General features: G+C 49.0%; 44 protein-coding genes (1 of these 44 running past the window's edge). 12 read left to right on the top strand and 32 right to left on the bottom strand.

Annotated elements, in window-relative coordinates; genetic code table 11:
• The 5 genes from A6049_RS23325 to A6049_RS23305 form a co-directional block, all read right to left on the bottom strand.
• On the bottom strand, nt 1-29 hold the 5' portion of the coding sequence (locus A6049_RS23325) for an aspartate aminotransferase family protein (RefSeq protein ID WP_063566942.1). Its footprint begins 1,345 nt before the window's first position; the window shows 29 of its 1,374 coding nt (coding positions 1-29); its start codon is at nt 27-29; its stop codon lies beyond the left edge, outside the window.
• Nucleotides 30-117: 88 nt separating this feature from the next.
• Entirely contained in the window at nt 118-1,194 is a 1,077-nt protein-coding gene (locus A6049_RS23320; protein ID WP_063566941.1) for an ABC transporter substrate-binding protein, read from the bottom strand.
• A 103-nt stretch (nt 1,195-1,297) separates the two neighbouring features.
• Nucleotides 1,298-2,254 carry an ABC transporter permease gene (locus tag A6049_RS23315; RefSeq protein WP_240321523.1) on the bottom strand — a complete coding sequence of 319 codons (957 nt, stop codon included), beginning with the start codon at nt 2,252-2,254 and terminating at the stop codon, nt 1,298-1,300.
• Complete coding sequence (locus A6049_RS23310) at nt 2,251-3,075, bottom strand: ABC transporter permease (protein ID WP_240321522.1); 825 nt, start codon at nt 3,073-3,075, stop codon at nt 2,251-2,253. The genes A6049_RS23315 and A6049_RS23310 overlap by 4 nt, the downstream gene beginning before the upstream one ends.
• On the bottom strand, nt 3,044-3,859 hold the full coding sequence (locus A6049_RS23305) for an ABC transporter ATP-binding protein (protein WP_063566939.1): 816 nt from the start codon (nt 3,857-3,859) through the stop codon (nt 3,044-3,046). The genes A6049_RS23310 and A6049_RS23305 overlap by 32 nt, the downstream gene beginning before the upstream one ends.
• 544 nt (nt 3,860-4,403) lie before the next feature.
• On the opposite strand from A6049_RS23305, the gene A6049_RS23300 reads away from it, so the two are divergent.
• The 3 genes from A6049_RS23300 (at nt 4,404) to A6049_RS34435 (ending at nt 8,907) form a co-directional block, all read left to right on the top strand.
• Nucleotides 4,404-6,626 carry a methyl-accepting chemotaxis protein gene (locus tag A6049_RS23300; RefSeq protein WP_063566938.1) on the top strand — a complete coding sequence of 741 codons (2,223 nt, stop codon included), beginning with the start codon at nt 4,404-4,406 and terminating at the stop codon, nt 6,624-6,626.
• A 119-nt stretch (nt 6,627-6,745) separates the two neighbouring features.
• The gene (gene moaA, locus A6049_RS23295; RefSeq protein ID WP_063566937.1) at nt 6,746-7,747 is read left to right on the top strand and encodes a GTP 3',8-cyclase MoaA; all 1,002 of its coding nucleotides are present in this window, start codon (nt 6,746-6,748) and stop codon (nt 7,745-7,747) included.
• Between the two features lie 323 nt (nt 7,748-8,070).
• On the top strand, nt 8,071-8,907 hold the full coding sequence (locus A6049_RS34435; protein ID WP_063566936.1) for a methyl-accepting chemotaxis protein: 837 nt from the start codon (nt 8,071-8,073) through the stop codon (nt 8,905-8,907).
• Between the two features lie 89 nt (nt 8,908-8,996).
• Here the strand turns inward: A6049_RS34435 and A6049_RS23285 are convergent, their stop codons facing one another.
• Entirely contained in the window at nt 8,997-9,605 is a 609-nt protein-coding gene (locus tag A6049_RS23285) for a LysE/ArgO family amino acid transporter (RefSeq protein ID WP_063566935.1), read from the bottom strand.
• Nucleotides 9,606-9,762: 157 nt separating this feature from the next.
• Between A6049_RS23285 and A6049_RS23280 the strand changes: the two genes are divergently transcribed.
• Complete coding sequence (locus tag A6049_RS23280; RefSeq protein ID WP_063566934.1) at nt 9,763-11,250, top strand: aminotransferase-like domain-containing protein; 1,488 nt, start codon at nt 9,763-9,765, stop codon at nt 11,248-11,250.
• A 114-nt stretch (nt 11,251-11,364) separates the two neighbouring features.
• Here the strand turns inward: A6049_RS23280 and A6049_RS23275 are convergent, their stop codons facing one another.
• From A6049_RS23275 to A6049_RS23250, 6 genes are all read right to left on the bottom strand, one after another.
• Nucleotides 11,365-12,192, bottom strand: coding sequence for a carbohydrate ABC transporter permease (locus tag A6049_RS23275; protein ID WP_024632759.1), 828 nt, complete (start codon nt 12,190-12,192; stop codon nt 11,365-11,367).
• A complete protein-coding gene (locus A6049_RS23270; protein ID WP_063566933.1) occupies nt 12,189-13,073 on the bottom strand; it encodes a carbohydrate ABC transporter permease in 885 nt (294 codons plus the stop codon). Before A6049_RS23270 ends, A6049_RS23275 begins: the two co-directional genes overlap by 4 nt.
• A 78-nt stretch (nt 13,074-13,151) precedes the next feature.
• On the bottom strand, nt 13,152-14,432 hold the full coding sequence (locus tag A6049_RS23265) for an ABC transporter substrate-binding protein (protein WP_063566932.1): 1,281 nt from the start codon (nt 14,430-14,432) through the stop codon (nt 13,152-13,154).
• Between the two features lie 144 nt (nt 14,433-14,576).
• On the bottom strand, nt 14,577-15,677 hold the full coding sequence (locus tag A6049_RS23260; protein WP_063566931.1) for a response regulator: 1,101 nt from the start codon (nt 15,675-15,677) through the stop codon (nt 14,577-14,579).
• The gene (locus A6049_RS23255) at nt 15,674-17,464 is read right to left on the bottom strand and encodes a sensor histidine kinase (protein WP_063566930.1); all 1,791 of its coding nucleotides are present in this window, start codon (nt 17,462-17,464) and stop codon (nt 15,674-15,676) included. The genes A6049_RS23260 and A6049_RS23255 overlap by 4 nt, the downstream gene beginning before the upstream one ends.
• Nucleotides 17,465-17,594: 130 nt before the next feature.
• The gene (locus A6049_RS23250; protein WP_063566929.1) at nt 17,595-19,598 is read right to left on the bottom strand and encodes a beta-galactosidase; all 2,004 of its coding nucleotides are present in this window, start codon (nt 19,596-19,598) and stop codon (nt 17,595-17,597) included.
• Nucleotides 19,599-19,844: 246 nt separating this feature from the next.
• On the opposite strand from A6049_RS23250, the gene A6049_RS23245 reads away from it, so the two are divergent.
• Nucleotides 19,845-20,819 carry an AraC family transcriptional regulator gene (locus A6049_RS23245; RefSeq protein WP_063566928.1) on the top strand — a complete coding sequence of 325 codons (975 nt, stop codon included), beginning with the start codon at nt 19,845-19,847 and terminating at the stop codon, nt 20,817-20,819.
• Nucleotides 20,820-20,851: 32 nt separating this feature from the next.
• On the opposite strand, the gene mobA is transcribed toward A6049_RS23245, so the two are convergent.
• Nucleotides 20,852-21,460, bottom strand: a complete 609-nt coding sequence (gene mobA / locus A6049_RS23240) for a molybdenum cofactor guanylyltransferase (protein WP_063566969.1) — start codon at nt 21,458-21,460, stop codon at nt 20,852-20,854.
• Nucleotides 21,461-21,556: 96 nt separating this feature from the next.
• On the opposite strand from mobA, the gene A6049_RS23235 reads away from it, so the two are divergent.
• Entirely contained in the window at nt 21,557-22,783 is a 1,227-nt protein-coding gene (locus A6049_RS23235; RefSeq protein ID WP_063566968.1) for an MFS transporter, read from the top strand.
• Between the two features lie 426 nt (nt 22,784-23,209).
• Here A6049_RS23235 and A6049_RS23230 read toward each other — a convergent pair whose 3' ends face one another.
• Nucleotides 23,210-24,919, bottom strand: coding sequence for a glutamine--tRNA ligase/YqeY domain fusion protein (locus A6049_RS23230; RefSeq protein WP_162842457.1), 1,710 nt, complete (start codon nt 24,917-24,919; stop codon nt 23,210-23,212).
• 261 nt (nt 24,920-25,180) lie between these two features.
• On the opposite strand from A6049_RS23230, the gene A6049_RS23225 reads away from it, so the two are divergent.
• Nucleotides 25,181-25,438 (top strand): DUF2164 domain-containing protein, encoded by a 258-nt coding sequence (locus tag A6049_RS23225; RefSeq protein WP_090808970.1) that lies wholly within the window; start codon nt 25,181-25,183, stop codon nt 25,436-25,438.
• Between the two features lie 31 nt (nt 25,439-25,469).
• Complete coding sequence (locus tag A6049_RS23220) at nt 25,470-26,018, top strand: GNAT family N-acetyltransferase (protein WP_063566926.1); 549 nt, start codon at nt 25,470-25,472, stop codon at nt 26,016-26,018.
• A gap of 183 nt (nt 26,019-26,201) precedes the next feature.
• Here A6049_RS23220 and A6049_RS23215 read toward each other — a convergent pair whose 3' ends face one another.
• Both A6049_RS23215 and A6049_RS23210 read right to left on the bottom strand, forming a co-directional pair.
• Nucleotides 26,202-26,990, bottom strand: coding sequence for an SDR family oxidoreductase (locus A6049_RS23215; protein WP_063566925.1), 789 nt, complete (start codon nt 26,988-26,990; stop codon nt 26,202-26,204).
• A gap of 24 nt (nt 26,991-27,014) precedes the next feature.
• Complete coding sequence (locus A6049_RS23210; protein WP_063566924.1) at nt 27,015-27,518, bottom strand: GNAT family N-acetyltransferase; 504 nt, start codon at nt 27,516-27,518, stop codon at nt 27,015-27,017.
• Between the two features lie 236 nt (nt 27,519-27,754).
• On the opposite strand from A6049_RS23210, the gene A6049_RS23205 reads away from it, so the two are divergent.
• Nucleotides 27,755-29,026, top strand: a complete 1,272-nt coding sequence (locus A6049_RS23205; protein WP_063566923.1) for a methyltransferase domain-containing protein — start codon at nt 27,755-27,757, stop codon at nt 29,024-29,026.
• Nucleotides 29,027-29,152: 126 nt separating this feature from the next.
• On the opposite strand, the gene A6049_RS23200 is transcribed toward A6049_RS23205, so the two are convergent.
• Together A6049_RS23200 and A6049_RS23195 are read right to left on the bottom strand one after the other, a co-directional pair.
• Complete coding sequence (locus A6049_RS23200; RefSeq protein WP_063566922.1) at nt 29,153-32,554, bottom strand: GH36-type glycosyl hydrolase domain-containing protein; 3,402 nt, start codon at nt 32,552-32,554, stop codon at nt 29,153-29,155.
• Between the two features lie 149 nt (nt 32,555-32,703).
• A complete protein-coding gene (locus A6049_RS23195; protein ID WP_063566921.1) occupies nt 32,704-33,720 on the bottom strand; it encodes a LacI family DNA-binding transcriptional regulator in 1,017 nt (338 codons plus the stop codon).
• Between the two features lie 457 nt (nt 33,721-34,177).
• On the opposite strand from A6049_RS23195, the gene A6049_RS23190 reads away from it, so the two are divergent.
• From A6049_RS23190 to A6049_RS23180, 3 genes are all read left to right on the top strand, one after another.
• Nucleotides 34,178-35,827, top strand: coding sequence for an ABC transporter substrate-binding protein (locus A6049_RS23190; RefSeq protein WP_063566920.1), 1,650 nt, complete (start codon nt 34,178-34,180; stop codon nt 35,825-35,827).
• Nucleotides 35,828-35,924: 97 nt separating this feature from the next.
• Nucleotides 35,925-36,932 carry an ABC transporter substrate-binding protein gene (locus A6049_RS23185; protein ID WP_063566919.1) on the top strand — a complete coding sequence of 336 codons (1,008 nt, stop codon included), beginning with the start codon at nt 35,925-35,927 and terminating at the stop codon, nt 36,930-36,932.
• A gap of 100 nt (nt 36,933-37,032) precedes the next feature.
• The gene (locus A6049_RS23180) at nt 37,033-38,745 is read left to right on the top strand and encodes an ABC transporter ATP-binding protein (RefSeq protein ID WP_063566918.1); all 1,713 of its coding nucleotides are present in this window, start codon (nt 37,033-37,035) and stop codon (nt 38,743-38,745) included.
• 189 nt (nt 38,746-38,934) lie between these two features.
• Here A6049_RS23180 and A6049_RS23175 read toward each other — a convergent pair whose 3' ends face one another.
• The 14 genes from A6049_RS23175 to A6049_RS23110 form a co-directional block, all read right to left on the bottom strand.
• Nucleotides 38,935-39,849 carry a class I SAM-dependent methyltransferase gene (locus tag A6049_RS23175; RefSeq protein WP_063566917.1) on the bottom strand — a complete coding sequence of 305 codons (915 nt, stop codon included), beginning with the start codon at nt 39,847-39,849 and terminating at the stop codon, nt 38,935-38,937.
• A 210-nt stretch (nt 39,850-40,059) separates the two neighbouring features.
• The gene (locus A6049_RS23170; RefSeq protein ID WP_063566966.1) at nt 40,060-41,283 is read right to left on the bottom strand and encodes an MFS transporter; all 1,224 of its coding nucleotides are present in this window, start codon (nt 41,281-41,283) and stop codon (nt 40,060-40,062) included.
• Nucleotides 41,284-41,486: 203 nt separating this feature from the next.
• Complete coding sequence (locus tag A6049_RS23165) at nt 41,487-43,550, bottom strand: molybdopterin-containing oxidoreductase family protein (RefSeq protein ID WP_095206197.1); 2,064 nt, start codon at nt 43,548-43,550, stop codon at nt 41,487-41,489.
• 175 nt (nt 43,551-43,725) lie between these two features.
• Nucleotides 43,726-43,995 carry a hypothetical protein gene (locus tag A6049_RS23160; RefSeq protein WP_143038132.1) on the bottom strand — a complete coding sequence of 90 codons (270 nt, stop codon included), beginning with the start codon at nt 43,993-43,995 and terminating at the stop codon, nt 43,726-43,728.
• Between the two features lie 7 nt (nt 43,996-44,002).
• A complete protein-coding gene (locus A6049_RS23155) occupies nt 44,003-44,857 on the bottom strand; it encodes a formate/nitrite transporter family protein (RefSeq protein ID WP_063566914.1) in 855 nt (284 codons plus the stop codon).
• A 212-nt stretch (nt 44,858-45,069) separates the two neighbouring features.
• Nucleotides 45,070-46,431 carry an FAD-dependent oxidoreductase gene (locus A6049_RS23150; protein WP_063566913.1) on the bottom strand — a complete coding sequence of 454 codons (1,362 nt, stop codon included), beginning with the start codon at nt 46,429-46,431 and terminating at the stop codon, nt 45,070-45,072.
• A gap of 370 nt (nt 46,432-46,801) precedes the next feature.
• Nucleotides 46,802-47,284 (bottom strand): glutathione peroxidase, encoded by a 483-nt coding sequence (locus A6049_RS23145; protein WP_063566912.1) that lies wholly within the window; start codon nt 47,282-47,284, stop codon nt 46,802-46,804.
• 187 nt (nt 47,285-47,471) lie between these two features.
• Nucleotides 47,472-47,744, bottom strand: a complete 273-nt coding sequence (locus A6049_RS23140; protein WP_063566911.1) for a hypothetical protein — start codon at nt 47,742-47,744, stop codon at nt 47,472-47,474.
• Between the two features lie 90 nt (nt 47,745-47,834).
• Nucleotides 47,835-48,722 (bottom strand): ABC transporter ATP-binding protein, encoded by an 888-nt coding sequence (locus A6049_RS23135; RefSeq protein WP_063566910.1) that lies wholly within the window; start codon nt 48,720-48,722, stop codon nt 47,835-47,837.
• Nucleotides 48,723-49,158: 436 nt separating this feature from the next.
• Nucleotides 49,159-52,332, bottom strand: coding sequence for a GAP1-N2 domain-containing protein (locus A6049_RS23130; RefSeq protein ID WP_145921948.1), 3,174 nt, complete (start codon nt 52,330-52,332; stop codon nt 49,159-49,161).
• The gene (locus A6049_RS23125; RefSeq protein WP_063566908.1) at nt 52,329-53,588 is read right to left on the bottom strand and encodes a TRAFAC clade GTPase domain-containing protein; all 1,260 of its coding nucleotides are present in this window, start codon (nt 53,586-53,588) and stop codon (nt 52,329-52,331) included. Before A6049_RS23125 ends, A6049_RS23130 begins: the two co-directional genes overlap by 4 nt.
• A 44-nt stretch (nt 53,589-53,632) precedes the next feature.
• Nucleotides 53,633-54,280: a hypothetical protein gene (locus tag A6049_RS23120; protein WP_063566907.1), complete on the bottom strand. Its 648-nt coding sequence runs from the start codon at nt 54,278-54,280 to the stop codon at nt 53,633-53,635.
• A gap of 20 nt (nt 54,281-54,300) precedes the next feature.
• The gene (locus A6049_RS23115; protein WP_063566906.1) at nt 54,301-55,584 is read right to left on the bottom strand and encodes a vWA domain-containing protein; all 1,284 of its coding nucleotides are present in this window, start codon (nt 55,582-55,584) and stop codon (nt 54,301-54,303) included.
• A 148-nt stretch (nt 55,585-55,732) separates the two neighbouring features.
• Nucleotides 55,733-57,671 (bottom strand): hypothetical protein (locus A6049_RS23110; protein ID WP_063566905.1); only part of this gene is annotated, 1,939 nt, incomplete at its 5' end.

Genomic DNA, 57,671 nt, shown 5'->3' with positions numbered 1-57,671 from the left:
GGCTGGGGTTGCTGATCCACTGAGCTCATTCGTCATCCTCCTCTCTAACCTGAACCTATGGACTTTACACTTGACCACTCCGATTGCAGTACCCTCTTCTGAACGCTCCACGCTTATTTAGTTCGTCACATCCTTCACCGCTTCTTCATAGATGCTTTTCTCCAGTGCTTCGTCCAGATTGGCAGCTTTCTTGATCAGGCCATACTTCAGGGCAATATCCGCAGTCCGCGTAAACGATTCATCCACGAAACTACCTACCTGTTTCTCTGTAAATCCTTCCGGTCGAATCAGCTTCGCAATCTCTTCCAGCATGGTCACCTGATGTTCGCGGGTCGTGCTGCCGTCTGTTACGTTTTTCATCACGATATCCACCGTTTCTTTCTGATTGTCGATGGCGTAGTTCCAGCCTTTCAGAACGGCACGGGTCACTTTCACCGCCAGCTCTTTATTACTGTCCACCCAATCCTTCTTCGCGATCAGCGTATCCTCCAGCATGCCTACCCCGGCATCCTCAATGTTGAATACATCCAGGTCGGACTCCTTCGTTCCGCTTTCCAGTACCACGTGATATTCGTTATAGATCGTTGCCGTGGCGACATCCACCTGATCGTTGAAGAACTGATCCATCGTGAAGCCCTGCTTCACCAGTTCTATATCCTTCTTTGGATCAAGGCCGTTCTTCTCCATAAAAGCGAGAACCTGGAACTGCTGGCTGCCGAACCATGTGCTCACTTTCTTGCCTTTCATCTGGGCTGGATCGGTAATACCTGCGGACTTCTTGGCAATCAATCGATAACTGCTCTTCTGCGAAATCTGGGCGAGGGAGACCAGCGGAAGACCGTTATCCCGGCTGACCAGCAAACTGTCTACCCCAGTGATACCCACATCGGCTGCGCCGTTGACCACCTGCTGTTCAATCACGATATCCGGGCCACCCGGAATGATCTCGGCATCAATACCTTCATCTGCAAAGAAACCTTTCTCCTTAGCGGCGTATATCCCGGCGAACTGAGCCTGAGGCACCCATTTGAGCTGGATCTTCACTTTGGTTAAGGGCTGATCTGAACCTTCCGCTCCCTCCGAGCTGGCAGCAGAAGGGGTGACGGACGGCTCTGATTTCGCGGAACACGCTCCCAGCATCGCAACGACCAACAGTACCAACACCAGAAAACCCGGTTTTAACGTTTTGTACATATACAGAACAACCCCCTGTTTATATAAGGATCTTCAATCAGGTACTGTGAAATCTGCTTCACGAGTCAATCGATCTTTGGAAGGTTGGCACCTTGATGAGTTTTTATGGATCTGTACGTGCACGATTCCACGGGATCAGCCGTTTCTCGGCCAGAACGACGACTTCATACAGCACAATACCGAGCACAGCGGCGATAACAATACAGGACCAGGCAAGTGGCATGTTCGCCAGTCGGATCTGATCCGAGAGCAAGTATCCAAGCCCCTGGGAGGCGATGAAAAACTCACCCACAATGGCGCCAATAATGCTGGTCGACATATTAATTTTCAGACCTGCGAAGAGGGAAGGTAGCGCATGTGGCCAGCGCAGCTTCACGAAAACCTGCATCCTACTGGCGGCAAGACCACCCATCAGATCACTGTATTGCGGCTGAATTGAGGTCAAGCCCTTGAATAGACTCACAGCCATGGCAGCCATCGTAATTACAGCCACGACGGCAATACGTGACCATATCCCGTCCCCAAACCAGTTGTTCATAATCGGGGCCAGCGCAACAATCGGAACGGCGTTCAGTGCTGACATTACAGCAACTGCCGCCCTGCCACTCGTCGGGAAGAAGGATGCAACCGAAGCCGCCAAAGCTCCCAGCAAGGAGCCTAGCAGAAAGCCACCCAGCATCTCGGTTCCGCTGTACATCGCGTATCGGAAGAGCATTTCTGCATTTTCGCTGATGGACGCTGCAATTGCTGATGGCACAGGCAGTTGGTAACTTTCAAGCGAGAATAACTGATGGAACAATCGAAGCTGCCATAAGGTAAGAAATAAGGCTCCGGCAAGCCACGGCAGTAGGCGCAATCCAATTGATCTTTTGCGAACACTACTACCCCGCAGTCTCTGTCCGGCTTGTCCCTGTTGCCCATGGATATCCGAGCCTGAAGCAGTTGGCACCTTAATCGAATCCACAATAGATTCCCCAATGGAGCCCGTGCCCGTGCCAGAGACAGCGACCGTCGCACCCTCCTCACCTTTGCGGCTTACCACCACACTTTCATTCATCATGCAGCACGCCCTCCCTTAGCCCTGAATTCGGGCTGCCATGGGGTTAGCCAGCGCTCAGCAAGGCTGATGGCAAGATACGAGATGAGTCCAATACCAATGCTGAGCATGATGGTTGCCCAGAACATGCCGATTTGGGCACTGCCGTAATACAAGGAACTGACCATCAGTACGCCAAGTCCATCCGGGGCTCCCATTAGCTCCACCACAATGGAAGAAGTGACTGCAAGTGGAGCAGCTATTTTCATCCCGGAAAACAGACCAGGCAGTGCAGAAGGCAGCAGACATTTGACATAACGCGCAGGCAGGGAAGCTCCACAGGAACGCATAAGCTCCAGATGCTCCGGCGCTGCACTTTTTAATCCTTTGAGTGTGTGGATGATAATCGGGAAGAACGTAACGTAAGCCGCCATTATAATTCGGGCCCACTCGGCGTTATGGATAATGCCATAGACAATGGGCGCAAGACCGATTACGGGCACCATCTGGGAAGAGATGACATACGGAGATAAGGTACGCTCTACCCAAACCGCCACACTCATGAGCAGGGCCAACAGCAGACCTAACACGGTTCCACCTGCAAAACCAATTGCTGCATTCCCAAACGTTACGGCCCCCTGTTCAGCCAATGTGCCTGAGTAACGAAACAGGGCTGCGAGAACCTCGTGCAGATAAGGAAGACGGGACGCTGCCTGCTGGGGTGACAAGAACAAGTGGAGAATCCAGGCGATACCTTCCCACAGCAGCAATACGGACAAAATCCAGATCACTACCCAGGAGCGAAAACCCAGCTTACTGGTGTGCAGGAACATGGATTGGATCACGCTCCTCATAGAAACAATTTCGGATGGTGGTCATCATGCGGTAAAAGGCTTCGGTTTCCCTCAGCTCTCGATCCCGCTTGGCTGGCAGGTTGAAGGAATGAATGGAGTGCACCTGACCAGGGTGTGCGGAGAGGACGATGATGCGGTCAGATAGAAATACGGCCTCGGGGATACTGTGTGTAACGAACAGGAATGTCTTGCCTGTAGATCGCTTAATATCAAGCAGCTCCAATTGCAGCTTCTCCTTCGTGAATTCATCCAGTGCGGAGAAAGGTTCATCCATAAGCAACAATGGCGGATCAAGCGCGAGTGCACGTGCAATGGAAACACGCTGCTGCATGCCCCCACTGAGCTGCCATGGATAATGGTCAGCAAAGCGAGTCAGCCCGACCATTTCAAGCAGTTCACCACTCATGCGGCGGCACTCCTTCCGGCTTGTGCCGAGCAGCTCCAGGGGAAGCTCCACATTGTGGCGTACCGTGCGCCAATCGAATAACGCTGGAGTCTGGAAGACAATACCGAACTGGCGCTGCAACCGCGCCCGCTCCGGTTCCTCCCCGGCAACCCGGATGCTGCCTGTCGTTGGCTGGAGCAAATCGGCTACGAGTCGCAGCAGTGTGGACTTTCCACAACCCGAGGGGCCAAGCAGAGAGACAAATTCATTGAAATGGATTTGAAATGAAACGTCGGACAGGGCGGTAACTTGTTGTGCTCCACTGCCAAATACAACGGACACGTGATCCAGCTCGATATGGCAGGTGTCGGGGACGATGATAGAGGACATGGGCATTCTCCTTTTCGCGGGAAGCTCGCAATCTTTTCACACCAAGGCTGAATGGAAGGTTTATATACACGAACGTAACAGGTTTTGCTTGTTAGGTAATACTATATATCTTTGGGCGGGGATTACATTATACAGACTGTTTTGAGTATGGGCCTGTTCATGTTACACAGTGTAAAATGATACCGATTCTCAGTCCTAAACATGTCAATGTCCGTGTATGTTATCTAACATCTGCTTCACTTATACAGAACTCTTGTAATATCCAAGTAAAGGCGCATAATCATTTGTATTTATTGAATAAATATTCGGAAAATATGACATATACCCTCGTATTCTTGTTGATTTTCTTGTATAAACATTGATAACAGCATTTTGCAAAATGCTCATATAGAAGGACGTGAACTCTCGCCCCGATACGGTGTCTGGTTCTGGGATCATGAAGGCGGTGTCATTGATTCCCGTCCACCACCCATATTGGCTGGATAATCGCGTTTCCGAACAGTCTCGCAAAGGATTTTCAAAATCAGAAATCGGGGTGGTCCGTATGTTTGATTGGCTGGGATCGAGAAAAGGGTGGCCGCTGTGGCGGTCGTATCGGTTGAATGCAAATATGAAGCAAGACGTAGAGGAAATCTTTGAGGGCATCGCCGAGACCCGGCGGCAGCTTTTGATGGATTGGGCTGAGGAGCAGTGGAATCATCTGGATCGATTGCTTCAGCAGGTACGAGCTGTTCATCCGCAAGGTATGTTGCAAGGCTCCGAAGATGTACATGGATTAGAGGTATGGTTCGCAGCAAGTTATGTACGCGCTACCGATAGTACTGAGCTTTTTATGCTGAACGAGCAAAACCAGGTTGTATTTTCTACATATAAGAAACATATTGGACAAGTCTACGAAGATGGAAATGCTTTGATCGGGCCAGGACTTAGGTATACCCAAGCGGATATCAACGGACAAAAGTGCCTGTTTGGACCTTATTCTGATCCGCTCACACTAGAAATTGGACCACGTTCTTCCACGTTTCACGATGATGTAACCTTGACGTTTATCGTACCGATCATGGAAAGCGGCCGTTACATCGGTTCCCTGTGCAGTCGTGTGCCTAATGATGTATTGGGCGATCTGATCCAGCGTGAATCAGGCCACATCTACCCTGATTCGGGGGATAATTATCTTTTTATGGCTGAATCAAAACTGCGGCCCACGCTTCAACCCGGGACTGCCCTGTCCCGCAGCCGCTTCGAGGATCATACATTCACCCATGGGGAGAATCTGAAAGACGGCGTAACCACCGAATGGGGCGTTGTATCTGTTAAAGAACATACCGAATTGGAACTGATGTTTACCGATCCTTCTACCAATGAACTTCATCCCGGTGTAGCGAATACCATTCACAATGGCTCCAATCTGTTTGTGGCTTTTCCGGGTTATTCAGACTATCGTCATATATCAGTTATTGGAAAAGGCATCACGTTCCAGCTTCCCCACTGTCCGGATCTGTGGGGCATGATGTGTGAAGGCGATCTGGAGGAAGTGTATCGGATACGCAGCATTGGCTGGCGCCAATTCAAGCAGCATAGCTTGTACATCCTGTTGTCAGGCATTGCGGGAGCTGCACTTGTATATGCGCTGACTGGAAGTGCATGGAGCGCAGCAGCCATCGCTGCCTTTAATTTCATCTATGGATTCCTGACTGCAAGCCAACTGCAACGAAAACATGTTCAACGGGGCCATGAGGATTTGCGCCGCATTAGCCGCTTTATTCGGATTAACGCCGAAGGCAAAGGGGATCTGACTCAGCGTCTGGACACGTCGGCTTTTGCCCAGGATGAGTCAGGTGAACTCGCGAAATGGATTAACAATATGATCGACTCTCTGGAAGGAATTATGCTCAAGGTACAGCTTGCCACCGTGGATGTGATGAACAACCAGCACCAGATGCGGGCGTCAACGGAAACTACACAGGGAACAACCGAACGTGTAAATCTCAAACTTGGCTCTATGATTCAGGGGATACGCAAGCAGCTTGAGGACCTGGATCAGGCCAAAGTAGCCGCCGACGAAATGCGCCTCACCTTACAACAGCTTGAAGTGTCGTCCACAGAGCAGATTGACGTTGCCCGCCAGGAAGTGGAGCGTATTGGAGACAAAATGACTCAGATCTCGGGAGCCGTGTCCGACACCAACCATACGATTCTATCCTTTATGGCGACCATGCAGGATATCTACCGCGCACTTGCTGTCATTGATGAAATTTCGGCACAGACCAACCTGCTTGCACTAAATGCTTCCATTGAAGCAGCCCATGTTGGCGAACACGGACGTGGATTTGCCGTCGTTGCTGGTGAGATCCGCAAACTTGCAGAATTATCCCGTTCCTCCACGGAAGATATTCATCAGATTCTGGATAATATCTCAGTAGCGGCAGGAGCAGCCTCGCAATCCATCAAGGAAGGCGATCAGGTGCTGGCTGAAGGCACCACGCTTGTTCAGGCTGCTTCGCAGTTACTCCAAAGTGCAACGGCTGAAGAACCCCAAAGAACACAGGTTGTAGATCAGGTCGTGGTATTGATGGAGAATATCGCTGCCATCAGCCACAAAAATCGTTCCACGTCTTCGGAGGTGGAAGCCGAGATGGTCGAGCTTATTAACGACATGCTGCACGTTCAGCATTCATCGCACAATGTCGAAGCCATCACGGTCTTCTTGCAACAGCTTGTGGGACAATTCCAACTGACCCATCCCGATAAAAACGTAATTACCTGACGTCATCATTGACGCGGATTGGAGAAATAGCTAAAATTTGATGCAACTGTTCGTTTAGACATTGTCGGTTCATTTCATATAGAAGCTTTCCAATCTGAATCAATGAAAGGGTGGTCTGCATGGAAATGCTCCAGGATTCTTTTGGCAGAATACATGACTACATCCGTATTTCTGTTACGGACCGCTGTAATTTGCGTTGTGTGTACTGTATGCCTGAAGAAGGCATGGAATTTGCCCCGCATGACCAAATTATGAGCTACGAGGAAATTGCCCAGGTGCTCAAAGTGTTGGCTCCAATGGGAATGCGCAAAGTCCGTCTGACTGGAGGCGAGCCTCTGGTACGGAAAGATCTGCATCAACTCGTAAGTATGATCTCGGCCATTGACGGGATTGAAGATATTGCGTTAACTACCAATGCATTGCTGCTGGACAAACAGGCTCAGGCCCTGAAAGACGCTGGACTGAACCGGATTAACATCAGTCTGGATTCCCTGCAGGCGAGCCGTTTCTCCATGATTACTCGCGGTGGGGATGTAAATAAGGTGCTGAAAGGCATTGAAGCCGCCACGGCAGTTGGACTTGCTCCGATCAAGCTGAATGTCGTGTTAATGAAGGGCATCAATGATGATGAGATTAAGGATTTCATTGCCATGACCATAGATCAGCCACTGCATGTACGCTTCATTGAATATATGCCGATTGGGCAGGCTTCAGATTCATGGCGCAAATCGTATTTGCCGCTGGAAGCAGTCACGGATGTATGCGCGGAGGCTGGCTGGGCGGTGGAAAATACGGCAGGTCCGGCAGGTAATGGTCCATCACGAAACATGAAGATTGCCGGTTCACAAGGGACATTCGGATTGATCCATCCGGTCAGTGATCACTTCTGTGACAACTGCAACCGTCTTCGCCTGACAGCAGACGGGCATATCAAAGCTTGTCTGTACTGGTCGGATGAATACAACGTTCGCCGCTTCGTAGATGCTCCCGATGCTATGGCAGCTCTCTTCCTCAAAGCGCTTGGCACCAAACCGAAGAATCATGAAATGGCGCTTGCCCTGGAGCAGAAAATGCAAAGTCATACACCGACGGTACGACGCATGTCCCAGATCGGCGGTTAGGCAAGCGTGATCTTGCGGGTACCTGCTCATCGTTTAAATGCATCAGAGCAGGAAGAAATAATAAACGTAAGCACACGATATACTTCTCAAAATACAGCCATTATCGATGTACTAAAAGCTGCTGAGGTCAGATGATCCTCAGCAGCTTTTTTGTCATGTATTTTTCTTTTTTCTAACCTTGTTGATCAATTTTCCTGATTTCAAGATTAAAATAAAATTAATCTGCCATATGTCCTCTTTAGGCCTTCAAGAATCCCGCAATTCTGACGATGAATATACAATACATCACGATAATACGCACACATATATAGGAGTTGATCCAATTGAATATTGTTGAAGCACTTGTTGCAGCAAGCCCGTATTTTAAAATCATGCTCAAGGAAAATGATTTGATGATTGCTGTTACCGATATGGAGCAGTTCCGGTATTACGTACGGAGCGAAGATCTTGATTTGGGTATCAAGGCCGGAGATCCGATCTCACTTGAAGATCCTACACTACGCCGGGCACTTATCCATGGTGAGACTTCAGCCAATCGTATTGAAGCGCATCATTACGGGACTCCCATTAACTCTGCGGCTACCCCGCTTCGCGATGAAGCAGGCCAGATCGTAGGCGCATTAGCCATTGGATTTTCGCTCAAAAACGAGGAGAAACTGGGGCACTTCACCGAATTGATCGGGGAAATCAGCGGTAAGTTAACCGATATGGTTCAGACCGTAGCTGCTCAATCCCAGCAACTGACCGCTTCATCTTCACAGATTTTGGACAACACACGGATGGCGGTGCAAAATTCCAGTGAAGTCACCAAGGTAGCTTCATTCATTCGTGAAATTTCGGAGCAGACGAATCTGCTAGGTCTAAATGCTGCCATTGAGGCGGCTCGAGCAGGAGAAGCAGGAGCTGGCTTTGGCGTAGTTGCTACCGAAGTACGCAAATTATCCACCGGAACCAAAGAAGCCACAGTGAACATTGAACAGTCTTTGAAGGAAGTACAGCATTCCATTCGTCAGATGGAACAGGAGATTACCTCCATCGCCCAATCCAGTAATCAGCAAGCCGAACTCGTCACCGAGTTCAGCGAGGTGATTGATCAACTGAACAACGCATCCAAGGATCTCAAAGCTTTTATTGAATCCATGCTATTGAAGGCAGAATAAGATAGAATACTCATTTGGCGCATTAAGTATATAAGGCCAGCATATAAACAATCCCCGCACCTTTAACGTGAGGGGATTCTTTTCTATTTTTACGATAGAATCAGCTTCCACAGCATCATGCCCGCCATTCCGATCATGACTACAGCGGACAACCGATTGAAGAAAACACTGATCCGGCCTGTACGATCCGTTCTACCTACTAGCCTGCCTGCACCTGCAAGTCCCAGAAACCATACCCATGATACCACTGCCGCCGTTATCGCAAAATAAAAGCGTGTGACCCCTTCGTATTGAAGTGAACTGGTACCGATCACAGCTACCGTGTCCAGCAGGGCATGCGGGTTAAGCAAGGAAACGGAAGCTGCAAAAGCGATCTGTCTTCCCGCAGATAGCACTACTGCTGAACTATTCGCAGGCCCGGATGACTTCCAAATGCTCCATGCCATATAGAGCAAAAACACACTCCCTCCTGCATACAATACATTCGCCAACAGCGGCCATTGCAGCAAAATGAGGGACACCCCTCCGACCGCTGCTCCAATCAACAACGTATCACTGAGTCCTGCGGTTACTATAGCTGGCAGTGCCCGCGCATAACTTCGTTGACTCATTCCCTGATTAAAAATAAATACATTTTGTACACCGAGTGGCAAAATCAGGCCAAACGCCAGCACCACGGCGTGAATAATTACCCCCATCGTTCATCCCCCTTAGACATGTCTCCATAATAGTAGAGATAACGTCAGGCGTAACCAACCACTTGGATGGCATTGGACCCAACCAAATGATATAGTGTTCAAAATAAAAGAAAACGTAAATCCCATCACTCATTCTATAAAGGAGGCAAACCTGCCCATGAATCGTTCCGATTCTCGACAGGGGGGCAGCTGGAAGCCGGACCCGTCCCATTCCCTACCTCTGTACCGACAGATTGAAGTCTATATCAGCGAGAAAATTACTGCCGGCGAATGGACAGCAGGATATCGGCTTCCTTCACAACGAACACTGGCTCAATCCATGGGCGTGAATCGCAGCACGCTGGTTACTGCATTGGAAAATCTGGCCGCCGCAGGCATGATTGAAGGCAGACATGGTGGCGGAACCTATGTCTGCGGCTCTGGCTGGCATGCGCTGGCTCACGGAGCCATGGTCAACTGGGAGGAAGCCATCGAAGAAGGCTGGTATTACCCCAATCTGCCAGAGGTACAGCAGATTAACCGGGCTGAGTTCCAGCCAGGCATCATCAGGCTTGGTACAGGTGAGCTTGCACCTGAGCTGCTGCCCCAGAAGGCTTTTAACGACATCCTCCTTGCTCTATCCAGTCGTCCTCGTACACTAAACTACCTCGAACCTCAGGGTAGTCTGGAGCTCCGTCAGGCTTTGTCCGTTTACTTGCAAGAAAGTGGTATCCAAGCCTCCCCTGACTCCATTCTGATCGTATCCGGCTCTCTTCAGGCACTGCACCTTATTTCAGTTGGGCTTCTGCCCCGCGGATCGGCAGTTCTGCTGGAGAAACCATCTTATCTGTACTCCATTCATGCCTTCCAATCCGCCGGATTGAAAATGAGTGGCATTCCGATGGATGCCGAAGGCTTACACACTCTGCGTCTGGAAGATGCCGTACAGAATAATGCAAACAGGGAAAGCATCTCGCTGCTCTATACGATTCCGAGCTTCCACAATCCTACCGGCTCCGTCATGAGTGACAGCCGCCGGGAAGAACTGCTCGCCACAGCGCGGAACATCGGCATCTCCATATTGGAGGATGCCGCGTACAGTGACCTGTGGCTGGACGAGCTCCCGCCGCCAGCGCTGAAGGCGCGTGATAAAGAAGGACGGGTGCTGCACATGGGCACCTTGTCCAAGGCGGTGAGCCCCGGTCTGCGCCTCGGCTGGCTGGTTGGGCCGGAGCCGGTCATCCGTCGCCTCGCAGACATCAAGATGCAGACGGATTATGGCACCAGCTCCCTCGCTCAGGAGGCTGCTGCACTCTGGTTTGCCGATGGCTACCACGAGCAGCATATGGATCGCCTGCGGCCAGAACTTCGCAAACGCAGAGACTTTATGCTTGAGCTTCTGCAACGCGATTTCGCTGAACTCGCCGAGTGGAGCATACCTGCCGGAGGCTTTTATATCTGGCTCCGATTTACCGCCAGTCCTCTATCCATCCGCGAATTGTTCCATGCCTGTCTGGAGAATCATGTGCTGATTCATCCGGGTTATCTCTATGACCGCCTAGATGCAGAGCACATTCGTCTGTCTTATGCCTATGCTTCACCGGATGAGATGGAGCGTGGTCTGCACTTGCTAGCACAGACAGTCAAAAAGCTGATGACATCATGAAATGAAAAACCGCCTTGATCGGAAGGAATGACACCCCTCAGATCAAGGCAGTTCTTTTGAATTTTTGTATTAATAAGACAGATACATCTCGTCTAGATCGCAGGCAGGTTTTCTTTACCCTTTTACCGCACCTTCTGCAATACCCTCCATGATGAACTTTTGGAAGAACGCATAGATGAGAACCACCGGAATCGCGGTCAGTACCAGTGAGGACAGAATCAACGGCCATTCCTTGTTGTACTCGCCAAACAGCATGTTCGTGGACAGAATCAGCGTATAACGATTCACATCTGTCAGCATGAGTAGTGGCAACAGGAAGTCATTCCAGATCCACAGGAAGTCCAAGATGGCGATGGTGACCGTAATTGGCAGCAACAGTGGGAAGATGATCTGGAAGAACGTCTGGAACTCATTACATCCATCCATCTGTGCCGATTCTTCCAATTCACGCGGTATGGACTTAACAAACCCGTGATACAGGAAGATCGCCATGTTCACACCAAGTCCGATATAGATCAGAGCCAATCCGTATGTGCTGCCTTGGACGTGAAGTCCTTTGGCAACCCGTGTCAGCGGAATCATGATCGAGTGAAAAGGAACGAGCATGGATGCCACGAACAGGAAGAAGATCAGGTTGCTCAATCTGCCTGAAGTACGCGACAGCTTGTATCCGGCCAATGAAGCGCAGAATACAATACCCCCAATCCCCAGGAAGGATACAATCGCCGAGTTCAAGGAGCTGCCCAGCAGGTTGATTTTGTTAAATGCATCCGAGTAGTTTTCCCAATGAAATGTCGTTGGGAGAGCTATAAAGGACTGGAACATTTCGCCTTGTGTTTTGAATGAGTTCACAATCGCCATGTAGATTGGCAGCATTGCGACGAGGGAGCCCAGCACCAGCAGCAGTCGAATCAGGTAGCTGTTAATTCGTTGCATCCTCATGCTTCCACCTCTTTCTTCTTCATCACCGTAATCTGGATGAGCGTGAAGATGAGCACGATGACGAATAACACAACCGACTTGGCACTGGCATAACCGTATCTAAAATTGTTGGAGAATGCCTCTTCATAGATATTCATCGTAATGACCTGAGTGGCTCTGCCTGGACCGCCACCTGTCAGACCGTACACAACTTCAAATACTTTGAAGGCTCCGTTCAGTGTCAGGAAGAAACAGATCGTCACGGCATGAGTGATCATCGGCAATACGACATTACGCAGTACCTGGAACGCGTTGGCTCCATCAATAACAGCCGCTTCCTTCAGACTCTTCGGCACACCCTGGAGTGCAGCCAGATAGATGATCATCATATACCCCACACCATTCCAGAGCGATACGATCAGGATGGAGTAGAATGAAAATTTCGGATCACCCAGCCACTGTTGGTCCAAAAAGGAGAACGCCAACTTCTCGGCCAGCTGCGGCAGCACCTGGGAGAAGATGAATGTCCACATAAAGGCGCTGATGATTGTACTGATCATGTTCGGCATGAAAAACAGGGTCCGGAATAACCCCTTGCTGCGCGTCCGTGTCTCAATGAACACGGCGAGCAGCAAGGCAATTCCATTTTGCAGAATCAGCATAAACACCACATATTTCAACGTGAACCACAGGGAATTCAGAAAGTCGGGATCTTCCTTGAACAGTTCCACGAAGTTCCCCAGACCGATAAAACTGTAATCCCGGTTCAGACCATTCCAGTCCGTCAAGCTGTAGAACAAGCCGCTAAATGTGGGATACAGCAGGAAAATGGCATAGATGACAAAGGCAGGCGCAGTGAACGCTAGCAGCGACAGATACTTCTTGAATACATTCGTAGCCATTGGTTCTCCCCCTTTTCACTATAAGCATACTCGCGGAAACGGGGGAACGAAGACCGTTCTGCCAGCCGTTTCATCTGCTTACTTGTTGACTTTGTTGTAGGATTTCCACGCCTTGTCGAGCGCATCAATCACCTGCTGCTGATCCAGTTGTCCGGAGTAGTAACCTTGCAGCGCTTTGCCTGATTCATCCTTAACCGCTTGAGGAATGGATGGATCCTGATACGCTTTGCCTTCATTAACATATTTCAGGGCATCGTCTACCCAAGGGAAACTTTTGAAGTCATGAATTTTGGCAACCGGATTGAATTTCAGTGCTTCGTAGAATGCACTTGAGTCCTTGTCATCGAGAACATAGTTCACGAAGTCGAGTGCCACTTCCTTGTTTTTGCTGGAGGAAGATACGGCCAGTGAAGTCGATGTGCTCAGGTTGATTTTGGTATCATCCGGGTTGTCATTGATCGGCAGTGGAGCTACGCCGAAGTTGATATCCGGATTGGACTTCAGGATGGTTTCCGCGAACCAAGGTCCTTGAATCCACATTGCTGCTTTGCCTGTTGCAAAGGCTGCTGAACCATCATCGCCGCCCACTTCGAGTGCTTTCTCCGTTCCATTGGCATTGACGAGATCGAAGATGTCGAACAAGGATTTCATATCCGAGAAGGAACCTTGATCCTGATTCATCTTATCCAAGAAGTCTTTATGTTCTGACTGAGTCAGTGCACCTACAGTAAGTGGCAGGAACAGTTGTGGAATCCAGGCTTCTTTGTATGAAAGTTCAAACGGGGTGATGTTGGCTGCTTTCAGCTTTTCCACGACCGCTTTCATTTCCGTCAAAGTTGTAGGTACCTCTATCCCCTGCTCTTTGAAAATATCCTTATTGTACAGGTATCCCCAAGATAACGTTTCCAAAGGAACGGCCACGACTTTACCCGATGCATCCGTTACGGAAGGCTTAACGGAATCCAGTAATTTATCGACAAAAGGTTGACCCGACAGGTCTTCCAGATAACCTGCTTTGCTGAACGGTGGAATTTCATTGACCGCATGAAGTGCGAACACGTCCGGTGCATCATTGGAGGCAAGTCGTGTTTTCAGAATCTGAGGCGCATTATCTGCTGGCGGCATCTCCAGTTGTACGTTGACCTCAATATTCTTTTCGGCTTTCTCCTTGGCTTTGAACTGTTCTATATATTTATCGTAATGTTCTTTCAGCCGCGGCTGTGCAATGAATACTTTGAGGGACACCGTACTGCCCGATGCAGTTCCCTCCGTCTTACCATCCGTACCCGCATTGGAACCGCAGCCTGCGAGCAGAACACTCACAAGTACCGCACTTGCTACGCTTTTCCATACTTTCATCTCTTATGACCTCCCGGTGTAACTGGTTTGTCTTTCATAGGATCATTATATATCACGAAATGAAAGCGCTTCATTGGACATTATTAGACTCATTTATTGGATTATTTTAAACCTTAATCCAACTGTAAGCTCTCTGTGAACGAATTATTTAGGGCTGTTACCTGATATTCGAGGTTGTCCCTTTCGCATCTCTCCAGGCGAAACTCCGAAGTGTTTCTTGAACACCCGGTAAAAGTACGATACATCCTCATAACCCGTCATCTCAGCAATATGTTTGAATGGAATCTGATCATCGAGCACCCACTCCTTGGCTCTTGCCATCCGTAACTGGACAATATAGTCGGTCACATTCACGCTGTGTTCTTTTTTGAACACCTTGCTGAGATATTCTTTGCTAACAAAAAAGATCTGGGCAAGCTGCTCCAGCGTAATCATCTCCATGCAATGCTGCTCGATGTATTGCTTCACCTCATCCAGGTTCAGCTTGTTCTTGAATTTGCGCTGCGCAATCAGCTGCTCCAACGAAGTATAGTAAGGCGCTGATATCCAGTCCACCGCCGATGCGATGGACGCCAGAGCCGTCGGCGGCGGGAGCACAGCTGCTACAGGTTGCTCGCATAAGCCGTTGGAAACACACAGCTCGCCCAGCAGCGTCTGTAATTCGTATGCGATCCGCCCAAGCTGTTGCGGTCTCCGGATATCACTGGTATCAAGTCGGTGCTCCAGCTGCCCGAACAGCTCATGTAATCCCTGAACGTTCAAGTCGTTAAAACGCAAGCGTGCCTGCTGCTGAAACAACGAGAATTCGCCAGAAAAAGCCGAAGGATAAGGTTCCCACGACTCCGGCCCGGACTCGGTCTTTTCCAATTCACGTTTACACTTGGCCAGAACGTTATTCAATTCATCGGGATTTACTGGCTTAAGCAGATAATCAGCGGCACGGTGACGAATGGCATGTTTCGCATAATTGAAATCATCATAACCGCTGACCACAATCACTTTGATATGCGGATATTGTGCGCTCAGCGTCTGGAGCAGTTCCACGCCGTCTTTACCCGGCATACGCATGTCTGTAATGATAATATGGGGCTGATGCTGCTCGACCAACCGGATCGCCTCTCCGCCATCCTCTGCCTCACCTGCTACCACCATGCCAAGCTCATCCCACGTGCCCAAATTGCGCAAAATGTCTCTATTCCATGGCTCGTCGTCCACTAACAGCACTCTATAATGATCCTTGTTCACGAGATCTCGCCTCCTGTATGGCAAGGAATTTGAACAGTGACACGGGTTCCCTGTCCTTCCCCACTCTCCATGTTCATACCGTATGCAGGCCCAAAGTGCATCAAAATGCGTGATGCGGCATTGACCAGACCAATGCTAGTGCCCGAGCTCCATACTCTGTCTCCTTGCTGGGACAGCTTGGACAGTCTCGATTGCATCTCGGCCAGCCTCTCTTGATCCATGCCCATCCCATTATCGGAAATGCGGATGGTTACCTCATGATCTAGTCGGACAACTTGAATGTTCAATTTCCACTCTCCCTGCTTTTTCTCCAGACCATGAACAAATGCATTCTCCACAATCGGTTGCAGGGACAACTTGGGAATGTAACAGTTATTCAGCCCGCCTTCAATCTCCAGTTTATATTCAAGTCTGCTGCCAAAACGCTGCTTCTGAATGAGCATATAATGCTCCAGTTGGTCCAATTCGGACTGTAATGGCACGAGACCATCCGGCGCTCTGACAATATAACGGAACATCTCACTTAGTGCACGAATAACTTTATAACTGTCTGCCGGCTTCTGTGAGTACACCATACCTCCGATCATCTGCAACGTATTTTGTAGAAAATGCGGGTGAATCTGGGACTGAAGCGCCTTGAGCTCGGCCGTCTGTTTCTCCAGATTCATGAGATAGTTATCCCGGATATGCTCCCGAATGCGGCTTGCCATACCATGCAGATTTTTCTCCAGCAGGCCAATCTCATCCACCCGACCACTGCGCACCACTTCCTTGTCCTTGATCAACTGGATTCCCTTCATGGAATTCGCCAGTCTGACAATCGGTTTGGATGTTCGCCAAGCCACAAGTGCTGCCAACAATACCGAAACCACGGTAGCCAGCCCACCCACAACAAGACCATATTTCATCGTTTCCATTGCACTCTCATTGATGACATGGGAAGGTACAATTTTGATCAGACGCATTCCTGAAGGATCAATGGCATGATAGAATACATATTCCTTGGCTGTTCGAATGAAACCGGAACTGTCCTTCGTAGCTGCGAGCCTTTCCAGCGCCTCTGCTGAAGGCTGTATCTCCTTATTTGGCTGATAGACCGGACTTCCCGTACTATCCGCGATGTACACCGCATAATCTCCCCGGCTGTCCAGCAATTCCAGTGTCTGATTGAATTCGGCCCACTTGACTTCCAGACTGATCGCGCCGATCTGCGCCTGATCCTCGAATCGGTTCATGCTGCGGGTCATATGGAACTTCTCCGGATCGTTCGGATCATTAATAATCGTAAAGTCCTTATGCTGTTCAAAAAGTTCATCGTATGCCGAAGGAATGTCCGGAACCGATCGGATTCGGCTTTCCATCGAGTTGAAGGTAAACAATGTGTCCAGTTCCTTCAGGTACAATTCCACGCCAAATACATAGTTGCCAGCCGAATAATATACACTGTTCAGCATGTTGAACACAGCCTTCTGTTCATCGAAGCGGCTGGCAGCTGGAGCATCCTGGTTCAATGCCAAATACTGATGCAGCTCATCACTGATCTGAATGGAATAGATGAGATTGTTCATCCGCGCGAATTGTTCACCCAAATAGATGGAGGCCCAATTCATATTCGCACGGTTGGTCTCCATGATCTCTTCTTCCATGGAAGAACGGGTATTTTCGGCTGCTACAACCGTCATGGCAATGACGGGCAGAATGGCCAGAAACGTCATGGTGAGGATTAATTTGTTGCGAATGCTGCGTTTGAACGGATCAGTAAGCTTCCGATATAATTCGGTAAACACGAGGCATCCACTCCTGAGCTATGAGCTAAAATAAGATAAACGCCCCAGCATGAAGCCGAGGGCGCTTTGGTCTTGGTATTCTTTTTATAATCATTGAAAACAGACTTGTCAATTCATTTATGTTTTCCCATTATTGCTCAATAATGCAGAACCCCCATGGTTCCAGCTTCATATTCTGCCCTCCGGACACCGCTATTCCTGCCAGAAGTTCCGTTCCGTCCCCGTAGGCATACACGAACGAAGTCGCCTGATCAGAGTAGTTAAAGTAGTACCGAATCGTATTCCCCTGATCATTCACTCCGCTCTTCACGATGATTGGAAAAGCCAATTCCTGATCGGTTCCCCACAGTCCAGCTTCCTTCATGACACGCTCCAACACGTTGCGGATCACCGCGGAGCTGGTATAACATCCAACGTACGTTGCTTTGCCCTTGCCATAGGTATTCTGAGTAATTGCTGCATATTCTCCCCAGTGAGGATGATCATACCAGGCCAGCACTTCTGCAGTTGTTGGTGTGATGAGTTCCATCCAGGTGTGAATCTGATTCTGTTCCTCTCCAACCTCGAACGGATCATCTCGAAGCGACACATTTTTCGGCTCTACAAAAAGGTTGTAACTGATGCCACAAGCCTCACTGATCAGTCCAGGCTGGCGGGTAGAGCGGACCTTAATATGCTCATTAGCGAATCCGCTCTTGAAGGAGTAAACGATATGCCCACCATCCTGTACGAATTGGTTCAGCCTCTCAAGCAAGACATCGGAAGCTGCGTACAAAGCAGGCACAACGATCACATCATAGCCTTCATAACTCTCCACGGACGGATCAATCAGATCACAGCCAATATTCATTTTGTATAATTCGTCATACATCCAGCGGATAACGTCGTTGTATTTTTTGTCACTCGTAAAATTAAATCCGAACCACTTGATCGACGTCAACGCCTCATTGCTGAACAGCACGGCTACCCGATTCGTTTTCTTCAAATTCACCAGTTGCGGGCTAAGTCTGGCAAAATCCCGGCCGATCGTTTTGGCCTCGTTGTAGACCGGATTGGGTTCAAAATCATGGCTCAGCAATCCTTTCCAATACGTCTCGAACGAATTATGCAAGGAATGCCAGTGCCAATAGGCGACCATGTTTGCTCCCGATGCCAGGTGGCTAAACGCCTGAAGGCGAAGCTGTCCGGGGTAGGGAACCCAATGCCAGAAAGCCTGCGCTTCCGTCTCCAGTACGAGATAGTTCGATTGTTTGGTGGAACGTGCCACGTCACCACCGAATGAAATCTCAATGCCGGTCAGATCATCCTGCGACGGATGGTAGATGTCCACACTGGTGATGTCAAAAGGTTTGGATGCGGCAAAATGGTCCACATCTCCCTGAATGCCGTACGAATATCCACGCCAGTCGAAGTCAAAATTCTGGGTTACAAACTGCCCCTCCTGTTTGTACTCATTTACAATTCCGACCTGCCACGCTAGAAAGTTAGTTACCAGTTGGCGCTGGAATTTGGCAAATTCAGCTCCCAGACTGCCGTTGATTGTACCAACAACAGACGGGAAGTCCTCCCAGCTATTAATGCGGTTACTCCAGTAATCCAGCCCAAATTCCTTGTTCAGATCATCCAATGAGCTGAACTTGTTACGCATATATTTGACGAATTGCAATTGTACATTATCTCCGGCAGTGTTGTAATGCTTCGTTTCGTTATCCGTCTGATAACCAATCACGGCAGGGTGTTTACTGACACGGGAAATCAGCTTGCGAATGATGCGTTCCGCATAGAACAGATACGTCGGATGTGTGATATCCATGATCTGCCGCGCCCCATATTTCCCCGTTCCCTGTACCGTTGTTGCCAGAACATCCGGGTGCTCCTTGACCATCCACGTCGGAACAGCATACGTAGGTGTACCCACAATAACCTGAATACCCGCCGCATGCATGGCATCCAGAACACGATCTACTGAGGAGAAGTCGAATACACCATTCTGTGGTTCATGCGTACTCCATGTTGATTCCGCAATCCGCACCACGTTGATGCCTGCATCTTTCATCATCTGAATATCCTTGTCCAATCGCTCATAAGGCATATATTCGTCATAGTAGGCTACCCCGTACAATAACTTGTCCATGTTAAAATCCCCTTTTCATCCGGAAGTATGAAGCTCTTGGCATTTATACAAAATGAAATGATCCAATTGAAAAATGATAACGTTTACATTATTATCTATTGAAGTACATCAGAGACTTAGCAATCTGCCGAACGCTCTCCTGTTCTGCGATTTTCAATGTTGGCGTTAAACTGATTATAATGAAGTATACTATGGGTGCCGATTGTACTAGGCGAGTTGTTTTTACCCTTTTCCGAGGTGAATGTCATGGATATCCGATCGCAGCTGCGAGAAATGCCACATCATACACTGGCTCACTGGCTGCCTATTATCGACTGTAACATTAAATTCTATGGAGCGCACAGCCAACAAGTTCCATACGGTTGGGCGATGCCGGAGGAATCCCATCCGGGCTTTGAAATTATGCTGATTATAAAGGGGACTCAGGAGAGTGTAATTCACGGGTATACCTATACGGTTGAGGAAGGTTCGATTCTGCTGATTCCACCCGGATTCAAACATACGAACCAATGTGTATCATCAGAGGGCATGACGTATTTCAGTGCTCATTTCAATGTGGATGATCCCGTATTTACCCTGAAGCTGATGTCACTTCACAGCCGAATCTATGAGGCAGGCACCACAGATAACATGCAAATGCGCCCTGTCCTGGAGAACTGGATGAACATGATCAGAACATCAGAGGCATACACTTCCACAGACAAATTTATCATGCAGGCACGCATGTTTGAATTGTTTGCCCTGCTGTCCCAAGCAGCTGACCGTGAACCACTGTCCACCCGATCTGAAGCTTCGCCTAATGCTCCAGCTCCCGCAGCCATGCATTATGCAGGGGCCATCGCAGAAGCCATCAAACAGGCGTTCCATACGCAGCTCCGAATCCAAGAGGGCAACGTATCCACCGTCAAAGTAGAGCAGATTATATCATCGTTTGGCATCAGTCCGGGATATGGGCTGCAGATCTTCCGTAAGGTGTACGGACAATCTCCACGGGCCTACCTGTCCAGCCTGAAGCTGCAGGAAGCCAAAGTACTGATCGAACAGCCGAAGCTCTCTTTGGGTGAAATTGCATGGAAGCTGGGCTACACCCATCTGTCGCACTTCAGTCGGCAATTCAAACGATGGACGGGCCAGAGTCCACTTCAATATCGCAACGCCGTTCAGGATCTATCCAACGAATCGGGTCCAGTGGACCAGAGTTGGCAGACCGAATCGGACTAAGAAAGGAATCCGAAGATGAATGAATAGATGGGTTAAGGGCCGTATGATCTGTTGCGAATATGCTCATACTCTTCCGGGGTATTCATATTACTAAGCTGAATGGCCAAATCATGGACACCAGCGCTTTCCAGCTCATCGACGTCGACATATCGGCAGCTGATCTCTTCAAGCCATTGGGTTACTTTCAGTCTATTATCTATTAAGCGCTGTTCAATTTCGGGGAGAACACATCTATGATATGCACCTGCAAGCGGATGAACACGCCCTGCCAGTCGTGGAACGATTGCGTGATGCTCTTGACCTGATTCGGTGAGCCACTTCAAGCCTTTGAAAAAGGATGGCTCTAGCAGCGGCATATCACAGGCGCAGACAAGGTTCCAGTCTGTCTGCGAGGCTTTCAGCGCGGCATGCAACCCTGCCAGCGGTCCCTTCCCAGGGTAATAATCCTGAACGCAGTCATAGGGCAATGCCTTGTATGCAGCCGTGTTGGCTCCTGCGGAAACGATAATACTATTCACAGCTGGTGCCATCGCTTGGATGACCTGCTCCAGCACGCTGGAACCATTCCATTCCAACAATGCCTTATTGGAACCCATACGGCGGGATAAACCTCCTGCCAATACAATACCTGTCCATTCCATCGTGCTCACGGTAATCCTCCTCGTTCAATAAACTTATTCTATACATTGAATACCCTTTCAACAAATGATACATTGAAGAATATGATTCTGAAAGGAATGGCTCTATTGGACAGATATGCACCCGGAAGAGGCAATCCCTCTTTGGTTTCGCTGAAACTATATAACTTTTTCATTTATGGAGCCATTTCAATCTTCGCCGGTTTTCTTCAGTTGTATTTGCAGGAAATCGGGATGACCAAATTGGAGATTGGCAGTCTGATGGCAATTGGTCCGTTTGTATCCTTGTTCGCTAATCCGTTCTGGGGCTTCTGGAGCGATAAATCACGCAATATTCGCATTATTCTGATGATGATGATGGGTGGCACCTTTGTGCTTGCTCAGGCCGTATTCTATGCGCCTACGTATGCCTGGATCTATGCAGCCATGATCTTTTTTTATTTTTTTCAAAGTCCACTGTTTGCCCAAACCAACAGCCTGATTCTCGGTTATATCGATGGCACGACTCAGAAATTCGGTACGTTTCGGCTATGGGGATCGCTGGGTTGGGCTCTAACCGCTGTGGCTGCCGGACCGCTGATTGACCGCCTGGGGGCGGGCAGTGTATCGATTGTCTTTGCCTTCATGATTGTCATTGCCTTTGTCTTTGCCTTGTTTCTACCCAGACAGCCGATCGCTTCAGATACACCTGTAGTGAGCTTTCGACGTTTCGGCAGGGTGATGTTCAATCCGTACTTTATGATCTTTATCGGGCTTGGGGTGCTCGTTTCCGTACCCAACGCCATGAACAGTACATTTATGTCATTATACATCGTGGAAATGGGTGGCGATAAACAGATGGTTGGCTGGGCCATCTTCACATCATCCATCCTTGAAGTGGGTGTTTTCTTGCTCCTGGACCGTTTTCTCAAACGCAAAATGAGCATGCTTCTATCATCGCTCATCCTGATCAGTCTGTTGTTCGCCATTCGCTGGCAGCTCATGGCCTTAGCGAACAATCCATTAGAGATTGTGTTCATTCAGCTCATGCACTCCATTACGTTCGGCGGGTATTTCTATGTAGGAACCCAGCTGACGATGCTGTTCATTCCAAGGCCGTACCGTTCCTCTGGTCAGGCCGTGTATACAATGGCCTGGGGCGGCCTCTCTGGTGTCATTGCCGGCCTGTTCGGCGGCTGGCTGTTCCAGAGCTTCGGTGCCGAAGTAATGTATAACATCGGGGTATTCTTCTCCCTGATCGGTGCTGTTGGTTTTGCAATCATGTGGCTCTCGAACCGCCGCAACGGCTATCAGCCAACAGTGTTGACGGAAATGGGTGAAAGGTAATTTTTTGTTGGCAAAGGTTGAACCTTTCAAGATCTACACTGGAGCACTACGAGGACAGAACAATCTTTCGATCGCTGTTATCCCCGGATTTTTTTGATTCCCTTTCTATAAGGGTAAAATCCGGTGATAAAGCGTATTCTTCCGATGTAGCTTTCTTTCAGAAAGCTTTTAGGCGAACGCTACGCTTCTCCAGCTTTATTCTGTCCTCTCGTTATGGTGTAAATTAAGTTCAAACAATCAAACAAAAGATTAAGAATAGTAGTAGTAAAAAGAAAGGCGTCTCCATTAGCTTATTGCCCTGGAGACGCCTTTTACGTTTATAGATTGAATTTTATGGATTTAGGTTTACAGCTTAGGCGTATAACCCTAACTTGTTTTCTCACCCTAAACCTCTAACTTTACCTTTACCTACCTCTGTACTTCACCTTATGCTTTTGGCAGTTGGAACGAGCTTTTCAGGGATACTACCCGGTTAAATACCGGACGGCCTGGCTCGGAATGTTTCGGATCAACGCTGAAGTAACCATGACGGAAGAACTGGAATTTATCCTGTGCTTTCGCTTCCTTCATCTCTTGCTCCACAAACCCTTGAACGACTTCAAGAGAGTTTGGATTCAATTGATCCAGGAACGTTTTCTCCGGTTGCTCTTCAAGCTCTGTTTCCTCTTCAGCATCCGGTGCTTCTGCGGCGATCAGAGGTTCATACAGACGGAATTCAGCAGGTACCGCTTGGCTTGCTTCCACCCAGTGGATGGTACCTTTAACTTTACGGCCTGTGAATCCACTGCCGCTCTTCGTTTCCACATCATAGGTACAATGGATTTCAGTCACATTGCCTTCTGCATCCTTGATTACATCGTTACATTTGATGAAATACGCATGTTTCAGACGAACTTCGTTGCCAGGGAACAAACGGAAATATTTGTTCGGTGGATTTTCCATGAAATCATCTTGTTCAATGTAAATCTCGCGAGAGAACGGAATTTGGCGATTGCCCATCTCCGGGTTCTCCACATTGTTCTCAGCTTCGAGCCATTCCACTTGCCCTTCAGGGTAGTTGGTAATGACTACTTTGAGTGGGTGCAGGACAGCCATCGTGCGCGGAGCTTTCAATTTCAGATCTTCACGTACAAAGTGCTCCAGCGTTTGCAGGTCGATAACGCCTTGGCTTTTGGAAATGCCTGTTTCGAATACGAAATCACGAATCGCTTCCGGTGTATATCCCCGGCGGCGCAGACCTGAAATCGTTGGCATGCGCGGATCATCCCATCCATCCACATGGCCTTCATCCACGAGCAGTTTCAGCTTCCGTTTACTTGTCACCATTTGCGACAGGTTCAGGCGGCCAAACTCATATTGATGTGGTTGGTTCTCCATCTCACATTCGGCAATAACCCAATCATAGAATGGACGTTGATCCTCAAACTCCAGGGAGCAGAGGGAGTGGGTTACTCCTTCAATGGCATCTTCAAGTGGATGTGCGAATGCGTACATCGGATAGATGCACCATTTGTCACCCGTATTATGATGATGTGCATGAGCAATACGATAAATGACCGGATCACGTAAATTGATGTTCGGTGAAGCCATATCAATCTTGGCGCGCAGCACTTTCTCACCGTTCTGGAATTCGCCTGCACGCATCCGTGTGAACAGGTCCAGATTCTCTTCTACAGTGCGGTCACGGTACGGGCTGTTCTTGCCCGGCTCAGTGAGCGTTCCACGCATAGCACGGATTTCGTCAGCGCTTTGGTCGTCGATATAAGCTTTGCCTTTTTGGATCAGCAAGACCGCGCGGCTGTACATTTCATCAAAATAATCGGAAGCAAAACGTTTCTCGCTCCACTCATATCCGAGCCATTTCACGTCTTCCTGAATCGATTGAACATACTCTACATCTTCCTTGACCGGATTTGTGTCATCGAAGCGCAGATTTGTTTTGCCGCCAAATTCGCCACCCAGTGCAAAGTTAATCCAGATCGCTTTGGCATGGCCGATATGCAGATAACCGTTCGGTTCCGGAGGAAAACGGGTAATGACTTCCTGGACTTTCCCTGACCGGAGATCTTCGGTAATAATATTTTTGATAAAGTTAGGTGGGGTTGTACGATTGTCCACAGGTATCAAACCTTTCATGAATTGATTGGAGCTTTCAGGAATTTGCAGCAATTCCGGCTAAAATTCCTTTATAACGAAGTCATTTCCTGAAAAAATCTATTTTCTTGGAAAGTTTCGTACGCGTTTCATTTAAATATACCTTTAACGAGGGAGGAGTTCAATAAATAACGCCCCAAAATCAGGATCAGTTACACACAAGATAGGCCCAAAACCATTTTGACGGGTTCGCACGAATCATGTAGCATGATAGAAAAACAGAATTTAAGGGAGGGTTTCCCATTGAACGCGCTAAAACTGTCCAAAGAACAACAGGATGAAGCCATACGTACCATCCAGTCGTATTTCGAAGAGGAACGCGGCGAAGAACTGGGCGATCTGGCAGCTTGGGGTGTGCTGGATCTTTTCATGACCCAGTTGGCTCCCTTCATATATAATCAGGCACTGGGTGACGCCCGTACTACGGTGAATCAACGCATGGCCTCGATGGAAGAAGACCTGTTTGCATTGGAGCGCAAGCTACCGAAGAATTCCCGATAATTCATTATTTTAAAGAAAGAAGGTTGCACTCATGTTTACCTATTCATTGGATGAATATACCGAACTCCGCCCACTTGCCATGGAGCACACCAAACCGTTGTTCGAACTCACGGACCGCTCGCGGGACCAGTTGAGGCATTGGTTACCGTGGGTGGACAACGTGACCGAGATTGAGCACACTTCAAATTTTATCAGCAATGCATTGAAACAGGGCGCTGACAACGGCGGTTTCACCGCAGGTGTCTGGCTGAAAGGCGATCTTGCCGGCATCATCGGCTTCCACGAAATCAACTGGACCAACCGCACGGTAAGCATCGGTTACTGGCTTGGCAAAGGTTTTGAAGGTCAAGGCTTGATGACCAGCGCATGCCGCGTTCTGGTGGACTACGCTCTCGTCACCCTGGACCTGAACCGTGTCGAGATTCGCTCAGCAACCAACAACAAGCGGAGCCGGGCCATCCCTGAACGGCTTGGATTCGTCCTTGAAGGCGTTATTCGCCAGGCTGAGAAACTGCCTAAGGGCTATGTTAACCATGCGGTGTATGGCATGCTGCAGCATGAATGGGAACTTTTACGCTAATTAGACTTACATAATTTGAATGGTTGGAGGACCAGCTTCCATTACGAATGACGGCCCTCACAATGCATACATCAACCCTTAAAGCCCCTCCTACTCCACAACACGTGGAGAATAAGGAGGGGCTTATCTTATTTGCGCATTTATGCATCCATATAACTTCGAATCTCTCGATCCGACTTCTTCTTAGAGCGCACGTACCATGCCACCGTCCACTACAAGAGATGTACCTGTAATGTACGTATTCGCTCCTGATAAGAGGAACACAACTGCTTTGGCAAATTCCTCGGGTTGACCATAACGTCCCAGTGGAATTTCCTTACGGAATTGTTCGGCAACTTCTTCCTCACTTATTCCGTTCTGCTCTGCACGTGCAGCATCCAGTTCACGTATCCGATCCGTACCAATTCTACCCGGTGCAACCGTATTAATCAGAATGCCATATGGCGCGAGTTCCTGTGACAAGGTCTTGGCTAATCCGAACACCCCCGTACGGAACGTATTGGACAGAATCAGACCGGGGATCGGCTGCTTCACAGAGGTGGAGGCAATGTTCACGATATGTCCGCCATTCTCCTTCATGTAAGGGAGCGCACCGCGAATCAGTCTGACATAGCTAAGTACATTTAATTCAAATGCACGTTCCCAATCTTCATCCGTCAATGACTCGAATGTTCCTGAAGGCGGGCCGCCTGAATTGTTCACCAAAATATCAATCTGCCCAAACTGTTCGCCTGTCTTGCGAATCAGGGCATCAATATCTTCCTTGCTTGTCACATCGGTTGCACAATATTCGATACGTCCACCGCCACCCAGCGCCAGCAGCTCCTGCTTCACCGCTGCAAGCTTCTCTTCGTTCCGGCTGGCGAGCATGACATCAGCGCCTTCTGCCGCCAATTGAGCGGCTACCGCTTTCCCCAGTCCTCGACTGGATGCAAGCACCAGCGCCTTTTTACCCCGAAGTCCCATGTCCATTGTTGTTCCTCCTTCTACTCTGTTCTATCCGTTGGCCCGGATGAAATAGCTCATAAGAATATCGTCCACATAATTGCCTGCAATATAAAATTCCGACACCAGTCTGCCTTCCGTCACAAATCCGCACTGTGTATAAAAAGCAATCGCCCCTGGATTGCTGGATAACACCCGCAACCTAAGTTTGATGATCCCTTGTTCAAAGGCATGGTGTTTCATCGCATCCATCAGGGCTGTAGCAATACCACAGCGCCGATCATGGGGATGAACAGCGATATTAATCTCGTATACATGGCGGTTAACAGGCATTCCTGTTGGCAGATAAAAGCCCACATAACCACATACCCGCTCTCCCTGAACGGCAATCAGCTGACTGCCTGGAGGACAATGCTGCAAATATTGTTGTCTGGATCGCCACTGAAACGGGGCCGGAGAGGTATGCTTATCCCATACCAGTGCATCCAGTTCCATCAGTTGGGCGGCATCCTTGATCTCGGATGGCCGAATGGTGTACGTATGGCTGATAAGCATAAAAGTTCAACCTTTCGTGCAATAGTCGATAACACTGCGCAAAGCAGCGTTAGAAAAAACGGCTTGTTCCTTACTCATTTCGACATTTTGCAATTAAATACGTGCAAAATGCCCCTTTGCTTTATATTGTAGCATAGCCTCAGACTTGACTAAAATTTCACTCAGTGGAAAGAAATGAACACTTAACCTTGCCGTAACGTCATCGTTTATACTGAATTGATAAGGAGGTGCACGTGATGAACATCAAAGAAGCCGCGGACAGACTCGGCATATCGGCGAGAGCTATTCGCTTTTACGAGGAAAAAGGACTGATCTTGCCCGTCAAACAGACAAGTAACGGATATCGTACATATACCGAGAATGACATCTGGCGGCTGCAAACCATTGCAGCTCTGCGTGAAATTGGGATGTCGCTTCAGGATATCACCCAAGCGCTCGGAGAGATTGACCAGGGCAATCAGCAGCGGCTGGAAGAATATCTGGAGCTGCAGCAGGCGGTCATGTATGCCCAATGGGTTGAGCTCAAGCGCATGCTGGATACAACCCAGCGCATGATTGATCTCAATCGCCAAGACGGGCCATTGGATGTCAGTCATCTGCATGATCTTGCAGACAGTGCGCGCCGTCTCAGGGAAGCCCGGCAGAACTGGCATGACCGCTGGAATTACGATATGCAAGCAGCCATCCACGATCAGCGCGTACATGCGGCGAATGGTCGTCTGCCAGGACAAACTACCTCAAACATTGATTCGGAACCTGGGGCCATGCGAGCAACAGATAAGTCGAATCGAAAAGCCGGACCAGATCATAACGGCGATGAAGTTCGCAGCCAGAAGAATAGCCGGACAGCACACAGGGCAAACAGCGATACAACGTTTCAAGAAGACGCAGGATCAGGATTGGAAGAATGGGGAGTAAGAGTAGGCGCAGGACCGTTCAATATATATGAAAACTATGATGAGGCGCTGGAGCAGACGGCAAGCTGGATATCTCCTGTGCCCGGCGAAAAAGGACTCGATATCGGTACAGGCACGGGGAATTTGGCTGGCAGACTGTTAGAGCGCGGCGCAGCGATGACTGCCATCGATCAATCCCGGGAGATGCTGCGTACATGCCGCACCAAATATCCCGAGATGCATGTGAAGCTTGGCAACTTTCTGGCGTTGCCTTTCGCCGACCATTCCTTCGATTTTGTCGTATCCAGCTTCGCCTTCCATCATCTGAGCCCAGACCAGCAACAGTTGGCGTTACATGAAATGCAGCGAGTGTTAACTGCACGTGGACGGATCTGCCTGACAGATCTGATGTTCGCTGATGCAGCTCACCGTCAGACATATATTCAACAGGCTGAGGCAGCAGGTCATGAGGACCAATTGCAAACGATAAGGGAACGTCATTTCCCGCTGCTGGACGGCCTGTGCGGCTCGCTAGAGGACGCAGGCTATGTGACGAAGCATATACGCCATAATGCGCTTCTGCACACGTTGCTGGCCGTTCCTTTGCGTTAGAATCATCATCTCACCGTAACAAGTTCCCCTGACCTACCAATAAATCTTTTCAAATAAAAAAAGGTCACCCTGCCTGTTAAGGAGGATGACCTTCCACTCTAGTGAAACATCGAGCTTGTATTAAATTTACATATAAATTTCAACAATCGTGCGCTCCGAAGCATTACGCGCTTGTTTGAACTCATCCAGCGCGATACGAGCCCCACCTTGACGGTAACGGTTCGCCGTTTGCTCGGTGCGGATGTCCTTGCCATTTACCGTTACACAGTTAACCGAACCTTCGTTCAGATGGTAGATAAATGTTACTGGCTCTCCTGCATATTCGAATTCGAACTGCATGCCATTCAGCTCAGCCGGAAGTACCGGGTCAATAACCAGATCTCCGCCTTCCTGACGAATGCCAAGTGCGTTGGAGATCAGTTGGTTCATGTAGATTCCAGGGCCGCTGGAGTAGATTCTCCATCCACCTTTCACCTGTACTGTTCCTTTGCGTAGTTGGTCAAAGTGCTCCTGCGCCTCGTAGCGCGTGTTGAACTTGCCGTCGGAACTGCTGAAATACGCGTTCGCCTGACGAATCTCGGCATTAGGTACAACTTCGCCGATGCCAACCGGGTTGATCATGGCAAGACCATTCCACACCTGATCCGTCTTACCGAGCTTCGCCATCGCTTCAACGTAACGGATATGAGCGTGTACATACTGCAAACCGATCTCGCGACCGAAGTTGGACGCTTGCTCTGCCCGTTTGAAGTGAGTGCTCACACCACCTGCATATTGAGCTGGACGATTCATCAGACGTACCCCATCCGGGCACAGGAACTGTTCACGAATCAGCGCATAATGCGATTCTGCCTGTTCTGCATTCAGCAATTCTCCGATCATACTGCGCGTCATCGGCAGAAGGCGATATTGAATGCCTGTCTCCGTATCTGTTGGGTGAAGCATCAGCTTCGCTTGATCTGCTTCTTCCATGTATACGAAACCTGGAATCACATCTGTACCCAGCATGTAACGATTAAAGTCTTCACGGATGCCTTGAGCCAGAACGTCCAGCTCCTGTGCAAATCCAGCGTCTTTATGTTGCAGCGCTTGTGCGAGCACATTTACAGACTGATAAGTCAAAGCAACGGTCCAGCTGCTCACCATATATTGTTTGAGCTGTGCATTGGCTGGCTGGAGTGTATCATCCCAGTCCCCATCACCGTAAGAAGACAGGAATGTGTCGTGCAGGAAGTGTGAGCGGATATATTCGATCTCTTTTTTCGCGTGATCCAATACAGTCGCTGTTTCTTCCGTGAATCCGAAGCTGTGCTTAACGGTATAAGGCACTTTCTCATCCAGAATCGCATAGTCGCGAGTCGCTGTCAGGTAGTCCGCCAGCACTTTCAGCGGCCATACGATGATGTCACCGTGGCTCTCTTCCTGCTGAATTGCAAAATACTTGTCGAACATAAACCATTGCGGCCAGTTGCCATCATCTTCATATTGGTGGGTGTATACCATTTTGATGATATCGCGAACCTGCTCGTATTTTTGCGTTGCCATGAAGTATTCAACCGGACCTTGGCATACATCCCGAGTACCCCATGCCGCACCGCCGTACTGCTCCAAACCGTGAGGCACGGAGTAGTGAACCAGCATGTTGTGTGTGTACCACCAAGCCAGTGCGTTCACTTTGAACAGATCCTCTGCACTTTGGCCTTCACCACGAGACAAACGGAAACCGTTCATTACACCTGCGAAGAATTCACGGTACGCCTGCACTTCCTCTTCAAAAGTAAGACTGGATCCTGCTACGACAGAACCGTCTGCTTCGTTTGCTTGACCTTCCAATACGCCTTGTACCTTGAGCGTCCATTCTGCACTCTCTTCCAGACTAAGTGTAACCAGCGATGCAGATCCACTGCGGATACCACTCGCCAGCAACGTTTCGTCTCCAACATTTACGGCTGCGCCATCCACCGCCATGCGGTATTGCAGATCAGGATACGTTCCGGCACTAATCGCTTGCGGATCAGCCTTGAAGATCAGCGTGTTGCCATCTTGCGTCATATGCAACGGATACTCGTATTCATTGACATTCATCGTAACTTGGTTGGTTACCAGGTAACGATATGCTTTGCCACTAGTCGAGCGCACGTTCATGCTCACTTCAGTCGTGTGTGCTGCGGTGTAGTTGGTCACGATAATGGTATCCGATTCGGTTTTGTAGATCCAACGCACATAGTTGAAGCCAATCTCGAACAGGGAAGGCATCGTCAGCAGACGATATTGTCCATCCATTTCCACATAAATGCGTTGTCCAGCCGTCTTCGGCACGTTCAGTGCGTTGCGGGCATTACTGATCATTTTATTAAAATTGGTGTTACCAATAACGAGTTGTGAGTTGAAAATACCGTACATATACGATGTCGTCGTAATAACCTGCGCACCCAGCTGTACATTGCCACCACTCATCAGGATATGGCCGTGCGGACGCTCTACGAGCAATTCTTTCGCTTTCAGGACGATATGTTCATAACTGCCCGTGAAGAAGGATAACAGTGAATCACCGCTACGCTCTTCCTGATGACGGTCAGGGAACAGATCATTAATCTCATCTTGTGTCAAATCAAGCGCAGCAAGCGGTTCACCCAAGAAGGATGACAGTTTCACCTGTTCCAACGTCTCGCCTTGCTCCACAGTCAATGCTTGTACTTCGTTCCATGCTGCAGTCACTTCATCCCCGAATTCCAGTGCGGAGATTCCGGCAGGATGATCTGCTTTGGCCAGTCCGTAGAAGACCACTTGGGCTTCCCCGTCCAAGCTTACGCGCTCCGATTGCAATGCTGTGTAGGCAAATTCATACTGGTATGTCTCATTTGCCAGTGTATTATGTTTCAGGCTCTCAGGCTGGTTCGTTTCCTTGTAGGACAGACCGAAGAATTGGAATCCGTCTGTAGAGTAACCAATTGCCTTAGTCAGAGAACCTTGTTGCATGTAAGGGAAAGCACCGCCCTGAGGCTGGTTTTGACGGGAACACACCACATATCCCTTCGCTTCATCTTCGAATACCGTATGGTCAATGTACTGCGAAAGATAGGCTTCATTGCTGCGTACTGCACCTGGATCAGCAAGACCTACATCTTGTCCATATACTACGTCGACGTTATGTTGTTGTCCTGTGAGCTTCACATCCCAGAACCAGACGCCTTGCGTTGTGGCGGTAAACACAACCTGATAGCCAATGCCTTGTTCTTTGCCTTCAAGCTGTACTGTACCTTCCCAGATCAGTTGATTGCCGGAATTCGCTTTGCTTGTGATCACTTTGCTGTTCGAACGCACACCCAGCAGTGGGAACGAGCTGATTTTCTCTCCCTCGTGTACACGCAGATACAGGTTATTCAAAGATCCATCGATCTGGTTGCTAAGCAATTGATTCAACATGGTCGTACCAGATTTAGCTTGGTACAGGTCCCCACTGTTCAAAAAGGTAAAGGATAAATCCCCGGCAGTAAGCCGGATTGGTTCATTAATCATCGTTGTCATACTATTCACTCCTTCAATTAGTATAAAATCGAAACGTTTCGATAAATCTGAAAAAGAATAGGGGTCCTCTGCGAAATGACCTTTGTCTGGCCAATTCGGACGGTGATCCCCATCATTCAACTCTTAATTCAAAGAGGGCGAGTTACTTCCTAGGCCGGCTGGTTTCCTGACTCTACCTGTACCGATCGTACAGACTCGCGCTCCACCAGATCAATGGTTAACGTATACGATGTATTCACAGCTTCGCCGTTCAGCATCTGGAAGAGCAAATGACCTGCCAATGAACCTGCTTCATGCTTGGGCTGCCGCACCGTCGTAAGCGGAGGATGAACATATTCGGACAGTTGAATATCATCAAATCCGATTATCGAAATGTCATTCGGTACCGAAATGCCGCTCTCTTCAAATGCTTTCAGTCCACCAATCGCCATTTCGTCATTCCCGTAAAATACAGCAGATGGAAGCTCGCCCTGCATAACCATCATCTTGGTTGCACTATATCCGCCCTCACGTACAAAATTACCGCTTAGACGCCATTTGGACTTCTCTTCAAGGCCCGCCTCCTGCATTGCTCGCAAATATCCTTGATAACGCAGAGCATTATCATAAGAATTGGATGGCCCGCTGATATAGGCGATGGTCTTATGCCCCTTCTGAATGAGGTGACGTGTAGCCAGGTAACCACCTTGCTCCCCGTCCACCAGCACGTTGACCAGATGGCTGCTCGACAGTTGCCGATCCATCACAATGATAGGGAAACGTTCGCCTGCAGATTCCACCAGGATATCATCATGGATGTTATGAGCAAGGATAATAGCACCATCCACTCTTTTCTCTCGCAAGAAACGAACCGCTGTGGAGTCGCGTCCTCCCATAGAGCTGCAAGCAATCAGATCATATCCGTTAGCCAGCGCTACGTCCTGTACGCTGCGAATCAATTCGGAGTAATACGGACCCGACAGATCTGTAAGAATCAACGCAATCGTGTTCGTCCGGCTCCGTTTCAGGTCCATGGCAAAGCCGTTTTTGCGATAATTCAGTTCCCGTGCTGCCGCCAGCACTTTTGCCTTGGTCTTGGCACTTACCTTGCTGTCCCCATTCAGTGCATAGGAAGCGGTCGAGAGCGCCACGCCTGCCAGCTTTGCCACATCCTTAATCGTTGCCATTCCACGTTCGCTCCTTCTAACTTTCTTGTTACCTATCATTTTATACTGTAAATGGTTGCAACAACCACTCATTCCTATGCATTATCCATTAGAAATGGCATCAATTCTCATTTATCGAAACGTTTCGAAGTGTTTTCAAAAAAAATTTCTCTTCACGTCTTTTAAGCATCACTGCTGAATCATATACCCTTTAATTGTACATATAGCTTGGTCGATTGACAACATTTCAATATTGGACAAGAGGAAGAATTCATTATAAATCACAATGAACACGCCTGTAAACCATAGATTGAAACGTTTCGACATTTTCATTATAGTCGGTGTTGATAGCGATTTCAACCTCTTTATCCATTTTTCACAGAAATATGTGAAGGGAATGATTCGCGGGGTCCCCATTACACCTTTGTGGTATTATACTGCTTATTAGTCCAATCCTCTATAAGGAGTCCATTAAGTTATGAGCAATCTGGATCTAAGCTTTCATAAATCATCCCTGAACACCCCCGGCCGCTTGCAGCAAATCACAAACGTGCCTCCGGCAATGTTCAAGCTGTGTCATCTGGTGCAGCTCCATGATCGGGAAGCCTTCTCCCGTATCGATGAGCTGTGGAGCAGCAAGCACGTTCTTTATGTCATCACCTCTGGTCAGGCAAGACTGATCAGTTCGAATGGTCAATTGATGGTAAATACCGGCTCTGCTATCGTACGCCAAGCTGGAACCCTGCTTCAGCATGAAAGCAAGCGTGGTTCCCTTTCACCCGTTCAGGGTATTGCAATGGCCTTTGATTTTGCAGATAACGAACAAAGGCTCTGGCCATTCGGACATCCTGTTTCCGTTACGAGCCGTCTTATTGCCGAGCTGATCTCCGAGTTGGTTCAGTCCAGCTCGAAACGCGATGAGTCCGGACCATTCAAACCTCATATGCTGTTTTATCAGCTGCTGGATACGTTGCGAGATCATGCTGTGCGTTTGGCTCATGAAGATCATTCCTGGCTGGACATCGTCATCGCGCACATCCATGAAAGAATTACTCATTCTTTTACACGTGAGCAATTAGCGAAAGAGGTTAATGTGAGTCCAGAGCATTTTTCAAGAGAATTCAAGAAATATACCGGATTTACATTCGTGGAGTATGTTACCCGGTTAAGAATTCGAATTGCCCAGGAACACCTGCTGTTTGCCAATCCCACATTGCATGAGCTTGCGCAGTTGACGGGATACAGAGATACCTTTTATTTAAGTCGAAAATTTAAACAAACGGTAGGTTGTGCACCGACTCTCTATCGGAGAACGCCAAAAAAAATCGCAAGTCTTACATACAACTATACCGCTTCCTTGCTCGCACTGGGCCACATCCCGCATCTGGGTGCCGTTGCAGGATGGATGAAAAGTAGACTTATTGAAAATGGACAAAACCAATTTGATCAGTGTTATGAGCATGATCTCATTAATCATCCGGATCTAATCGCAGACGCTCATCCCGATGTCATCCTTGGTTATGCACCTCATTCCGACATGGATGAATTACGGCAGATTGCACCAACGATTTTGATGCCTTTTGAGGAACTTGACTGGCAGGAGCAATTCATCCATTTGGGACGTATCACGGGTCTGGAAGCCAAAGCACGTGCGCTGTTAGACCATTATGATACGCTTCAGCAAGAGGCCAATCGTACACTCGATCAGATCATGGGTGAACGGGGTTCAGCAGTATGCATTTTCATGATTGGTGAGAGTGGAGCGTACATCTATGGTCACGGATGGGGTAGAGCTTCTCATATTTTGTATCAATCGCTGGGCTTCACCCCTCCTGCACGGATGAAGAAGGATGGACAACTACTCACAGGTTACATCCATGTTCCGCTAAACGAAATTCATTTGTACGCTGCAGATCATATTTTTATTGATTATGCCAGGGAATCTTCAGAGCAGGATGCTGTGGACAAACTGTTTGCTCAGGAGTCTTGGAACACCTTGAGTGCGGTCCGGGAAGGGCGCCTGTACGAGATTGATGCGGATATGTTTTATGGATTCGACCCCATCTCGGTTATGGAGCAATTTCAGCACATCATGCACAAACTGACATCACATCTGTCCATGCATTAGTCATCATAGATGTCCATGTACAAATGTTACGTCATCCTCTATGTTAGTAATGAGAATAATAATCATTATTGATTATATACACAGGGGGAACAATTATATGTTTGCTGCAAAAAAACGCTTTTCCGGCTTGCTGCTCATGCTCGCCATCATCATGATTCTGGCTGCCTGTAACAGCGGTACGGGTTCCGGCACAACGGAACCAACAGCGGCGGGTTCAGAATCGACTACAAGTTCGACCGAAACAAATACCGATTCTTCGGGTGCTACGCGGATCTACAAGTCATTAAGTGGAGATGTGGAAATTCCGGCTGAACCGAAACGGATTGTTACGGATATGTACGTAAGTGATCTGCTCGCACTTGGTGTAAAGCCCGTTGGCTCTATTAAATATTATCTGGAAAATCCATTCTACGCCGATCAAGTGGAGGGCATAGAGAATATTGGCGACCGGGGTGCCGTATCCTTGGAGAAGGTCGTCGCGTTGGACCCGGATCTGATCATTACCTACTCTGATAAAGCTGAAGAAATTGAGAGTTATCAAAAAATCGCACCTACCGTGGTCATTCCCTACGGCACGTTTACCAATGTAGAGGATGAAATTCGGGGCTTCGGAGAACTCATGAACAAATCCGAAGAAGCGGAAGCCTGGCTGAAAACGTACGACGAACGTATTGAAGCCGCTCGCGCCAAAGTAAAAGCAGTCATTAAACCGGAGGAAACCTTCTCCATCCTCGAAGTATCAGACAAGAGCTATTATGGTTATGGAGACAACTTTGGTCGCGGTGGACAGGCCGTTTATCGTGCTTTGGAACTTACACCACTCGAAATCACCAAGAAAGAACTGATGGGCGATACCCAGTGGAAAGAGATATCGCGTGAAGTCGTTGGTGATTATGCAGGAGACCATATCTTCCTGACCGTAGGGGAAAACAATAAAAATTACCAAGGTGATTCCATCTGGCAATCGCTCCCGGCTGTGAAGAACAATCAGGTGTACGAATTACAGGAAGATCGCTACTGGTACTTCGATCCGATTGCAATTCAGAGTCAGGCTGAAGAATTCGCTGATATGATCGTAGAACGTGCACAGCAAAATCGTAAATAAGAGGATGGATTCAATAATCATTTCATAGGAAGAAACGTAATGTCCGGACAGGCCGATCAGCCTGCCTGGGCTTTTGCGTTAGAGAGAGGAGTGACTACATATGCTTCGCCGTTTCATGGCTTATTATCGTCCTTATCGGGGACTCTTTATATTGGACTTCTCCTGTGCGATTCTGGCTGCACTGCTGGAACTTGCGTTTCCCTTGGCTGTAAACAAAGTTGTCGATCAGCTGCTTCCCGCAGGCAACTGGTCCATGATTTTATCGGCCTGTGCCGGATTACTGGGCATCTATCTGCTCAGTTCCTTTTTCCATTATGCAGTCACCTACTGGGGACATAAGCTGGGTATTAACATCGAATCCGATATGCGGCGGGAACTGTTCCAACGTGTGCAGAAACAATCCTTCCGCTTTTTCGATAACAACAAGACGGGGCACCTCGTCTCTCGCATGACCAATGACCTGATGGATATAGGTGAGATTGCGCATCATGGACCCGAGGATCTGTTCATTGCCCTGATGACGTTGGCTGGAGCCTTCGGCATTATGCTGGGTATCAACTGGCAACTGGCTGTAATGACCTTCATCATCGTACCGCTGATGATCTTCCTGTCCCTTTATTTCAGTCGCAAAATGTCCAAAGCGTTCAAGCGTATGTTTGCCGATATTGCAGACTATAACGCACGCGTAGAGAACAATGTGAGCGGAATTCGTGTAGTACAGGCTTTTGCCAATGAAAAGCATGAAGTGAAACGTTTTGTCGAAAATAATGAACGCTTCCGTCTTACCAAACTGATCACCTACCGGATTATGGCGTGGAATTCCTCGCTCAGTTTCATTCTGATGAAATTTGTCTCGCTGTTTGTACTGGTGTGCGGTACGTGGTTTGTCATTCAGGGCAGCATGACCTACGGAGAATTTATTGCCTTTGTCATGTTATCCAATGTGTTTCTTGGACCGATTCAACAGATCAATTCCGTCATCGAAACGTATCCCAAAGGCATCGCTGGATTCAGACGTTACCTGGAGCTGCTGGAAGCCGAGCCCGATGTGGATGATACACCACAAGCCAAATCCATCCCACATGTGAAAGGCGACATCGCCTTCCATGACGTTTCATTTGCTTATGGGGAACACAAACCAACCTTGGATCAGGTCAATCTGGAGATTCAGGCAGGACAAACGGTAGCGCTGGTTGGACCTTCGGGTGCAGGCAAATCTACGCTGTGCAGTCTCATTCCACGCTTTTACGATGTGGATGCGGGGCACATCTCTATTGATGAGATTCCGATAAAGGATATGACACTGGAGTCACTTCGCTCCCATATCGGAATTGTGCAGCAGGATATTTTCCTGTTTGATGGGTCAATCCGTGAGAATATTGCCTACGGCAAACTGGATGCACCTGATGAAGAAATCTGGCAAGCCATCCGCAGGGCCCAACTGGAAGAGCTGGTACAATCTCAACCGGAAGGACTCGATACTCTAATTGGTGAGCGGGGCGTCAAATTGTCTGGAGGACAGAAGCAACGTCTATCCATTGCTCGCATGATTTTGAAAAATCCGCCGATCCTCATTCTGGATGAAGCGACCTCCGCACTTGATACCGAGACGGAAGCCGCCATCCAGTTGGCTCTATCTGAGCTGGCACAAGGACGTACTACACTGATCATCGCCCATCGACTGGCAACGATTAGACACGCGGATCGTATTGTGGTTGTGGAGAACGGTGGCGTAGCCGAACAAGGCAGCCATGATGAACTTCTGGCGCGTCAGGGCTCGTATAGCCGATTGCATCAAGCCCAGTTTGGATAGGTTGCGGAAGTAACGTCTCTTGGATTCGTTAAACCGCAGACCTTTGGAATTTGAAGCTAATAACACGCGCTCGGTTCGTTAAACAGTACTAACGCTAAAAAGGGATGTCCCCCGTCATGTTCAATGACTTATGGGACATCCCTTTCTTATTCAGATCCTATTCAGTGATATCACATCAGGAATAGGATTTTATTTTTTGACCGCATGGATAAAATGGTTTGTTTCGAAGGCAGATAAGTCATCTGTACGATTGCTGAAATATCGATTCTGTATGTCTTCTGGCGATAGATGCTCATATATGAGAAGTCCCACATCCGCCAATAACCGCTCCATCTCCTCGTAAGTGAAGTAGGATTGCATCGGCTCGCCCCCCATTGCAGCCATCTTAACCATATTTTCAACCCGGTTAAACCTTCCTTTTTCCTCAAAGAGATGCTCATCTGCATAATCCAACACAATGGAGCTCCCTGTTGGAAGATCCGAAAATATATGTCGCAGCAAGTTAGACAGATCTTCTTTGGTCAAATAATACGAAACGCCTAACAGAGTAACCAATGTCTTTTGCTTCTTCAAGCCTTCATCCGTCAAACGTTCATACGAAGGTTCATGAGTAAAATCCATTGGCACCATATGAAGATTGTCCGGCATGATCAACTTGGCCTGGTTCAGACGCTCCCGCTTGAATTGCTGTGTAGCTGGGTAATCCACTTCAAATAGTTCCAAAATGTCCTTCAATTCCGGATGCCTCAAAGCAAACGTATCCATCCCCGCGCCAAGAATGACAACCTGCTTCAATCCCAACGTGATTTCATGCAGCAGTACATGCTCACAATAAGCAGCCCGAGCCAGTGTTATTGGAGATAACTGTACCTGGGTAATCCATTTTAAAATCGTATCCGGGTCGTCCTTGATCAGGTGAGCCATGTCCGGGTTGAAAAAATGGATACCTTGAATCATATTCTCGCGAATTCCCGCAAACTCTTGCGGAGTAATAAGCTCTTTAGCTATATAATCATCGAAAATAAGAGGTGTATCGTACTGGCAGTGGTAGGCTCGGCCAAAAGCCGAAATCAAGGATGTGATGCTGGACTCATTTTGCTTCATATTTCATCCTCCCGTACAAACAAAAATAAGATTCCCCCTGGCCAGGAGAACCTTAGTATATACGGAATGTTTTTATATGTAAATTATAGCATAAAAATATTTTTTTGTAAATCTACATCTACGGGATGATCCGACAGATTAAAGCGGCTTTCTTTGCCCCTCCACTCCAATCTGTCCTCTTCCTCCCTCATAGCACTCAATCAGAAAAAGCTAAGCGTCCAATCCGTACTCCTTCACTTCACGATTGCGGTTCAGTACCGCATGCAGTACAAAGCCAAGCACCGCAATAACCGCCGTGCCAGTCGCAAGCCACGCTACAGGAATCAGTCCCTGTTTATCGTACATGACCCCCATTGCATACGGCCCGATAACCCGTCCAACCGCACCGATACCACCGGAGATCCCGATGTAGAAAGGTGCCGCTCTTCCGGCATGCTCTGAGATGAATGCCGGAGTAGCAGGTGAGATCAGCATTTCCCCAAAGGTAGCCAGTACCATTGCAAGCACCATACCCGGATAGCTATACATGGTAATCATGACGATGTAGGCCATGCCATAGAACACCGCACTTGCAGTCATCTGAGCAGTTGATGTACGGGCCATCGTACGCTTGACCCAATTGGTGAAGGGTTGTCCCACAAAGATCAGCACCCCGTTCAGAGTCCAGAGCAGACCGTACATTCTTTTCTCCATACCCTCGGAAATAATATATGGAGACACACCCGTATTCCAGATGGAATTACCGAACAGCAGGAACAGCACGCCCAGGCTCATGAACAGATATAATCTGGTGTTGCCCAGCAGCGCCCAGACGCCCGGCCCATCGGGAACCGTTTTGCGTTTGGTCAGATGTACTTCGCCCTGATCCGGTTCTGCCCGCGACAGATAATACCAGAAGAAAATCGCAAACCCGGCGGAGGTCACCCCGTTCAGTACAAAGCTGAGGTGATAGGAAAAGTCAGCCAGAAAACCACTGAGCGCTGTACCAATTGCCACACCGATATTGTTGGCGACATAGATCACATTGAACAATTCCCCGCGTCGTTCCGCAAACCGGAAGCCAATAAAGGCTTGAATAGCTGGTAACGACAATGAACTGAATAGACCGATCCAGCCCATGGCACATATAAACACAACCCAATACGCGCTAATCCACGGCAGAGCAAACAGCCCTACGGCATTTAACGCCAGCGATCCGATGATTAGCTTCTTGACGCCCACCCGGTGGTACAATGCACCGCCGAGCAGTTGCCCGAAGATGCCGCCCAGCGACTGGATCAGAATAACAAACCCCGCGTTCGCCATCGTGCGTCCAAGCTCGTCAAATACATACATCGTGGTCAGCGGCCACATCAAGGCACTGCCTGTCGCATTGACTAAACTTGCCAGCAAAAATATTTTCACTTCTTTTGGATACGTATCCAGCCATCTCATCATCTTGTTTATTCTCCTTAGTACCTTCAAAAAGCATATTGCCATAAAAAATAGACCCTTGCCCTGACGGCATAATTAGCCAGAGCGAAGGCCACTTGAATTTAGAATTTAGAAATTTGAATTCCGAATCTTGCTCTTTATCATTCTGCTTACGAACTATCCATTGTTCATCTTACCTGAAAAGATCCGATCTGCAAGCACATTCATTGACGCTTCACTTCGACAGTGGCCGAGAAGAATGTTGCCCCATTCCCCATGTCGGACAGACGATTGGACGTGAGCGAGTTCGCCCGCTGTTTTTTGCCATTGCCATCCCACCATAAGCCTTGACTGATCACCGTTCCTGGCAGCATGGATTCATTCACCTTGGCGGTTAGTTCGATCCGACCACGGTCGTTCCATACGACCACAGCGTCCCCGTCTTCCACCTGTCTGTGAGAGGCGTCCTCTGGGTGCATTTGCAATAATGGCATCTTCTCCAAACGTTGATGCTTGGCCGAATTGGCAAAGGTGGAATTCAGGAAATTATGGTTTGGCGGCGACAGAAACATCAGCGGATAAACATCCGCAGGTCCAGCCGGGTTTTCCCCGTCATACCCCTCCACGAGTGCACTATACGTAGGCAACGGAGGCAGTCCCTTCTGTGCCATCGTTTCCGAATACAGCTCGATTTTCCCCGAAGGCGTGGGCAACTGATCCAAATAGGAGTCATGTGCAGACATATCCAGCTTGACGAAATGATGCTGCTTCAGCCCTTCCAAGGTTACTCCGTTCATGTAGGGATTGCCCGTACCCTGAAGTGCTTCCTCGATCATCTGTTCCGGTGTCTCACCGAAAATCTCCGGGTCATACCCCATCGCCTGTCCAAGCAAAGAGAACAATTCAACATTGCTCTTGCTCTCGCCCAAAGGCGCAATGACTGGCTCTTGCAAATGAACATACTGATGCCAGTAGGACGTATACAGATCCGTCGTTTCAAATGAAGATGTCGCAGGCAGCACAATATCCGCGTATTTTGCCGTATCCGTCATGAACAGGTCATGGACTACCGTGAACAGATCCTCCCGTGCAAAACCTCGCTCCACCCGCTCGGTATCTGGTGCCACCACCAGTGGATTGCTGCAGTAGACCATCAACGCCCGGATCGGCTGCTCCGCTTCCAGCAGTGCTTCGCCAATCCGGTTCATGTTCACCACGCGCGGCTCCGGGTTCTGCCGCAGCTCAGGACGCTCGAGCGCATCGCTATTGGTGCTCGCGTAGCTGTTGGTACGAATGGCACCACCGCCGCGCTTCAGCCACTGGCCTGTAATGGCAGGCAGACAGGCTACGCTGCGTACGTTCATCCCACCGTTGTCGTGATGCTGGAGGCCATTGCCGATATGAATGTGGGCTGCCTGTGCATTGCCATAGAGCTCAGCCAGCTTCACGATGTCCGCTTCCGGCACACCTGTAATACGTGCGACACGCTCAGGGGTGTAGCTGCGGACATGATCACGCAGTGCCTCATGGCCAACGGTATACTTTTGCATAAAAGCCTCATCCGTCAACCCCTGCTCGAACAGTACATGCATTAATCCGAGTGCCAATGCGCTGTCTGTACCCGGGTAAAGTGGAATGAACCAGTCTCCCCATTGGGCGGTCCGATTGCGATGGACATCAATAACGACGATTTGGGCGCCCTTTTTGCGGGCTTTCTCGGCCAGAACAACCTGATGCATATTGGTGCTGACGATGTTGCCTCCCCACACCAGGATGACATCTGCATGCTCCGTATCCTCGGGCAAGGTTCCCCGGTTCGCACCCATCGTATATTTCCAGCCGGTATTTCCCGCTGCATTACAGATGGTCTGTTCCAGCTTGCTCGCACCTAGCGCATTGAAAAATCGACGATCCATGCCATCCACACCAAGAATGCCCATGTTTCCATAGAAGCTGTAGGGCAGGATGCTCTCCGGTCCGTAGGTAGCTGCCAGCGAACTGAATCTCGCCGTAATCTCGCCGATGGCTTCGTCCCAACTGATTCGCTCGAACTGGCCTTCGCCCTTGACTCCGATGCGTCGCATCGGATATTGCAGCCGCTCGGGGTGATACACCCGCTCCGTCATATTTCGGACTTTGTTACAGATGGCGCCTTTTGTAATCGGATGGTCCGGATTGCCCGCTACCTTCACGATCTTACCGTTCTCCTTATGAAGCAGCAGGCCGCAAGTATCCGGACAATCGAGCGGGCAAACCGCCGGGAATACGCCATTCTCCTGATCGATCATATACAAGTCCCTCCCCCTTCAAAGCTATCCTCATATCATATCTTCTTCCTGGTAATCGCGTAAAGAGAACAGTCTTTTTTTACCGCCACAACCGATCCAAATTTTTTTCAAAAAATCTTTTTTCCCTTTGATTCAATCTCGAAATTCAGGGGTAAATTAAAAATAAGGCATTAGGCTAGTGTTTCCCCACTTCCTCCTCATGCCATATCATGGACCACTCCCGAAATTCGCCATGAACAGGTTTCGTTCCCCCGAACCTTGTCATGGCGAATTTATTTTGCGTGGATATTTTTTTGCAAAAAAAAACGATTCTTTTCCCGCCCATCACAGCAGACAGCCATGACTTGAACGAGATCAGAATCGCCTCCTGTTTACTTTGCATTCGTCTTTCCACTCGTTCTCGCACTCGCACCACGGTTACACCGCTAACTCGGTTACTGTCCAAAATGCCGCTACGCCTGCTTGCTCCACATCGGTCTGGCTTCCGACTCCACAGGCTGGGCCGCCGCCATGGCCATCTCAGGCTTCACTTCCGGCTCATGCTTGCGCAGGTACACCATCCAGTAAGCAGCTGCAACAAACAGCGCCCCTCCCGTCAGGTTGCCAAGCCATACCGGAATGAAATTCATGACGTATTGTCCCCACGAATAATGCCCTTCAAAGATCGCAGCAGGAATCAGGAACATGTTGGCGACAACGTGCTGGAATCCAATAGCTACAAAGGCCATCGTTGGGAACCATATGCCCAATACTTTTCCACTCATCGTATCCGATGCATAAGACAACCAAACCGCGAGAGCTACCAGCCAGTTACACCCGATCCCGGATATAAAAGCCTGAAGGAAGCTGTCGTCCAGCTTGTGTCCAGCCATATCCACCACTTTGGTCAAATAAGCTCCCTCTGCCGTCAGACCAAGCACATGCCCAAACGCATAGGCCACAAAGATCGCCCCAAGGAAATTACCTATCGTTACTAAGGTGAGATTCTTCAACATGTTGCCCGCGGACAGTTTACGTGCAATCGTCGCAAGTGGGACGGCCATCATATTACCTGTTAGCAGTTCCCCACCGCCAATCAGCACCAATATTAAACCTACCGGGAACACTGCTGCACCAATCAAATTAACCAAGCTGCCCCACTCGGCCGGAGCAGAAGCAATAACCCGAATATCCAGCAGAAATCCAAGCGCGATAAAAGCGCCTGCCAGAAAACTGAGTATCAATACGGAGGACACCGGATTTTGAGCTTTCTTCATCCCCGTATACACCGTATATTGTGCAACCTCAAGAGGTGTTTTTGCTGCCATAACGATCCTCTCCTTCACAGTTCATGAACATCATAATTCAACCTGTTTTGTTGATATGTTCATTGTATCGCGAAGATTTCAAGAGGTTTGTTACTTTTATCACAAAGTCTGAAAACTACATTTTAATATTTCCGTTGTGTCTTGCTTGATATCCAGAAAAAACAAAAAAGAACTACCGCAGAATGACTGCGGCAGTTCTCAGATATTTATGGTTATACCATCGCTGGTGTTTTTACTTCTACTGGTGGCAACGCCTGAAGACCCGCCGAGTTCAGGAAGTTCCATGGTTTGTTGTAATGTGGCTGGAAGAAGAAGTCGATGAAGGCCAGCTCATCTACCGTCATGTTGTTCTGGATGCAGACAGAGATCGTATTGATCGACTGTGTCAGATCAGCCTGTGACATCACCTGCGCACCAACAATACGGCGTGTAGCCTGTTCATAGATTACTTTGAGCAGCAGCTTCTCTGCCGTTGGCATGAACTCCGGACGGTAAGCATCTTCAAGCGTTACAGCTTCAACGACCAGACCCTCATCCGCAGCAGATGTTTCCGTCAGACCTGTACCTGCAATATTTTGCTCATAAATTTTAATACCTGATGTGCCTTGTGTACCCATGTATCGTGTCGTAGGACGAACCAAGTTCCGTGCTACGAGTGTTCCCATCCGCACTGCGTTGGTTGCCAGTGGAATGTACGCTGCCTTGCCGGTTGGGTTGTAATGAATTGCACAGCTGTCTCCAGCAGCGAAGACGTCTTTTTGGCTGGTTTGCATATATTTATCCACGATGATTGCGCCGTTCGGCAGCATATCCACTTGGCCTTTGAGCAGCTCGGTATTTGGACGGAAACCAATGCACAGAATAACGAGATCTGTCTCGAACTCTCCTTTGGATGTAATGACCTTGTTCACTTTGCCATTCTCTCCGGTAAATTTCTGTACCGTTTGGCCCAGCGCCAGCTTGATGCCGTGTCCGGTCAACGTTTCTTCAATGGCATCCGTGAACTCGGGGTCGAGATATTTGTTCAAGATCCGGTCCACGCTATCGATCAGTGTAACTTCCTTGCCGTTCATTTGGAAAGCCTCCACCAGCTCAATGCCGATATATCCAGCTCCTACCACGGTAATGCGTTTGGCATGCTTGGCTTTCTCAATGATCGTGTTGGAATGGTTGTAGTTTTTGCAAAGTAAAATGTTGTCCATCTCGATGCCTTCCAGCTTCGGTACGACAGGCCATGAACCCGTGGTCACGATCAGCTTGTCGAAGGTATCTTCGAATTCTTCCCCAGTTTTCAAGTTTTTAGCCTGAAGTTTGTGACCCGCAGCATCTACTGACGTCACTTCATGAAGCATTTTGGTAACGACACCGAGCTCGGCCAGTTGGTTTGGCGAAGAATAGAACAATCCATCTGGATCTTTCACCACGCCACCTACATAAAGCGCAATGCCACATGATAAGAAGGAGATGTTGTCATTGCGCTCATACACTGTAATGGTAGCATCCGGGTACAATTTGGCGGTGTTAACGATAGCTGCGGTTCCTGCATGTGTACATCCGATAACTGCGATTTTCATTATAAGGTTCCCCCTTGGAGTATATAAATAAAAAATTGAATTTAACGTCATTGTGGTTGTGAAATATTTCACTTCTAAATGAATGCTGATTATGTGATTTATTTCACTTTGTACACTTATTATAATGTGATATTTTTCACATTGCAAGGGGTTAATCAAAATAAATTTTTCGGATGTGGTTTATTTACGATCAAGCGAGTCATCGACTCAATCTCCATTGACTTCAGTTTTCCCTGCTTATGGCTGGTTTATGCTCAAAATAAGCGTAGTAACTACTGAGGAGACACTTATATGAAGAGGATATTTGCACTAAAAAATTGTATCAAAAAAAGCCTATCCTCCAATATGGAGGCAGGCTTCTTCGTTTATTTTATACGCCAAGCAGCTTTTCAATCTCTGCAGTCATGGCTTCAGGGGATTCTTTTGGTTCAACACGCCCTACAACTTCACCCTCACGATTCACGAGGAATTTGGTGAAATTCCATTGGATGTTATTGTCTTCGCCAACACCAGGTTGCTGCTCACGCAGATACTTGAACAATGGATGCGCATCTTCACCATTTACATCGACCTTGGCAAACACCGGGAAATTAACGCCATAGTTGATTTGGCAGAATGATTCTGCTTCCTCACTGGTACCCGGCTCCTGGCCTCCGAACTGGTTACAAGGGAATCCCAATACAACCAAGCCTTGATCACGATAGCGATCATAGAGCTTCTGCAATTCACCGTATTGTGGAGTCAGCCCACACTTGCTGGCTGTATTGGCAATCACCAACACTTTGCCTTGATACAAATCGAGTGAAACTTCCTGATTTGCGGTCGTTACCGCCTGATACGAATATACGGACATGACTGATTCCTCCCATGAGTAAGATGTAGGTTGGGCTGCTGTATGTACTGTACCGAATAAGCATGCGGCACACAGCCTGTCTCTATATTATAGACCTGAGGCGGTCAATTACCAAATCTGCGATTAAACCCTGCCCAAGTTCATACGTAGAATCAAATTTTGTCCATCGACATGGACATATACCTTTTTAGCCTGACTTCGCAACCAAAATAGCATCATACCGCTCTTGCCGCTCTGCCTTCGTCACCCCAATCATCAGGCCACGAACCGAATGCATGAAATAAACAGCCGCTGAGCGAAGAGAATCGGCCCGAAGATGCTCATTATAAGCTTCCAGCATAAGCTTGGCCTGCTTCGGATGTTTCAATGCCGTCAAAGGCATGCCAAAGACCGATTCATCGATCGTCCCGGTTGTTATTCGTCCATATTGCTGTAACCAGGTGTAGTTGATTGCTCCCATTCCTGTAGACCTCCTAGAATGCGAATGAGCCGCGTGCATAACGCACAGCGGCTTCATTCTATAGTTTAGGACCACATATGGCCCGTTTCATTAACTTCCTGTCGCGTGACGAACGCGTTGCTCTGTCCGTCCTCCAGCATGAACCATTGCACTGTTCATGAGCACTTGTTCTGGAGGTGCTGATTGCTGACGTTCACCCGCAAGGGCGTAAGGCAAGCAGAGCGGTACACCGGAACGAGGATCAATCACGATATCAGCTTCAATGTTAAATACTTCGCGAAGCACATCGGAGTTCATAACCTCTACAGGTGAACCTGTAGCGATGGCTTTACCTTTTTTAATACCAATCATGTGATGCGCATAACGGGAAGCATGGTTCAAGTCATGCACAACCATAACGATTGTACGGTTTGCTGTGGCATTCAGTTGCTCCAGCAATTGCAGTACTTCAAGTTGGTGAGCCATATCCAGGAACGTTGTTGGCTCGTCCAGGAACAGAATATCTGTCTCTTGTGCAAGAGCCATGGCAATCCAGGCACGTTGACGCTGTCCACCGGACAGTTGATCGATTGGACGATCATGGAACTCCGTCATGCCTGTCACTTCGATAGCCCATTCAATCATGCGTTTGTCTTCAGCACGCATCGAACCAAAACCTTTTTGATATGGGAACCGTCCGTAGGACACAAGTTCGGTTACGGTAAGTCCTTCAGGAGCTGTTGGATTTTGTGGCAAAATCGCAAGCTGCTTGGCTACTTCACGCGTGGACTGCTTATGGATGGACTTCCCGTCGAGCAATACACTACCTGCTTTTGGATTCATGATCCGTGCCATTGTTTTCAGGATGGTAGACTTTCCTGAACCATTGGCTCCAACAAGTGCTGTAATTTTTCCTTGGGGAATTTGAATATTCAGATCTTCAACAATCAGTCTTTCCTCATAAGCGATATCCAACTTGGACGTCTCCAGACGAAACATGCGATCATCCCTCTCTCATTTATCCCGGTTATGTATTCCGGCTATGACAACGAAAACGAAATTGTAGTTCAGCGTATTTCCGGCGCAACAAGATCTTATACTCTAAAGATACTGATAATCATTATCATTTGTCAACAGTAAATACCAAACTCCTTGATAGTTGAAAGCTATTTTTGAAGTGTTTTACTAGAAATCGTTCAAATTTTTCGCACTTTATGTGAGAGCTTTTCTCATCGTGTACGTGCATTTCATCGCTTTGCGTATGTTCATCCTTGCCCAACATCTTAATAATGTGTCCGAATTGTGAAAATTAGACCTATATTGATTCATTTTGTATATGTCATTCCCCATCAATTGAGCAAAAACAAAAATACAGCCCCTACGAAATTCTTCGAGGTGGCTGTATTCCATTAATAATATATTCAATTAATGCCGCTTAGAGCTTCGGTTCCGGGACTAGGTTGATCACGAGCGTTCCACTCTGGATACTCACGATGTCCTTTAGATCAAAATCGGTCGGAAGCTCCACTTGGTGCCCATAGGGATACAGACGATCTGCTTCAGCAACAGTCAGATTTTCCACTGAAGATGAATCTGCTCCCGTAGACTGAGATGGATCTGAAGCCGTGCCGTCTGCATCTCTCTGTCCTGTGCCTTCATCCGTAGTGTCAGAGGCTGTGCCAGTACCTGCATCCGTCGTGCTCCCTGCTGCTGGGTCTGAAGTGTTGTCCTCCGTTGAGGCTGAATCTGCCCCCTGCTCGGCTTCTCCGCTCTGCTGAGTATCGTCCACATTATCGGTAGAAGAACCTGCTGAGCTTCCTTCAGACGTACCCTCTGAGCTGTCACCAGCTGTACCTTCGCCATCCGGCTCCTCATTTCGGTTGAAACTCTCCCATTCACCCTCAGCATTGAGCTTCTGTGTAGTACCATCTTTCAAGTTCCATTGGAGAGTGTCCGTTTGCAAAGCATTGCTGTCCGTTTCGTCTCTGTAACGGATCACCAACTGGGCAGGCGTCTTTGAACCGTCGTCCGCTTCGGATGCAGGAACGAGGTAGGCGATCTGTTCAGCGAGCTCCACCTCCGGTTCAGCAGGAACAACGGGCTCCTGTGTCGGGGGAGGTGATGCCTCAGGTGTCTCCGCCTTATCGCTCATCAAAGCGTACGTACCTCCAGCAATACCAATAATCAGGATGACAATAACCGATCCTAGAAAAAGGTTCTTCCTTTTACCTGTCAGCATGCGTACCAGCGGGGAAGACAACTCTGTTTTGGCGCGGTCGTAAGCCGGCTTCATCGTCTTGCTTGCTCTGGCATAATAGGGTTTGAAAGCTGACTTTGACTTAAAAGCTTCACGATCATGGGCCTTGAAATAGGCCACGATTGCATCCGAGTATCCCTTATGTGCGTTGGAGCCGCGAATAAACAAGCGTTGATTCCCTGACCACTCCATAAATTGATACAACACTTCTGTACGTCCTGAACTACTATAGATAAATTCAATCAGGCCTGGATAATCGAGTCTGTTGCTACCGCTGCCACCGCGATAGAAAGCCAGCGGCAGTGCTTCAAATGCAGCCGTATCTGGGCGATCACGAAGCTCTCCGGCAAGCCAGCGACGCGTCCAGCGCTGGAGCTCATTACGTTCGGCCAAAGAGAGGGATTCCAACTCCTCTTCGTCACGCCCCTCACCGCTAAGCCATGCTCTCGCTGCCAGCATCATGTTTGTACGCGCAGATACATCTGAGCCCTGGCGAGCAGCCCAGTCCCGAACCTCGTTTCCGTGCAACAAAATATCAATGCTTAACAGCTGTTCACGGTTAACCCGCTCCAGATCGAGATCCTGAATCATAAACAAGTTAATGACGTAAGCCAGCTTATCTGCGAGCCGGGTTAAATCCTCCTGATACGCTGGTGGTTGGACAGCGGACCCAGGTCCACCTTTCCGATTAGCACGAACTGAAGCTCCAGACTGTCCAATCCGGGCGGTAATACCTGTGTCTAAGCCGCCTGCGACTGGTACACGATCCAAGATACTAACCCGCTTAAGTGCCTCATTGGCAGATTGAACAGGGTTGGGCGCAGAACACAAACGTTCACGCAGCTCCGTTCCTGTCCGTTCCAGCAAGAAACTGTTGTGGATGGCAGACGGGTGAGATGTAATCCATCTCTGGATCACTTCCACAACATCGGCGGCTGATTCCGTGCGTTTCAGCTGATTATCCAGATAGGGCTCAAACAACAGTTTGGTCAGTGATTCGTTCGCGAGCACTTTGTCGAAGAAAGCACGGCTTAACAGGCTGTCCCGATCCAGCAAGCCATACAGCTCCTGCACGGCACGCATACGTTTCTGCGAACGGGCGTTATTAACACCATAGATGAAATAATCCACGATTCGGGACTGTACGACTGGCGCAGCGACCCGGAAATACTCCCCGATGCGTGCTGCAACCGATTCTTCAGGTACATTCTCCCGTTTGACGCTGTCCAGCTCACGACTAAGCAACGTCAGGAACAACTCATTCAAGCGTGAACGTTGCTGCGCTCCGCCTTCCGGTTTCAAGTAGGTGAGCAATCCACTTAGGACATCGCTTTTGTTATCCAGGTATAACTCTTCCATCCCCTGCTCCAGACGATAGAACATAGAAAGTTCCCCGTATGCTTCAATGGAGAGCTCCCGTCCAGGCTCCATTCCGGACAGCATCTCATCCGCAAAAGCATAAAATGAATCGGCAGCCGCAGGTTCGTGCAGTAGGGTCCAGGCGAATTCCGCATAAGGAAGCTTCGACACAGATGCATCTGCATGGGTAACTCTGCCCGATACCAGATCAAAGGTAAAATCCTTCTCCGTATTCCGATCTTTCGGACGCAGCGTGCCCCGCTCCACGAACTGAATATGGATGCCTTTCTTCGCTTGCGGCTCCTTCGCAAACGTCATAAAGCCGAGCTGCCGCCGGAACGCGTAAGGCAGCGCCGTATATAACAAACGCAGCAGTCCCTTGGCTCCGGCTGTAACTTCCTCAGCGGGCACATCTAGCGCAATGTATACCTTCCGACGTGTAGCTACAGCTTGCATGACGGCGTAGAGCAGGCGTTTGAATACCACCTCGTCCATTTTCAGAGCGGCAAAGATCTGACTTGGAGAGCTTTGTCCAACACCAGCTGCTCGTGGCAATTCAGTAAGCGCAGGCAGCACTGTACCTTGTTCGATGTCATAGGACGTGGCGAACACAGCATCCAGCCAGCCACCTTGCTTCATCTGCTCTTCCGAGCGTTCAGGAGACAAGACATAGTTATGGGCGAAAAAAGCGCTGCGCAGCCCGGTGAAATCAACGGACTGGTACACATTTTGCCCAAGTATCGTCTCCCCGCTCTCCAGATGCAGCAGATGAATGGACGGGGGAAACTTCGTCTCATCCTTCTCACTCCGGCCCGTCAGCTCCGCCGGAGCGTCATAGACGCAGTAGGGATGAAGCACTTTTTTGATAAAAGAAGGGTCCAGTCCCGGCGATGCGGCAACCGTATCGAACCCCTCCGTTGTGCGAAACACCCCGCGCCGCTCTCGAGTGTACAGCTGTTGTTCAATTGGCGGGGTCATGGAAGAACGCATCATCCCACTCTCCCCTCAATGTACTTCAGCTTGTACAGCAGCCAGAGGAATGGCTCATCGACACGGATTGGACTGACCACACCTTGCAGCTTCATATCCACCGGATTGCTTCCCAGCGCAGACACCGCAAAGTAAGCCGTATCCTTAAAGTACACATCCATCGTGCCTTTGAACGGACGGTCCACCTTCTCGATAAAACGCCGGATCTCCCCGTCGATATTCTCGAATTCGGTCAGGTCAAACCAGTCGCGGTGCACCATGTTGCGGAATACATTACTGTTGGATTTGATATAATCGCCCTCATCATCCTTGAGGGAATGCAGCATGTCACTTTTGGTGAGTACAACAGCTGTCGGAATATTCGTCTTGGCTTTGTCTTGGTACGCGATAAAGTCACCGAACATCGTTAACACCACATCACGCGGTTCATCGTATCTTGGCGTCCACTCGCCTGGCTCGTTGCCGAGGTTGATGCGGATTTTGTCCCGGATGGAACGAATCTGAAGCGGGTCCACCATGAACAGAATGCCTGCCGAGTTCTTGATATGCTGCCCGTGAAGTCCCAGATAGTCCTGCTCCACCATACCTTCACCAGCGACGTCAAAGAACACCAGTGTCAGCGGAGCTTTATCTTCATCCTTGAACACAAATTGGAAAATAAACGGCTCCTGCAGCTTCTCCTTCTGCGTTGAATCCAACAGATCGCCCCGCTCGAATAGCGGTTCTTCATAATCTGCACGGAACCGGCGGCTAATCTCCGCGTTCAGCGGCATGCAGGCCGCATCAAAATGATCGGCTGTGTAATGCTGCAATGTATGAATCAATGAAGTCATGTAGACGGATTTACCCACCTGGGATGCCCCAATAATGGAAATGATATTGCTTGGTGCTTTGCCTGCCGTGACAGGCAGCTCGTTATGGCACTGTGGACACAGCCGGCGCCGTGTAACCACACCGTAACGATCGTTCAGTCCCATCACAATGTTATCCGAATAGATGCGATGTTCCTCAGGTACATCATGCGGAGCCAGCACGGCCTCCATATCAAACACCGTATCCAGTCCAAACCGTTCGCGATATCGATTCAGCTTCGCATCTTCCCCAAGTGCGTAGTCCTCATCGTCGTCGCGATGATGTGCAGCACGGAACACAACCTCCTCCGGTGAAAACTTGCTGAAACAATACGGACATACGATATCGTAAAACAACGGCCGCTCTTCCGGCTGCTGTCTCTTCAAAAACCGACTAAAAAAGCTCATAGCCGCTCCCCTCCCCTGATCAGTTAGACAAAAAGCCTAACTATCTAGTCTGATATAAGCCTATAGGCGGCTCCATACTTTGGTCCGTCCGTGAAGAATAACCTCACGTAATCGTCCTTGGCTACCTCAACGGGTGGCATCTCATTTCTCCCGGGAGCAAAATCACTCACAAAAGGGTACACCGTGCCATCTTCCTTATTCAACGGAACCCCGCCTTGTTTGCGGACATAACAGAGTGCCTCCTTCGGAACAGGTGCTTCCGTTGTAACGGTCATCAGTACACTTTTTCGTTTCTGAAAAAAACCGCTCTTGTACCGGATGGAAAAGCGAATATCCGCCTTGCCTGCACTGGCAACGACCGTGTTGTCTCCATCACGCTGACGCACCAGAACTGGCCCGTCCTCCTGCATCTGACACACATACACTGTATAACGAATTGCACCAAAACCCGTGATTCGATCCATATATCCATTGCTCGCCTTATATTCTTCTTTTGTGTATAACTTCAGCTTGCCCTGTGCAGCCTGTTCCTCGGTACGATCATCACCCATCATATCGAGCTCCAGCCGTTCAACATATACAGCTTCCACGCTCTCTGGCCAGAGCCAGCGAAGTGTACACTGGCTCTCGTCCACTGCAAGTGTCAGTCTGCGAATCAGGGGCGCTGAAGGGTCTGCATCCGTAAAACGCATCTATCGCCTACCTCCAGACGTCAAAATCCTTTGCTGCGCGAATCTCTTGCCCGCTGACCGAATCCTTCCACCGAATTGGTTCCTCCACCAGCATCGCGACGCCCACGCGTCTTCCGCGGTGTATTCTCCTTGATCGGAATAATCCAGCTGAACAGGGTTAACACACCAGATAAGATGAGCATCGCTCCGAATCTTACAAATGTATCACCCACCGTTGATCCGTCCAGTCCCCATTCGAGCAGAAGTCCGGCCAATAAACCAGACACGGCACCACCAATTCCCAAACTGAGTGCGAGATGACGGTTATCAAATACAAGTCCTAGCGACACGCCCAGTGCGACACCAATCAACAGTAAGGCAGCCACTCGGAAAATAGCCAGATACGTACTGTGCTCCATCATGCCTGTACGTTCGGTCACCAGCGTTCGTTCATCAATCGTATCGTAAATTTGCTGGAATGCCAGATTAAGTCCACCGGAATCTGGTACATCATAGTACATACCGCCCGTCTGCTGTGCGATATGACGCAGCAAGTCGGTTCCGGAAGGGTCCACCAGACTCAGCCCCACCGTATTGACGGCGATCTGTTCATTTGCATACTCAGACAAAATGCCGGATGTGTCTGCATCACTGAATCCATCGGATAGCAGAATCGCTACCGTTCCGCGTTTCGGGTCCTGTTTGCCCTTAATCTGCTCCATCGCTTCCCGCAGCACTGCATCGAAATTAGTTCCGCCCGAGGTCGTCACGATGCCATCAATTTTGCTGTACACCTCATTTTTGGCAGCTTCGCTGTCCAACGGGGTGAACGGCTGAAGCAGCTCGGGTTGATCATCAAAGGTAATCACCGCCACCTGTTTATCGCTTTCCATTTGGCTAATCAGTGTTTTGGCCGCTTCAAAGCGACCGTTATCTGGGTCTGTCTTACTCATACTGCCCGAGTTATCGATCATCAGCACGATATCCTTGACTTGCTTCACACCGCCTGGGTTAATCTGATACAGCAATTGCAGGGCAAGTCCGACGACAAACAATAGCGCCAGCGTTGCCGGAACAAGCAGTTTCCAGGATAGTCCCAGATATCGCAGCTTCCAGGAAGCTCCGTTCAGCTTTGGCGAGATCATCTCTGCGAGTAAACAGAATAATCCCACGCTAAGCGCCAACACGCCAAAGTATAATCCCATCAGCAATAGACGGGGCATTTCCCCGAGCCACTGACGCAGCATGATTTCTCCAGCCGCAAAGCCCACAGCTCCGCCAATCAGGCTGAACAGGACCAGGAGAAGATTGATTTTTCGCTGCATGTTTGCATGCATCCTTTCCAAAACAGCCGATGAACGGCTGAATTAATACAAGATGGGTTGATGAAAAATGAACGTATAATGTACTGGACGGAAACAGATGGATCGATCTGTACCTCCCTTCCGTCCATATAAGATACAGCCTTATGTTTTAACGCATGGGTGACAGCTTCTCGGCCAGATCGGAGGGATGGAGCTCATAACCATTCTCCGTATACGAATCGTAATACACCCGACCATTGCGATACACCATCAGGTCTTCCAGATGGAAGCCTCCCATCAGATTCAGCTTCTCCACACCACTGCTTCGTTCTTCGTATACCACACCCAGCTTATAGATCCGTGACGTTTCTTCGGCATACGCCGCATAGTCCATGAAGGCACTATGGTGATCACCAAAGAAATATTTTTCTTCATAACGATGTTCCTGCGTATAGTCGAATACTCTTACCCGAACGACCGCCTGCTCCTCCAGTGTGCGATACAATCGGCGGAACAGATCATCACGGGTCAGTACATTTTTGTCCCCATAGGTAATTGTAACATTCGCCCGCAACAGCAATTCTTCTTCGAAAGGTACCCGGAGCGGTTCTGCTGTAAGCAGCATCACATGACATACCTCCATCAGACGTTGCAAGAGTCGCTCGTTTCCTTCTGTGGCAAGCCGGTTCATATCCCCCATATGGCGGTCCTCAAACCAGACATCCCGTCCACGCTTTGCCTCCAAATCTGCGATCAGCACTTCCGTCACTTTGCCGTAATACTCCATTACGTTCTGACCGATATATTCATCTGCAGCCGCTATGCTCTCTACCGCTGTCTCACGCAAAACACGTTCCAGCGTTGCCAGTGTCTCCGTTACACTCCGGCTGAACGTATGCAGTTGTTCCATCTCTGTGTCGTAGACACGAAGCAGCTGCAATTCATTCTCCAGACGCAGCAATTCAACTTTGGGCACATACACACGCTCCAGCAAACAATCGATCAGGTTGCGCACGTTCTGTTTGTCACGGAACAACGCCCGTTTGAACGACTGATCCTCTACCCGCTCCTGCTGACGCTGCTCAAGCAAGGCACGTGCAGATTCAAGTTGCACCGATTTATCACGAATCAGTCCAAGCAAAGCCTCACGCACGCTGCCGAACCCATTGTCACTCCAGGCAGCCCACTGAAAATAGCCAACCTCAGGATGCTCCGTGCGCGATTGCTCAGCCTTACGACGAAGGGAGTCTTCTGTGCTGCGCTGACGTACTCGTTCCTCCGCAAGACGGACCACATTATCACGGAAATACGCCTCTGCCCCATGCCCGAACAATGCTCTCTCCGCTTCACGCAGCGAGAGCGGCTTCAGATCGGTGAAGCTGACGTTATGCGTCATAATGCCGCTCATGCCGCTCACCAGATCCTCATCGGGAAGAATCCCTTCCACTTTACGTTCTACCGAAGCCCCATCCAGTCCGAAAAAGGCGAGCTTGTCCTTGATGCTCCAATCGGGTTCCTGCCGCATCCGTTCAAGCAAATAACGATACAGATGATACAACACCGCGAGTGCAATGGGTTTGTTCGGCCGTCTAATCTCGGCAAAACCTGCACTGGCATAACCATGCTGATCCGAGGTCGTACGGATGTTATTTTTGAACGACGTATTGTTATACGTGTTGGCCCCCGTGCTTGATACGGAACCTGAGCTATCTGCATCCTGCTTCCGATTCTTGAGCAGACAGATTCGGCAGATGATCTCGGCATTTTCGATCCACCCGCCGGGTACGCCGGTTCCCCGCTCGTTTTTGTCTGACAAAATATATACGAGATCGAATAACGGAGAAGCGGGATGTACAACCGGAATGGAGATACCGTCCTCCGTAACCAGCAGATTGCCACTGAACGTATAGTCCAGCCCCTGCATGTAATCCAGTTCCCGCAGAAAAGCGAGTCCCGCCGCACTTGCATATCCAAAGGAATCGACCTGCTCCATCTCGCTGACCAGCACATGCAAATCGGTCTGTACCGACTTGAAGGATTGAGCCAGTATCGTCTCGGTCAGCTTGGTAAGCTCAGGCAACAACACATTCAATGGATCATCTGCCCTG

It is taken from the genome of Paenibacillus sp. O199 (assembly GCF_001636635.1).
Classification (GTDB): domain Bacteria; phylum Bacillota; class Bacilli; order Paenibacillales; family Paenibacillaceae; genus Paenibacillus; species Paenibacillus marchantiae.
This window is presented reverse-complemented; position numbering and strand designations above follow the sequence as displayed.

What these genes read in the sequence shown, in the direction of transcription:
- A6049_RS23320 (WP_063566941.1), bottom strand. Translation starts at nt 1,194, where the DNA reads ATGTACAAAACGTTAAAACCGGGTTTTCTGGTGTTGGTACTGTTGGTC.
- A6049_RS23315 (WP_240321523.1), bottom strand. Translation starts at nt 2,254, where the DNA reads ATGATGAATGAAAGTGTGGTGGTAAGCCGCAAAGGTGAGGAGGGTGCG.
- A6049_RS23305 (WP_063566939.1), bottom strand. Translation starts at nt 3,859, where the DNA reads ATGTCCTCTATCATCGTCCCCGACACCTGCCATATCGAGCTGGATCAC.
- A6049_RS23300 (WP_063566938.1), top strand. Translation starts at nt 4,404, where the DNA reads ATGTTTGATTGGCTGGGATCGAGAAAAGGGTGGCCGCTGTGGCGGTCG.
- moaA (WP_063566937.1), top strand. Translation starts at nt 6,746, where the DNA reads ATGGAAATGCTCCAGGATTCTTTTGGCAGAATACATGACTACATCCGT.
- A6049_RS23285 (WP_063566935.1), bottom strand. Translation starts at nt 9,605, where the DNA reads ATGGGGGTAATTATTCACGCCGTGGTGCTGGCGTTTGGCCTGATTTTG.
- A6049_RS23280 (WP_063566934.1), top strand. Translation starts at nt 9,763, where the DNA reads ATGAATCGTTCCGATTCTCGACAGGGGGGCAGCTGGAAGCCGGACCCG.
- A6049_RS23275 (WP_024632759.1), bottom strand. Translation starts at nt 12,192, where the DNA reads ATGAGGATGCAACGAATTAACAGCTACCTGATTCGACTGCTGCTGGTG.
- A6049_RS23270 (WP_063566933.1), bottom strand. Translation starts at nt 13,073, where the DNA reads ATGGCTACGAATGTATTCAAGAAGTATCTGTCGCTGCTAGCGTTCACT.
- A6049_RS23265 (WP_063566932.1), bottom strand. Translation starts at nt 14,432, where the DNA reads ATGAAAGTATGGAAAAGCGTAGCAAGTGCGGTACTTGTGAGTGTTCTG.
- A6049_RS23250 (WP_063566929.1), bottom strand. Translation starts at nt 19,598, where the DNA reads ATGGACAAGTTATTGTACGGGGTAGCCTACTATGACGAATATATGCCT.
- A6049_RS23245 (WP_063566928.1), top strand. Translation starts at nt 19,845, where the DNA reads ATGGATATCCGATCGCAGCTGCGAGAAATGCCACATCATACACTGGCT.
- mobA (WP_063566969.1), bottom strand. Translation starts at nt 21,460, where the DNA reads ATGGAATGGACAGGTATTGTATTGGCAGGAGGTTTATCCCGCCGTATG.
- A6049_RS23235 (WP_063566968.1), top strand. Translation starts at nt 21,557, where the DNA reads ATGGCTCTATTGGACAGATATGCACCCGGAAGAGGCAATCCCTCTTTG.
- A6049_RS23230 (WP_162842457.1), bottom strand. Translation starts at nt 24,919, where the DNA reads ATGAAAGGTTTGATACCTGTGGACAATCGTACAACCCCACCTAACTTT.
- A6049_RS23220 (WP_063566926.1), top strand. Translation starts at nt 25,470, where the DNA reads ATGTTTACCTATTCATTGGATGAATATACCGAACTCCGCCCACTTGCC.
- A6049_RS23215 (WP_063566925.1), bottom strand. Translation starts at nt 26,990, where the DNA reads ATGGACATGGGACTTCGGGGTAAAAAGGCGCTGGTGCTTGCATCCAGT.
- A6049_RS23210 (WP_063566924.1), bottom strand. Translation starts at nt 27,518, where the DNA reads ATGCTTATCAGCCATACGTACACCATTCGGCCATCCGAGATCAAGGAT.
- A6049_RS23205 (WP_063566923.1), top strand. Translation starts at nt 27,755, where the DNA reads ATGAACATCAAAGAAGCCGCGGACAGACTCGGCATATCGGCGAGAGCT.
- A6049_RS23200 (WP_063566922.1), bottom strand. Translation starts at nt 32,554, where the DNA reads ATGACAACGATGATTAATGAACCAATCCGGCTTACTGCCGGGGATTTA.
- A6049_RS23195 (WP_063566921.1), bottom strand. Translation starts at nt 33,720, where the DNA reads ATGGCAACGATTAAGGATGTGGCAAAGCTGGCAGGCGTGGCGCTCTCG.
- A6049_RS23190 (WP_063566920.1), top strand. Translation starts at nt 34,178, where the DNA reads ATGAGCAATCTGGATCTAAGCTTTCATAAATCATCCCTGAACACCCCC.
- A6049_RS23185 (WP_063566919.1), top strand. Translation starts at nt 35,925, where the DNA reads ATGTTTGCTGCAAAAAAACGCTTTTCCGGCTTGCTGCTCATGCTCGCC.
- A6049_RS23180 (WP_063566918.1), top strand. Translation starts at nt 37,033, where the DNA reads ATGCTTCGCCGTTTCATGGCTTATTATCGTCCTTATCGGGGACTCTTT.
- A6049_RS23175 (WP_063566917.1), bottom strand. Translation starts at nt 39,849, where the DNA reads ATGAAGCAAAATGAGTCCAGCATCACATCCTTGATTTCGGCTTTTGGC.
- A6049_RS23170 (WP_063566966.1), bottom strand. Translation starts at nt 41,283, where the DNA reads ATGAGATGGCTGGATACGTATCCAAAAGAAGTGAAAATATTTTTGCTG.
- A6049_RS23165 (WP_095206197.1), bottom strand. Translation starts at nt 43,550, where the DNA reads ATGATCGATCAGGAGAATGGCGTATTCCCGGCGGTTTGCCCGCTCGAT.
- A6049_RS23155 (WP_063566914.1), bottom strand. Translation starts at nt 44,857, where the DNA reads ATGGCAGCAAAAACACCTCTTGAGGTTGCACAATATACGGTGTATACG.
- A6049_RS23150 (WP_063566913.1), bottom strand. Translation starts at nt 46,431, where the DNA reads ATGAAAATCGCAGTTATCGGATGTACACATGCAGGAACCGCAGCTATC.
- A6049_RS23145 (WP_063566912.1), bottom strand. Translation starts at nt 47,284, where the DNA reads ATGTCCGTATATTCGTATCAGGCGGTAACGACCGCAAATCAGGAAGTT.
- A6049_RS23140 (WP_063566911.1), bottom strand. Translation starts at nt 47,744, where the DNA reads ATGGGAGCAATCAACTACACCTGGTTACAGCAATATGGACGAATAACA.
- A6049_RS23135 (WP_063566910.1), bottom strand. Translation starts at nt 48,722, where the DNA reads ATGTTTCGTCTGGAGACGTCCAAGTTGGATATCGCTTATGAGGAAAGA.
- A6049_RS23130 (WP_145921948.1), bottom strand. Translation starts at nt 52,332, where the DNA reads ATGATGCGTTCTTCCATGACCCCGCCAATTGAACAACAGCTGTACACT.
- A6049_RS23125 (WP_063566908.1), bottom strand. Translation starts at nt 53,588, where the DNA reads ATGAGCTTTTTTAGTCGGTTTTTGAAGAGACAGCAGCCGGAAGAGCGG.
- A6049_RS23120 (WP_063566907.1), bottom strand. Translation starts at nt 54,280, where the DNA reads ATGCGTTTTACGGATGCAGACCCTTCAGCGCCCCTGATTCGCAGACTG.
- A6049_RS23115 (WP_063566906.1), bottom strand. Translation starts at nt 55,584, where the DNA reads ATGCAGCGAAAAATCAATCTTCTCCTGGTCCTGTTCAGCCTGATTGGC.